General features: G+C 74.9%; 43 protein-coding genes (1 of these 43 running past the window's edge). 20 read left to right on the forward strand and 23 right to left on the reverse strand.

Annotation, left to right across the window (positions count from 1 at the left end):
- From ACFVYI_RS26210 to ACFVYI_RS26220, 3 genes are all read left to right on the forward strand, one after another.
- On the forward strand, window positions 1–1011 hold a 1011-nt coding region (locus tag ACFVYI_RS26210; RefSeq protein ID WP_387889773.1), incomplete at its 5' end, for a phospholipase domain-containing protein.
- Window positions 1012–1118: 107 nt separating this feature from the next.
- On the forward strand, window positions 1119–1592 hold the full coding sequence (locus ACFVYI_RS26215; RefSeq protein WP_387889775.1) for a VOC family protein: 474 nt from the start codon (window positions 1119–1121) through the stop codon (window positions 1590–1592).
- Window positions 1593–1596: 4 nt separating this feature from the next.
- Window positions 1597–2046 carry an SRPBCC family protein gene (locus tag ACFVYI_RS26220; protein WP_387889776.1) on the forward strand — a complete coding sequence of 150 codons (450 nt, stop codon included), beginning with the start codon at window positions 1597–1599 and terminating at the stop codon, window positions 2044–2046.
- Window positions 2047–2065: 19 nt separating this feature from the next.
- Here the strand turns inward: ACFVYI_RS26220 and ACFVYI_RS26225 are convergent, their stop codons facing one another.
- The 7 genes from ACFVYI_RS26225 to ACFVYI_RS26255 form a co-directional block, all read right to left on the reverse strand.
- Window positions 2066–3328 (reverse strand): aromatic acid exporter family protein, encoded by a 1263-nt coding sequence (locus tag ACFVYI_RS26225; RefSeq protein WP_387889779.1) that lies wholly within the window; start codon window positions 3326–3328, stop codon window positions 2066–2068.
- Between the two features lie 114 nt (window positions 3329–3442).
- Entirely contained in the window at window positions 3443–4186 is a 744-nt protein-coding gene (locus tag ACFVYI_RS26230; RefSeq protein ID WP_387889781.1) for a polyprenol monophosphomannose synthase, read from the reverse strand.
- A gap of 160 nt (window positions 4187–4346) precedes the next feature.
- The gene (locus ACFVYI_RS26235) at window positions 4347–4616 is read right to left on the reverse strand and encodes a GlsB/YeaQ/YmgE family stress response membrane protein (RefSeq protein WP_387889783.1); all 270 of its coding nucleotides are present in this window, start codon (window positions 4614–4616) and stop codon (window positions 4347–4349) included.
- A gap of 113 nt (window positions 4617–4729) precedes the next feature.
- On the reverse strand, window positions 4730–5908 hold the full coding sequence (locus ACFVYI_RS26240) for an ABC transporter ATP-binding protein (protein WP_387889785.1): 1179 nt from the start codon (window positions 5906–5908) through the stop codon (window positions 4730–4732).
- Between the two features lie 50 nt (window positions 5909–5958).
- Window positions 5959–6792 (reverse strand): carbohydrate ABC transporter permease, encoded by an 834-nt coding sequence (locus ACFVYI_RS26245; protein ID WP_387889788.1) that lies wholly within the window; start codon window positions 6790–6792, stop codon window positions 5959–5961.
- Window positions 6789–7712: a carbohydrate ABC transporter permease gene (locus ACFVYI_RS26250; protein ID WP_387889790.1), complete on the reverse strand. Its 924-nt coding sequence runs from the start codon at window positions 7710–7712 to the stop codon at window positions 6789–6791. The genes ACFVYI_RS26245 and ACFVYI_RS26250 overlap by 4 nt, the downstream gene beginning before the upstream one ends.
- Complete coding sequence (locus tag ACFVYI_RS26255; protein ID WP_387889792.1) at window positions 7709–8977, reverse strand: ABC transporter substrate-binding protein; 1269 nt, start codon at window positions 8975–8977, stop codon at window positions 7709–7711. The genes ACFVYI_RS26250 and ACFVYI_RS26255 overlap by 4 nt, the downstream gene beginning before the upstream one ends.
- A 332-nt stretch (window positions 8978–9309) precedes the next feature.
- Between ACFVYI_RS26255 and ACFVYI_RS26260 the strand changes: the two genes are divergently transcribed.
- From ACFVYI_RS26260 to ACFVYI_RS26270, 3 genes are all read left to right on the forward strand, one after another.
- The gene (locus ACFVYI_RS26260; protein ID WP_387889922.1) at window positions 9310–12354 is read left to right on the forward strand and encodes an AMP-binding protein; all 3045 of its coding nucleotides are present in this window, start codon (window positions 9310–9312) and stop codon (window positions 12352–12354) included.
- 225 nt (window positions 12355–12579) lie between these two features.
- The gene (locus ACFVYI_RS26265; protein ID WP_387889794.1) at window positions 12580–13290 is read left to right on the forward strand and encodes a DUF3152 domain-containing protein; all 711 of its coding nucleotides are present in this window, start codon (window positions 12580–12582) and stop codon (window positions 13288–13290) included.
- A 68-nt stretch (window positions 13291–13358) separates the two neighbouring features.
- On the forward strand, window positions 13359–13721 hold the full coding sequence (locus ACFVYI_RS26270; protein ID WP_387889797.1) for a hypothetical protein: 363 nt from the start codon (window positions 13359–13361) through the stop codon (window positions 13719–13721).
- Between the two features lie 72 nt (window positions 13722–13793).
- On the opposite strand, the gene ACFVYI_RS26275 is transcribed toward ACFVYI_RS26270, so the two are convergent.
- From ACFVYI_RS26275 to ACFVYI_RS26285, 3 genes are all read right to left on the reverse strand, one after another.
- Window positions 13794–16976: an amino acid adenylation domain-containing protein gene (locus tag ACFVYI_RS26275; protein ID WP_387889799.1), complete on the reverse strand. Its 3183-nt coding sequence runs from the start codon at window positions 16974–16976 to the stop codon at window positions 13794–13796.
- The gene (locus ACFVYI_RS26280; protein ID WP_387889800.1) at window positions 16973–22657 is read right to left on the reverse strand and encodes an amino acid adenylation domain-containing protein; all 5685 of its coding nucleotides are present in this window, start codon (window positions 22655–22657) and stop codon (window positions 16973–16975) included. Before ACFVYI_RS26280 ends, ACFVYI_RS26275 begins: the two co-directional genes overlap by 4 nt.
- Window positions 22658–22758: 101 nt before the next feature.
- Window positions 22759–25974, reverse strand: coding sequence for an amino acid adenylation domain-containing protein (locus tag ACFVYI_RS26285; protein WP_387889803.1), 3216 nt, complete (start codon window positions 25972–25974; stop codon window positions 22759–22761).
- Between the two features lie 565 nt (window positions 25975–26539).
- Here ACFVYI_RS26285 and ACFVYI_RS26290 point away from each other — a divergent pair.
- A complete protein-coding gene (locus tag ACFVYI_RS26290) occupies window positions 26540–29662 on the forward strand; it encodes a phosphocholine-specific phospholipase C (protein ID WP_387889806.1) in 3123 nt (1040 codons plus the stop codon).
- A 131-nt stretch (window positions 29663–29793) separates the two neighbouring features.
- On the opposite strand, the gene ACFVYI_RS26295 is transcribed toward ACFVYI_RS26290, so the two are convergent.
- Entirely contained in the window at window positions 29794–30441 is a 648-nt protein-coding gene (locus ACFVYI_RS26295) for a response regulator (RefSeq protein WP_387889809.1), read from the reverse strand.
- 119 nt (window positions 30442–30560) lie between these two features.
- Window positions 30561–31685, reverse strand: coding sequence for a sensor histidine kinase (locus ACFVYI_RS26300; RefSeq protein ID WP_387889812.1), 1125 nt, complete (start codon window positions 31683–31685; stop codon window positions 30561–30563).
- Between the two features lie 359 nt (window positions 31686–32044).
- Here ACFVYI_RS26300 and ACFVYI_RS26305 point away from each other — a divergent pair, with 359 nt between their 5' ends.
- From ACFVYI_RS26305 to ACFVYI_RS26325, 5 genes are all read left to right on the forward strand, one after another.
- Window positions 32045–32725 carry a DUF2306 domain-containing protein gene (locus ACFVYI_RS26305; RefSeq protein ID WP_387889815.1) on the forward strand — a complete coding sequence of 227 codons (681 nt, stop codon included), beginning with the start codon at window positions 32045–32047 and terminating at the stop codon, window positions 32723–32725.
- Between the two features lie 161 nt (window positions 32726–32886).
- Complete coding sequence (locus tag ACFVYI_RS26310; protein ID WP_387889816.1) at window positions 32887–33279, forward strand: hypothetical protein; 393 nt, start codon at window positions 32887–32889, stop codon at window positions 33277–33279.
- 75 nt (window positions 33280–33354) lie between these two features.
- On the forward strand, window positions 33355–35484 hold the full coding sequence (locus ACFVYI_RS26315) for an MMPL family transporter (protein WP_387889819.1): 2130 nt from the start codon (window positions 33355–33357) through the stop codon (window positions 35482–35484).
- Between the two features lie 109 nt (window positions 35485–35593).
- Window positions 35594–36073: a GNAT family N-acetyltransferase gene (locus ACFVYI_RS26320; RefSeq protein ID WP_387889821.1), complete on the forward strand. Its 480-nt coding sequence runs from the start codon at window positions 35594–35596 to the stop codon at window positions 36071–36073.
- A gap of 107 nt (window positions 36074–36180) precedes the next feature.
- A complete protein-coding gene (locus ACFVYI_RS26325; protein WP_387889823.1) occupies window positions 36181–36750 on the forward strand; it encodes a MarR family winged helix-turn-helix transcriptional regulator in 570 nt (189 codons plus the stop codon).
- Between the two features lie 79 nt (window positions 36751–36829).
- On the opposite strand, the gene ACFVYI_RS26330 is transcribed toward ACFVYI_RS26325, so the two are convergent.
- Window positions 36830–37570 carry a TetR/AcrR family transcriptional regulator gene (locus ACFVYI_RS26330; protein ID WP_387889826.1) on the reverse strand — a complete coding sequence of 247 codons (741 nt, stop codon included), beginning with the start codon at window positions 37568–37570 and terminating at the stop codon, window positions 36830–36832.
- Between the two features lie 125 nt (window positions 37571–37695).
- Here ACFVYI_RS26330 and ACFVYI_RS26335 point away from each other — a divergent pair, with 125 nt between their 5' ends.
- Window positions 37696–38883 carry an FAD-dependent monooxygenase gene (locus tag ACFVYI_RS26335; RefSeq protein WP_387889827.1) on the forward strand — a complete coding sequence of 396 codons (1188 nt, stop codon included), beginning with the start codon at window positions 37696–37698 and terminating at the stop codon, window positions 38881–38883.
- On the opposite strand, the gene ACFVYI_RS26340 is transcribed toward ACFVYI_RS26335, so the two are convergent.
- The 3 genes from ACFVYI_RS26340 to ACFVYI_RS26350 all read right to left on the reverse strand — a co-directional run bounded on the left by ACFVYI_RS26340 (window position 38856) and on the right by ACFVYI_RS26350 (window position 42102).
- Window positions 38856–39614, reverse strand: a complete 759-nt coding sequence (locus tag ACFVYI_RS26340) for a response regulator transcription factor (protein WP_387889828.1) — start codon at window positions 39612–39614, stop codon at window positions 38856–38858. The two genes, ACFVYI_RS26335 and ACFVYI_RS26340, sit on opposite strands and share 28 nt — an antisense overlap.
- A gap of 526 nt (window positions 39615–40140) precedes the next feature.
- Window positions 40141–41385 carry an MFS transporter gene (locus ACFVYI_RS26345; protein ID WP_387889830.1) on the reverse strand — a complete coding sequence of 415 codons (1245 nt, stop codon included), beginning with the start codon at window positions 41383–41385 and terminating at the stop codon, window positions 40141–40143.
- A 180-nt stretch (window positions 41386–41565) separates the two neighbouring features.
- A complete protein-coding gene (locus ACFVYI_RS26350) occupies window positions 41566–42102 on the reverse strand; it encodes an SDR family oxidoreductase (protein WP_387889833.1) in 537 nt (178 codons plus the stop codon).
- 166 nt (window positions 42103–42268) lie between these two features.
- On the opposite strand from ACFVYI_RS26350, the gene ACFVYI_RS26355 reads away from it, so the two are divergent.
- Window positions 42269–45709, forward strand: a complete 3441-nt coding sequence (locus ACFVYI_RS26355) for a BTAD domain-containing putative transcriptional regulator (protein WP_387889835.1) — start codon at window positions 42269–42271, stop codon at window positions 45707–45709.
- A gap of 86 nt (window positions 45710–45795) precedes the next feature.
- On the opposite strand, the gene ACFVYI_RS26360 is transcribed toward ACFVYI_RS26355, so the two are convergent.
- Window positions 45796–47016 (reverse strand): LLM class flavin-dependent oxidoreductase, encoded by a 1221-nt coding sequence (locus ACFVYI_RS26360; protein WP_387889837.1) that lies wholly within the window; start codon window positions 47014–47016, stop codon window positions 45796–45798.
- Window positions 47013–48371, reverse strand: coding sequence for an NtaA/DmoA family FMN-dependent monooxygenase (locus ACFVYI_RS26365; protein WP_387889840.1), 1359 nt, complete (start codon window positions 48369–48371; stop codon window positions 47013–47015). The genes ACFVYI_RS26360 and ACFVYI_RS26365 overlap by 4 nt, the downstream gene beginning before the upstream one ends.
- Window positions 48372–48635: 264 nt before the next feature.
- Here ACFVYI_RS26365 and ACFVYI_RS26370 point away from each other — a divergent pair, with 264 nt between their 5' ends.
- Entirely contained in the window at window positions 48636–49445 is an 810-nt protein-coding gene (locus ACFVYI_RS26370; protein ID WP_387889841.1) for an arylmalonate decarboxylase, read from the forward strand.
- A 122-nt stretch (window positions 49446–49567) separates the two neighbouring features.
- On the opposite strand, the gene ACFVYI_RS26375 is transcribed toward ACFVYI_RS26370, so the two are convergent.
- Both ACFVYI_RS26375 and ACFVYI_RS26380 read right to left on the reverse strand, forming a co-directional pair.
- Window positions 49568–51481 (reverse strand): hypothetical protein, encoded by a 1914-nt coding sequence (locus ACFVYI_RS26375; protein WP_387889844.1) that lies wholly within the window; start codon window positions 51479–51481, stop codon window positions 49568–49570.
- A gap of 54 nt (window positions 51482–51535) precedes the next feature.
- The gene (locus ACFVYI_RS26380) at window positions 51536–53068 is read right to left on the reverse strand and encodes an SDR family oxidoreductase (RefSeq protein ID WP_387889847.1); all 1533 of its coding nucleotides are present in this window, start codon (window positions 53066–53068) and stop codon (window positions 51536–51538) included.
- Between the two features lie 395 nt (window positions 53069–53463).
- On the opposite strand from ACFVYI_RS26380, the gene ACFVYI_RS26385 reads away from it, so the two are divergent.
- Window positions 53464–54093, forward strand: coding sequence for a CBS domain-containing protein (locus ACFVYI_RS26385; RefSeq protein WP_387889850.1), 630 nt, complete (start codon window positions 53464–53466; stop codon window positions 54091–54093).
- Window positions 54094–54289: 196 nt separating this feature from the next.
- Window positions 54290–54940, forward strand: coding sequence for a beta-glucanase (locus tag ACFVYI_RS26390; RefSeq protein ID WP_387889851.1), 651 nt, complete (start codon window positions 54290–54292; stop codon window positions 54938–54940).
- Between the two features lie 73 nt (window positions 54941–55013).
- Here ACFVYI_RS26390 and ACFVYI_RS26395 read toward each other — a convergent pair whose 3' ends face one another.
- Window positions 55014–55385: a hypothetical protein gene (locus ACFVYI_RS26395; protein WP_387889852.1), complete on the reverse strand. Its 372-nt coding sequence runs from the start codon at window positions 55383–55385 to the stop codon at window positions 55014–55016.
- 152 nt (window positions 55386–55537) lie between these two features.
- Between ACFVYI_RS26395 and ACFVYI_RS26400 the strand changes: the two genes are divergently transcribed.
- Window positions 55538–55909 (forward strand): SHOCT domain-containing protein, encoded by a 372-nt coding sequence (locus tag ACFVYI_RS26400; protein ID WP_387889854.1) that lies wholly within the window; start codon window positions 55538–55540, stop codon window positions 55907–55909.
- 58 nt (window positions 55910–55967) lie between these two features.
- On the opposite strand, the gene ACFVYI_RS26405 is transcribed toward ACFVYI_RS26400, so the two are convergent.
- Window positions 55968–56378, reverse strand: coding sequence for an organic hydroperoxide resistance protein (locus ACFVYI_RS26405; protein ID WP_387889856.1), 411 nt, complete (start codon window positions 56376–56378; stop codon window positions 55968–55970).
- Window positions 56379–56514: 136 nt separating this feature from the next.
- On the opposite strand from ACFVYI_RS26405, the gene ACFVYI_RS26410 reads away from it, so the two are divergent.
- Window positions 56515–57075, forward strand: coding sequence for a MarR family winged helix-turn-helix transcriptional regulator (locus ACFVYI_RS26410; protein WP_387889857.1), 561 nt, complete (start codon window positions 56515–56517; stop codon window positions 57073–57075).
- Between the two features lie 64 nt (window positions 57076–57139).
- Window positions 57140–57427 carry a hypothetical protein gene (locus tag ACFVYI_RS26415; RefSeq protein ID WP_387889859.1) on the forward strand — a complete coding sequence of 96 codons (288 nt, stop codon included), beginning with the start codon at window positions 57140–57142 and terminating at the stop codon, window positions 57425–57427.
- A gap of 164 nt (window positions 57428–57591) precedes the next feature.
- On the opposite strand, the gene ACFVYI_RS26420 is transcribed toward ACFVYI_RS26415, so the two are convergent.
- Window positions 57592–57671: the final stretch of a VOC family protein gene (locus ACFVYI_RS26420; RefSeq protein ID WP_387889861.1), read on the reverse strand. The gene runs 304 nt beyond the window's last position; only the last 80 of its 384 coding nucleotides appear in the window; the start codon falls outside the window, past its right edge; its stop codon occupies window positions 57592–57594.

The following is a 57671-nucleotide window of genomic DNA, read 5'->3' on the forward strand; positions in this document are numbered from 1 at the left end:
CCCGCCGTGTGGCAGCACACCGTCTTCCTCGTCATGTACGACGAGAACGACGGCTACTTCGACCACATGGTGCCGCCCACCCCCGAGGCCGGCACTCCGGAGGAGTTCACCCAGGGCCGCGCGATCGGCCTGGGCAACCGGGTACCGCTGTGGGTCGCCTCGCCGTGGTCACGCGGCGGCTGGGTCAACTCCCAGGTCTTCGACCACACGTCCGTCCTGCGGTTCATGGAACAGGTCACCGGGGTCGCCGAGCCCAACATCTCCGCCTGGCGCCGGGCCGTCTGCGGCGACCTCACCAGCTGCTTCGACTTCGCCGCCCCCGACCACTCGATCCCGCAACTGCCCGACACCGTCGCCCTGATGGCCAGGTCCGACGCGGCCGCCAAACTCCCCGGCGTCGCCCTGCCCGCCACCGGCACCCAGTCCATGCCCGTCCAGGAACCCGGCGAACGCCCCCACCGCCACCTGCCCTACCAGCCCTGGGCCGACATCGAGGTGGACCGGAAGACCGGCAAGGTCACCTGCACCCTGAGCAACGACGGCACGGTCGCCTTCCCCTACACCGTCTACCCCAACATCGTCCTCCCGTTCGCCGGGACGCCCTACACGGTGGCTCCCGGTGCCACCGCCGCCTACGTCTGGGACGCCGCCGCGACCCACGGCCGTTACGACTTCACCGTCCACGGCCCCGACGGCTTCGTCCGCCGCTTCGCCGGCACCGTCGTCCGTAACGGCCAGGACGGTCAGAACGACATCGGCGTGCCGATCGTGACGGCCGATCTGAGCAACTCCTCCCGGCTCACCCTCCAGCTGGTCAACGACGGCCTGACCGACGTCGGCTTCACCGCGGCGCCCAACGACTTCGCGGGCACCGCGCAGACGGTCTGGGTCAAGCCCGGCAAGCAGGTCAACCTCGCCTGGCCGCTGGACAAGCAGGGCCGCTACGACGTCGTCGTGACGGCCGGCACCGGCCTGCGCTTCACCCAGCGGTACGCGGGCTGGGTGCACTGATCAGGCGCCCGGTCGGGCAGCGGTCGGGAGACGGCCGGGGGCGCCGAACCGGTGACCTCCGGCCGTGGCTCGGCCGTCCGGCCGGGCCCGGCGGCTAGCGTCGGGCCATGCAGAAGATCACCACCTTCCTCTGGTTCGACACCCAGGCCGAAGAGGCCGCCCGCTTCTACACCTCGGTCTTCGCCAACTCCCGGATCACCACCGTCACCCACTACGGCGAGGTGGGCCCCGGCGAGGCGGGCACGGTCATGACCGTCGCCTTCGAGCTGGACGGTCAGGGCTTCGTCGCCCTCAACGGCGGCCCGTTGTTCCACTTCTCCGAGGCGATCTCGCTCCAGGTCGACTGCGCCGACCAGCAGGAGGTCGACGAGCTCTGGGCGAAGCTCACCGCCGACGGCGGCGCGGGCGGTCCGTGCGGCTGGCTCAAGGACCGCTACGGGCTCTCCTGGCAGATCGTCCCCCGCATCCTGACCGAGCTGATCGCCGACCCTGACGCGGCCAAGGCCGGCCGGGTCACCGCGGCGATGCTGCAGATGCAGAAGATCGAGATCCAGCCGCTCCTCGACGCCGCCCGGGGCTGATCCCATGACCGTCCCCGCCGTCCGCTGCACCCTCTACCTCCACGCCACGCCCGAGCAGGTCTGGCACGCCCTCACCAACGCCGACGAGTCCGCGGTCTACTGGGGTCACCGCAACGTCTCCACCTGGCTGCCGGGCGCGCCCTGGGAGCACCGGCGCACCGACGCCTCCGGCATCGCCGACGTGGTGGGCACGGTCGAGGCCGTCGACCGCCCGCACCGCCTCGTCACCACCTGGGCCGGACCGGACGAACGGCGCCCGGCCGGTCCGTCCCGGGTCACCTTCGAGCTCGTCGGCCACCTGGACCTCACCCGGCTCACCGTCACCCACGACAACCTCGCCGACGAGGCCGAGTCCGCCGACTCCACCGCCGGCTGGTCGGCCGTCCTCTCCAATCTGAAGACCTATCTGGAAACCGGCCGCCCGCTCCCGCAGGAACCCTGGTCGATGCCCTGACGGCCGGGGCGGCCGGGCCTCAGGCCTGCTGCTTGGCCGGCCGCCGGCGGCGCCGTCGCAGCCGGGCCGGGTTCAGCCGCTCGCCCCTGGCCAGCCGGCGCAGCCGGGCGAACCGGGAGAACCGCTCCCGGTTCGCCACCGAGGCCCGGTCCAGCTCCTCCATCAGGCGCCGGCTGCGGTGCTCCAGATCGAGCTCGTCGAGGATCCGGTCCACCTCGGCCAGCAGCGCTCCGTGCAGCTGCCAGGCCTCCGGGTGCTCCTGCACCCGGAGCAGCAGCAGCTGGGCGACGTTCTCCCGGCTGGCCCAGGCGGCCGCGAGCTCGGCGGTCAGCCGCCGTTCGGCCTCCTCGGCGTTGCTGCTCACCTGGGTGGTGACCAGCACCGCGAAGCTCACCAGTGCCCCGCCGAGGTGGGCCAGGAGCTCCTCCAGCGCGATCGCCACCTCGGGTGGGAAGAGCCGCTCGCCCGGGCCCCGCCGCTTGGCCAGGTCGGTGAGCGAGCGGGCCAGCACCCGGATCACCACCACGCAGATCTCCAGCGTGTCCAGGCCGGTCCGCAGCACCAGCCGGGAGAGCAGCCCCTCGCTGATCCGGGGGTTGAGCCGCAGGCTGTCCTCGGCCTGGCGCAGCGCCCCGTCGACGTCCGCGATGGCCTGGTCGAGTCGGCGGGCCTCGTGCAGCCGTTCGGCCGCGCGCTCCACGGGGGTGGGCCGGCCGAGCTCCTCGGCGATGCCGAGCAGCAGGTGCCGGGCCCGTCGGGCGAGGTCCTCGATCGACTCGCCGGCCGTGTCCACCCAGACCGGCGCGGCGAACAGCAGATTGAACAGCAGTCCGACGGTGGCGCCGATCAGCGTCTCCAGCACCCGGTCCCAGGCCTGCGAGGTCACCTGGCTGACCCCCAGGATGAGCATGGCGCTGATCGCCACCTCCTGGACGAACTCGTCCACCCGGACGAACCGCCCGACGGTCAGCGAGGCCAGGATGATCAGGCCCAGGCTCCACCAGGAGAGCCCGACCACCGAGCTGAAACCGATCGCGATCAGCACCCCGACGACCACCGAGTTGACCCGGCGGATGCTGGTGGTCAGCGTCGAGTAGACGGTGACCTGGACGACCAGCAGCGCCGTCAGCGGCGCGGTCAGCGGGGCCGGCTCGCTGCTCAGCTGGGTCGCCACCGCGTACGAGAGGGTGGCGGCCACCGTGGCCCGGACCGTCTGGACGACGAAGGGTTCTCGGGCGCCGCGGCGCAGCGTCGTGGCGAAGGACTCCGGGAGAAGGGCCATGCCGCCCTTCTTTCCCCGCCTGGGCCGCTCACACCGCCGATCCGGCCCACCGGCACTCGAAAGAGCCGCTCGTCCGGCCCACCGCGACGGGCCCGCGCCACGGCCCGTCCGGTCCTACGGCCGGCGGCGCTGCTCGCGCAGCAGCTTCCACGGCGCGAGCGCCGACTCGACCTGCACCCCGAGGCTCATCTTCGAGGTGCCCTCGACCCGCTCCTCGAAGCGGATCGGCACCTCGCGGATCCGCAGCCCGCGCTGGACGGCACGGTAGTTCAGCTCGACCTGGAACGAGTACCCGTTGCTGTGCACCGAGGGCAGGTCGATCGCCCGCAGGGCCTCCGCCCGCCAGGCCTTGAACCCGGCGGTGGCGTCCCTGACCCCGAGCCCGAGGATGGTGTTGACGTAGAAGTTCGCCCAGGCCGACAGCGCCTTGCGGTGCCACGGCCACTCCTCGGCGGTCGAGCCGCCCGGCACGTAGCGCGAGCCCAGCACCACGGCGGTGTCGTCGTCGGCCAGCAGCGTCTCCACCATGACCGGGAGCACCGAGGCCGGGTGCGACAGGTCGGCGTCCATCTGGACCACCACGTCGGCGCCCTCCTCCAGGGCCCGGGTCATGCCCGCGACGTAGGCCCGGCCGAGCCCGTCCTTCTCGGTGCGGTGCAGCACGCCGACGCGGCCCGGCGCATCCGCCGCGAGCTTGTCCGCGACGTCGCCGGTGCCGTCCGGGGAGTTGTCGTCGACCACCAGCAGGCGCAGACCGGGCAGCTTCAGGTCCGCGAGCAGCCCCGCGAGGACCGGCAGGTTCTCCCGCTCGTTGTACGTGGGTACGACGACAACGACCCTGGGGGAGGCCTCGACCATGTTCTGTCCCTCGCGCGATCCCCGGCCGGTACCGCGCCGCCGGCGCCCGCACCCGACCGGACAGGTGTCCACTTCGGTCGAGCGAGTCTAGCCGCGGTCGTACGTGCCCGGTCCCACCGCCCGCCACCGGCCCGGGAGCCGCCGGGCCCGCTCCCCGGCACTACCGGGTGGGGTGCGACCTGCTCCAGGCGGGGGCGACGAGGGCGATCAGGCCGACGGCGAAGGCGAGCTGGAGGACGTGGCGGATCCAGTCGATGCCCGAGGTGTGCCGCACGCCGACCCAGCCGGCCACCGCGTTGCCCAGCCAGGCCCCGGCGGCGCCGAGCAGCATCGTCAGCCACCAGGGGATCGCCTGCGGGCCGCGCAGGATCAGCTTGGCCAGGACGCCCAGCACGAAACCGATGAGCAGAATCCACAGGAGCTGGAACATCGCATTCCACCTTTCGAGGCGCGTTTCCCCATGATCGCCCGGATCCCCCGCTCCGGCACGTCGACGGCCGCCGCCGTCCGGTCGCCGTCCGGTCGCCGTCCGGTCGCCGCCGCTCAGGTGTCGGCGTGGCTGAGGGCGGCCCCGGTGACCGGATCGAACACGTGCAGCCGGTCGGTGTCGATCCACAACTCCAGCGGGCCGCCCTCGGCGGCCCGGGTGTCGGTGCCGATCCGGGCCACCACCTCGCGCCCGCCCGTGGCGGCGCCGGTGTCCCGCCGCTGCGCGGCCGACTCCTCCGGAGCGCCCGGGACGGTCCGCCGGCCCGCCACCGTGAAGTGCACGAAGACGTCCGAGCCGACCGACTCCAGCACCTCGACGCCGACCGTGGCCGTCCGCCCGCCCTGCGGGTGCTCCAGGAGGGCCGCGTCCTCGAAGTGCTCGGGCCGCAGGCCGACGACCACCTCGCGCGGCGCGTCCGCGGCGGCCAGCCGTTGCCGGAGCCGGTCACCCACCGGCAGGTCGGCCAGGGCGGTGCGCAGCATGCCCTGTTCCAGGGTGGCGTCCAGGAAGTTCATCCCCGGCGAGCCGATGAACCCGGCGACGAAGAGGTTCACCGGCTCGTCGTAGAGCTGCTGCGGGGCGCCGATCTGCTGGACGACGCCGCCGCGCAGCACCACCACCCGGTCGCCGAGCGTCATCGCCTCGACCTGGTCGTGCGTGACGTAGACGGTGGTGGTGCCGAGCCGGCGCTGGAGGCGGGAGATCTGGGTGCGCATCTGCACCCGGAGCTTGGCGTCGAGGTTGGAGAGCGGCTCGTCCATCAGGAAGGCCTCGGGGTCGCGGACGATCGCCCGGCCCATCGCGACCCGCTGGCGCTGGCCGCCGGAGAGGTGGGCGGGGCGGCGGTCCAGGTGCTCGGTGAGGTCGAGGATCCGGGCGGCCTCCTCGACCTTGGCGGTGATCACCGCCTTGTCGGTCTTCGCCAGGCGCAGGGCGAAGCCCATGTTCTCGCGCACGCTCATGTGCGGGTAGAGCGCGTAGCTCTGGAACACCATGGCGATGTCCCGGTCCTTGGGCGCGCGGTCGTTGACCACCTGGCCGCCGATCCGCAGGGTGCCCTCGGTGATGTCCTCCAGGCCCGCGATCATGTTGAGGGTGGTGGACTTCCCGCAGCCCGAGGGGCCGACCAGGATCACGAACTCGCCGTCCGCGACGGTCAGGTCGATGCCGTGGACGGCGACCGCGCCGTCCGGATAGCGCTTGGTGATCCCGTCGAGGACGATCTCGGCCATGCCCTGCCTGCCTTCCGTGGACGTGCCTGGTGGAACCACGCTTCGTGGTGTCAGCCCTTGACGGCGCCGGCGGTGAGGCCGGACACGATGCGGCGCTGGAACAGCAGCACGAACACCACGATCGGCACCGTGATCACCACGGCGGCCGCCGCGATCGAGCCGGTGGGCTGCTGGAACTGCGAGCTGCCGGTGAAGAACGCGATCGCGGCCGGGACGGTCCGCGCGGCGTTGGTGGAGGTCAGCGAGATGGCGAAGAGGAAGTCGTTCCAGCAGAAGATGAAGACCAGGATCCCGGTGGTGAACACCCCCGGCGCCGCCAGCGGCGCGATCACCAGCCGGAACGCCTGCGCGGGCGTCGCACCGTCCACCTTCGCGGCCTTCTCCAGGTCCCACGGGATCTCCCGGAAGAACGCCGACAGGGTGTAGATGGCCAGCGGTAGGGAGAACGTCATGTACGGGATGATCAGGCCCGCCCAGGTGTCGAAGAGGCCGAGCACCCGCTCGATGTTGAACAGCGGCGAGACGAGCGAGATCGGCGGGAACATCGCGATCAGCAGCGACATCCCGATCAGCAGGCGTTTGCCCGGGAAGCGCAGTCGGGCCACCGCGTAGGCGGCCATGGTGCCGAGCACCACCGCGATGGTGGTGGCGATGACGGCGATGCCGATCGAGTTGATCAGGGCGCGGGTGAAGTCCGAGGTCTGGAAGATGCCGCGGTAGTTCTCCAGCGTCCACTTGCGCGGGACGAAGTCGCCGTCGTCGAGCGTGCTCGGGTCCTTGAAGGAGAGCGCGGCGATCCACCAGACCGGGAACAGCGCGTAGAGCACCACCAGCAGGTTGACGACGCCCCAGCCGGCCGCCGTGCGCGTCTGTCGGGACGTCATCGGCCCTCCGTCCCGCCGCCGGGCGCGGAGGCGCCGAACACCTTGATGAAGACCAGCGCGATCGCCGCCACGCAGAGGAAGATCAGCACCGAGATCGCCGAGCCGATCCCCAGGTTGAGCGCGGTGAAGAGGTTGTCGTAGCCGAGGATCGACACCGAGCCGGTGTCGTTGGAGCCGCCGGTCAGCACGTAGATGTTGTCGAAGACCCGGAACGCGTCGAGGGTCCGGAAGAGCAGGGCGACCAGGATGGCCGGCTTCATCAGCGGCAGGATCACCAGCCGCAGTCGCTGGCCGAAGTTCGCGCCGTCCACCATCGCGGCCCGTACGGTCTCAGCGGGGACGAGGGCCAGGCCGGCCAGCAGCAGGAGCGCCATGAAGGGCGTGGTCTTCCACACCTCGGCCAGGATGATCAGCCCGATCGCCTGCCAGTGGTCGGTGAGCGGGGCGCTGCCCTCGGGCAGCAGCGCGGCGAGGTACCCGGTGCCGGGCGTCCAGGCGTACTGCCAGGAGTAGGCGGCGACCACGGTGACGATCCCGTACGGCACCAGGACGGCGGTGCGCACCGCGCCCCGGCCGAACACCGCCCGGTGCATGACCAGCGCGAGGGCGAGGCCCAGCACCAGCTCGATGGCCACCGAGACGGCGGTGATCAGCACCGTCACCCAGAGCGCCTGCCACCAGAACGGGGAGGTGAGCACGGCGGCGTAGTTGCCGAACCAGACGAACGTCGCCTGCTGGGGGAAGCGCAGGTCGTAGCGCTGGAGGGAGAGGTAGACGGCGTAGCCGACCGGGTAGGCCGTCACGGCGGTCATCACCAGCACGGCCGGGGCGCAGAGCAGCCAGCCGAGCCGGCGCTCCTGCCGCGAGCCCTCGGACCGGCTCTGGGGGGCTGCCCCGAGGAGGGTGGGCGGCCTGGTCACGGGATCAGCCCCTTCGAGCCGAGCGCGTCCCTGAGCTGTCCGTTCAGCGCGGAGACGGTGCTCTCCGGCTGGACGGCCGACGGCGGGGAGAGCGCGTGCGAGATCGCGATCGAGACGTTCTGGTAGGCGGGCGTCTGCGGCCGGACGGAGGCGGAGTCCAGCGCCGCCAGCACGTCGGCGGCGAACGGGTAGCTGTCGGTGAGTTCGGCGGCGGTGTAGAGGCTGCGCAGTGAGGGCGGCAGGCCGCCCTTGAGCGCGTTGGTCAGCTGGTTGTCGCGGTTGCGCAGGCAGAGGGTGGCCTCCTGGGCCAGCTCGGGGTGCCGGCTGTAGGCGCCGACCGCGAGGTCGATCCCGCCGATGGTCACGCTCGCCGGGCGGTCCGGGAGGACGGCGGGGTAGGGCGCCCAGCGGAAGTGCGGGAACAGCTCGGGCCGGTCGGCCTTCATGGCGGGGTAGACGAAGGGGTAGTTGAGCTCGAAGGCGGCCGTGCCGGACTCCATCGCCAGCCGGTTCTGGTCCTCCATCTGGTTGGAGAGCGAGGGGTCGGCGGCGGGGGAGCGGGCGAGGTCCCGGATGACGCCGGCGGCGGTGACGGCGGGCGGGCCGAGCGAGGGCGCGGTGGCGTCGGGGGTGAGCACCGAGCCGCCCGCGCTGGTCACCAGGGTGTTGAACCAGACCGTCAGGCCCTCGTACTGGGCGCCCTGGACCTCGACGAAGTGCGGCTTGCCGGCCTCGGCCAGCTCACCCGCCGCGCCGAGCATCTCGGCCCAGGTGCGCGGCGGGGTGGGCACCAGGTCGTCGCGGTACCAGAGCAGTTGGGTGTTGGAGTTGTACGGGACGGCGTACAGCCGGTCCTTCCAGGTGGCCGTCTTCAGGGCGGCGGCCAGGGTGTCGGCGCCGGCCTGTTCCTTCGCCGCGCCGGTCCATTCGCGGATCCAGCCGGCCTCGGCGAACTCGGGTGCCCAGGTGACGTCCAGGCCCATGATGTCCACGCCGGCGTCGTGCGCGGCGAGCCGGCGGACCAGCTGCTGGCGCTGGCCGTCGGCGGTGCGCGGCAGCTTGTCGTAACGGATCGAGTAGCGGCCGCCGGAGGCCCGGCCGCAGGAGTCGGCGGCCTGCTGGAGCGCGCCGGAGTCGTCGGGGAAGTTGTACCAGTCGAGGGTGACCGGTCCGCTCCCGCCACCGGCGTCGCTGCCGCAGGCGGCGAGCGCCAGGGTCAGCAGGTGGACCAGGACGAGTGCGGCCCGGCGGCGTGGTCTCGGCACGGCTCTCCCTCCGGTGGCGGCCTGCGGGTGGTCACGCTAGGGTGCGCGGTCCTGCGGCGCGCGGGAGATGACGGTGCGACACCCCCGACGCCCGCCGAGTGGCCTAGTGCCTGTCTTCGAACCCCCGCCCGCGGGGCGACGCCGGCCGGTGGTCCGCAGGTCGCGCCCGGTCGGCGGCCGAGACGGCTCTGGCGGGCAGGACCGCACAGCCGCTACGGTCTGGACCAGTCACCCGTTCGGCCGATCGGCCGCCACCCCTGTCCTGGCCCTTTCCGGGAGTCGTCATCAACACCCGATCCACCGTCAGTGCCCCGCTCACGCTGCCCGATCTGCTGGACGACCGGGCCGCCCGGCACCCCGACCGGACCGCCCTGATCGTCCCGGGCGGCGCTCCGCTCGACTACCGCCGGTGGCGCGAGCGCGCCGTCCGCGCCGCCCACGGGCTCGCCCGCGCCGGGGTCCGCCCCGGGGAGCGCGTCCTGCTGCTGTTCCCCAACCGCGCGTGGGACGAGTACGCGGTGGCCTTCCTCGCCGTGCACTACGCGGGCGCGGCGGGGGTGGTGGTCCGCGAGGACCTCGGCCCGGAGGACACCACGCGGCTGGCGTCGGCGAGTTCGGTACGGCTGGCGCTGGCCGGCACGGCGGACGACCCCCGGGGCGCCGGGCTCGGCGTGCCCTGCCTGCGGCTCGCCGCGCTGGAGGCGCCGGCCGACACCCCCGACGAGCCACCGCACCGGCCCCGCCCCGAGGACCTCGCCCAGGTGATCGGCACCTCCGGCACCACCGGGGCGCCCAAGGGCGTGCACGCCGCGCACGCCAGTCTCACCGCGGGCCAGCGGCTCGACCCGCGGCCGCGCCCGTACGCCCACTCGGCGCACGCCGTGCACGCCTTCCCGATCGGCACCAACGCGGCGCAGGTCGTCCTGGTCAACGCGCTGGTCGCCGCGCCCGCGACGATCTGTCTGCCGCGCTTCGACGCCGAGGAGTTCGGCCGCACCGTCGAGGAACACCGGGTGGGCACCGTCTTCCTGGTGCCCTCGATGGCCGTGGAACTGCTGAACTCGGGCGTGGCCCGCCGCCGGGACCTCGGCAGCGTGCTGCTGGTCAGCTCCTCGGCGGCCGCGCTGCCCGCCCCGGTCGCGACGGCGCTCACCGCCGCGCTCCCCACCGCGACCGTCGTCAACACCTACACCTCCGCCGAGTCCTCGCCGGCCCAGATATCGGCCGTCGTGGACGCCCGCCGCCCGGGCTCGGTCGGCCGCCCGGCCAACCCGGCCGACCTGCGGCTGCTCGACGCCGACGGGCGCGCGGTGGAGCCCGGCGCCGTCGGCGAGGTCTGGCTGCGCCAACCCGGCCCGCCGCGCGGCTACGTGGCCGGGCCCACCGAGTCGGCCGCGGTCTTCCGCGACGGCTGGGTGCGGATGGGAGACCTCGGCCGGCTCGACGCCGACGGCTACCTGTACCTGGTGGACCGGGAGAGCGACCTCATCAAGTCCGGCGCGCTGAAGGTCTCCACGCTGCGGATCGAGGACGTCCTGCACGCCCACCCGCAGGTCGCGGACGCGGCGGCGCTCGGCGTCCCGCACCCCGTGATGGGCGCGGTGCCGGTCGCCGTCGTGGTGCCCGCCGCCGACGGCCTGGACCTCGACGAGCTGCGGCTCTTCCTGAGCGCCCGGCTCGGGCGCGGCGAACTGCCCGTCCGGATCCTGGTCACCGACCGGCTGCCGCGCAACCCCAGCGGGAAGGTGCTCAAGCACGAACTGCGGGCCCGGTTCGCCGAAGCGGCCGACCGTCCGGCCGCCCCCGGCACCCCGCCGGCCACCGACCGCGAGGTCGCGCTGGCCGCACTCTGGCGGCGCGTGCTGGGCCGCCCGGTCCACGCCGTGGAGGACGAGTTCTTCGCCCTCGGCGGGGACTCCTTCCGAGCCGTCCAGCTGGCCGCCGCGATCTCCGCCGAGTTCGGCGTCACGGCGAGCACCGCCCTGGTCTTCGAACGGCCCTCGCTGCGCGCCCAGGCCGCCTGGCTCAAGGAGGCGCCGCCCACCGCGCGGCCGGCCTGCCCGGCCGCCGAGGAGGAGGTCTCGGACTTCCTCCGGGAGCTGCGCGCCCAGCCGCACGACGTCCCGCTCACCTCCCAGCAGGAGAACTTCCTGCGCTGGACGGCCGAGGCCGAGGGCCGCAACGTCGGCTCGGTGGCGGTGATGTTCCGGGTCACCGAGCCGCTGCGCACCGACCTGCTGGCCGAGGCGCTGCACGAGGTGGTGCGCCGTCACCCGGCGCTGCGGACGAGGTTCGTTCCCGTGCCGGACGCCCGGCAGTCCGGGATCCATCGCGCCGTGGTCGACGGGGAACCGTACGCGGAGACCGTGTTCGCCGAGGCGCCGGGCGAGAGCGACGACGAGGTCTCCGCCCGGCTGGTCGCCGTCCGGGACGGGCTGACCGATGTCGCCGAGGGGCCGATGACCCGCCTCGCCGTGGTCACCCGGGGCCCCGACGACCACGCCGTGCTGCTCGCGGTGCACCACATGGTCGTCGACGGCTGGTCGGTCGGGGTGCTGCTGCGCGAGCTGGGCGTGCTCTACTCGGCGCTGCGGCGCGGCCGGTCGGCGCCCGCGCCCCGGCCCGGGCCCGAGTACCGGGAGCTCGTCACCTGGTCGAACGCCCACTGGCCGGCGTCCCGCGCCCACTTCGCCCGCACCCTGGCGGGCGCACCGCAGGCGGTGGAGCCCTTCCCGGGGCGGCGGGACACCGAGGTCGTGCTGAGCGCGGCCCACCGGCTGGCCGTCTCGCCGGAGCGGGCGGAGGCCCTGCGGGCCCGGGCGGCGGGGGCGGGCGCGACCCCGTTCCAGGCGCTCGCGGCGGTCTGGCTGGGCCTGTTGGCGGACCGCAGCGGCCAGTCCGACCTGGTGCTGATGACCCCGGTGCCGGGCCGGACGGAACCGGCGGCGGAACGGGCCGTCGGCTGCTTCGTCCAGTCGCTGCTGTTGCGGATCGACGCCGCGGGTGCGCCCGGTTTCGCCGAGCTGCTCGCCCGGGTCCGGGACGCCTCGACGGCCGCGCTGGACCACCAGCTCTACCCGTTCGCCGAGTTCAGCCCCCGGGTGCCGTTCGCCGCCTGGCTCCGCTACGAGAGTTGGAGCGCGCCGGCCCAGCTGCCGGGGCTGGCCTGCACCGCCTGGGAGCTCCCGCGCAGCGCGACGGTCCCGTACCCGATGCCGGGCGGGGACCGGCACGTGCCGGAGCTGGCGGCGGTGGAGCAGCCGGACGGCGGGCTGGTCTGCTGGCTGCGCTACAACGAGCACGCCTTCACCCCGGAGACCGTCGCGGGGCTGGCCGAGGCGCTGGAGACCCGCCTCGCGGAGGCCGCCGGAGTCTGAGTACGGCGGGTGCCGGGCCTGGTTCCGGCACCCGTCAGGACGGGCGGCTGAACCGGTGGTCCGTCGGGGTCCGTTCTTTCCTGCACAATCGTGCATACGTTCGTCCCCTGTACAGGAGTGCCGCACCACCATGTCGACCCAGGCCCCGGACCGCCTCCGACCAGTCACCACCGACCTCCCCAGGCCCGGGGTGCCCCGGCCCGCGCGCCGTCCGGGGAGCGGCCGATGAGGGCCCTCGCCGGACTCCGGCCGCCGAAGGCCTGGACGGCCGCGCTCGCGGTGGTGGTGGTCGGCGCCCTGACCGCCGGTCTGCTGTGGTGGCACCCGTGGAGCCCGGCCGCCGACCGGCAGAAGCCGTTGGCGGAGGCGTTCACCACGGCCCCCGGCGGGTCCGCGCGCTTCGGCACCGGTGAGCAGCTCCTCCGCTACAAGGTGCGCGCCGAGAAGGGGCTCAAGGAGAGCCCCGACCGGTTCGCCGCCGAGGTCGACGCCGTCCTCGGTGACGTCCGGCGCGGCTGGGCCGCCGACGGTACACGGTCGTTCCAACGCGTGCCCGCCGACCCGGTGGACTTCACCGTCTACCTGGCCACCCCGGAGACCACCGACCGGATCTGCGGCCAGTACGGGCTGGACACCGGAGGCTGGGTCAACTGCGGCGTGGGCCACCAGGTGGTCGTCAACGTCAAGCGCTGGACCGAGCTGACGGAGTTCTACACCGGTCAGCCCGAGCTGTACCACGCGCTCGCCGTCAACCACGAGGTCGGCCACGTCCTCGGCCTCGGCCACGTCGACTGCCCCGGCCCGGGCCAGCCGGCGCCGGTGATGATGCAGCAGATCAAGGGCCTGCACGGCTGCGTGCCCAACGGCTGGCCCTACTCCGACACCGGCACCCTCCTCACCGGCCCCCCTGTCGCGGTCACCACCCCGGCCCCGTAGCGGAGCGGGCCCGGCGACGCCGCGGGTGAGCCGGAGGTGTTGTCGTACCCCTTCGGTACGTTCGGGCCATGAGCGTCTCTCTCTACTACTCGGCCGGCCGGGCGGTGCCGCTGACGGCTGCCGAGACGGCCGCCGTCGAGGCCGTCGTCGCCGCCCGCGAATCGTCGTTCCCGTTCCAGGACGAGGAAGGCCTCCACCTGTACGACGGCGGCGGCGAGCCGGACGAGGTCCTGGACGGGTCGACGAGAATACCGGCCGACCCCGGGCGGCTGCTGCCGGTGATCGCCCATGTGCTGGACTCCGTGACGGAGCTGCGCCGTGCGCTGCCGGGAGCGCGGTGGCGTGTGCACCTGGACGACCTCGACGTCCCGTGGGACGAGGGCGACGGCTACGCCCTTCCCGGCATGCGTGGCACGGGCCGCGCCTTCTGAGGACTCCGGCCCGCTCCGGCTCCCGGGGGAAGAGCCCCGGGAGCCGGAACGGGCACGGCGGGTGACGGCCCGTCAGCCCGTGAGGCGGTCGGCGGCCTCGTCGTCGCTCAGGGCTTCGATCTCGGCGATCAGCAGTTCCTCGATGCGGGCGGCCAGGGCGGCTGCGGTGGAGAGTTCGAAGGCGTCGCGGATGGGGACCTCCAGGCCTACGCCGGCGCGGATGCGGGCGACGACGCGGGTCACCAGGAGCGAGTCCCCGCCGAGGGTGAAGAAGTCGTCGAGGACGCCGACCCGGGGCAGGCCGAGGACTTCCTGCCAGAGGTCGGTGACGAGACGTTCGGCGTCGGTGCGCGGGGGCAGGTACTCGGCCGCGGTGGTCCGGTCCGGGGTGGGGAGGGCGGCGGTGTCGAGCTTGCCGTTGAGGGTCAGGGGCAGCCGGTCGAGCAGGACGACGGTGTCCGGGACGAGGTAGGCGGGCAGACACCGGGTCAGGTGCTCGCGCAGTGCGGCCGGCGGGGGTTCGGTGCCGGGGGCGGGGACGGCGTAGGCGACCAGGCGGCGGCCGGCCAGGACGACCGCCGCCGCCCGGGCCACCTCCGGGTGGCCGGTCAGGGCGGCCTCGATCTCGGCCGGTTCGATCCGGTAGCCGCGCAGCTTGATCTGCTCATCGGTGCGGCCCAGGTACTCCAGCTGTCCGTCGGTGCGCCAGCGGGCCCGGTCGCCGGTGCGGTAGAGCCGCCCGCCGGGGCCGGTGAACGGGTCGGGGCGGAAGGCGGCGTCGGTGAGGTCGGAGCGGCCCAGGTAGCCGCGGGCCAGCCCGGCGCCGCCGATGTGCAGCTCGCCCTCGGAGCCGCGGGGGAGGAGGGCGCCGCGCTCGTCCAGGACGTAGAGCCGCACGCCGGGCAGCGGACGGCCGAGCGGTGGGAGCCGGAGGGCGTCGGCGGCGTCCAGGTCGGTGGCGGTGACGATCACGGTGGCCTCGGTCGGGCCGTAGGTGTTGACCAGCCGGACGGTGTCGCCGTGCTGCTCCCGCCAGCGGGCGACGGCGGCGGGGCGGGCCTCGGAGCCGCCGAGGATCACCAGCCGCAGGGCGGCGGGCCACAGGGCCCGGTCGTCGAGCGCGACCAGTTCCTCCCAGTAGGCCGTCGGCAGGTCGAGCACGGTGACGGCCGGCCCCTGCGGGCCGTGCAGCAGCTCGGGCAGGGTGCGTCCGCCGCCCGGTAGCAGGACGACGCAGGCACCGGTGGCGAGGGCCGGCCACAGCTCCTCGGCGTGGGTGTCGAAGCCGATCGAGGCGAACTGGACGATCCGGTCACCGGGTGCGAGCCGGTAGCCGTCCGGCCCGGCCATCCAGTCGACCCGGGCGGCGAGGGCCGCGTGGTCGACGGCCACCGCCTTGGGCGTGCCGGTGGAGCCGGAGGTGTAGAGGACGTAGGCGAGGCCGGAGCGGTCGTCGCCCGGGGCCGGGTCGGCCCCCGGACGGATCCGCAGTCCCTCGCCGTCCTCGTCGGTCAGCAGCAGCACGGCGCCCGACTCGCGGAGCATCAACTGCCGCCGCTCCTCCGGGTGGGCCGGATCGAGCGGCAGATAGCCGGCCCCGGCCTTCCAGACCGCCAGCAGGGCGATCACCAGGTCGAAGGACGGTGCGATCCGCACCGCGACCAGCTGCCCGCCGACCGGGCCGAGCCGGTCGGCCAACTCGCTCGACAGGTGGTCGAGTTCGGCGTAGGTGAGGGTTCGGTCGGCGCACTCCAGGGCCGGGGCGCCGGGGGCGGCGGCGACCCGCTCGGCGAAGCGCGACAGCACCGGGTGCGCCGGACCGGGCACCGGCCCGGCGCCGAGCGCGAGCAGGTCGGCCCGCTCCTGCGGCCCGAGCAGCCAGTCGCCGTGCAACGGCAGCGCGGCGTCCTCGACCACCGCGGCCAGCAGGGCCCGGCACCGTGCGCCGAGCGCCGCCACGGTGGCCTCGTCGAACACCTCCCGGTCGAAGGTGAAGGAGAGCGTCAGCCCGCCGCCGGCGGTCCGCCAGCTGTCCAGCAGCAGATCGGTCTTGGCCCGCTCGAAGCCGGAGTCCATCGAGGCGGTGCGCACCCCGGCCGGCAGCGCCGCCCCGCCGTCGCCGCCCGCCAGGTCGTACTGGCTCTGGTGGACGAACACCGCCTGGTAGAGCGGCGCCGCGCCGGCCTCGGCGGGCAGGCCCAGGTGGGCGGCGAGCCGCTCCACCGGTACCTCCTGATGGCTCAGCGCGCCCAGGGTGGCCGTCCGGACCCGGTGCAGCACCGTGCGGAAGTCCGGCTCCCCGGAGAGGTCGGCGCGGATCACCCCGGTGCGGGCGAAGTAGCCGACCAGTGCCTCCTGGGCGGCCTCCGTCCGCCCCGCCAGCGGGGTGCCCACCAGGAAGTCCGGGGTGCCGGTCCAGCGGGCCAGTACGCACTGGTAGGCGGCCAGCAGCACCATGAACGGGGTGCAGCGCTCCCGCCGGGCCAGGCCGTCCAGGGCCGTGGTGAGCCCGGGGCCCAGCTCGACCGCGGCGAACCCGGCGGGGTGCAGCGGGTCGGCCGGCCGGGGGCGGTCCAGCGGCAGCCGCAGCCGGCCGGTGCCGGCCAGCTTCTCGGCCCAGTAGCGGAACGCCGCCTCGGCGCCGCCGGCCGCCGCACGCTCCTGCTCGCCCCGGGCGATGTCGCCGTACCGGAGGGCGAGCGGCGCCAGGCCGGCCGGCGCCTCGCCGGTCTCCTCCCGGTACAGGGCGAGCAGTTCGCGCCAGAGGATCCCGAACGACCAGCCGTCCGAGACGATGTGGTGCACCACCACGGCCAGTGCGTGCTCCTCCGGCCCGGAGGAGATCAGCACGGCGCGCAGCGGCGGGCGCTCGGCGAGGTCGAACGGGGCGTTGACCGCCGGCCGGCAGGCCTCGGTGAAGTCGCGCTCGCCCGCACCCGGCGCCAGCTCGACCAGGGCGAGCGGGACGGGCGCCGGCGGTTCGACCACCTGGACGGGCGCCTCGCCGGCCAGGGCGAAGCGGGTGCGCAGGGTCTCGTGGCGGGCCGTCAGCCGGTCGAGCGCCCCGCGCAGCGCGTCCCGGTCGAGCGGGCCGCTCCAGCGGCGGCAGAGGTACATGTTGAAGCCGGCGTCGGCGGGGTTCAGCTGCTGCAGGAACCAGAGGCGCCGCTGCTCCTCGGTGAGCGGGTGGACGGCTTCGGCGGTCCGGGCGGGGTCGGTCGGTCCGCCCGGTGCGGTGGGGTCGGTGGTGGTCATCGGGCGGCGGCCTCGGTTCCGGTACGGCGCGCGGGCGGGGTGGCGGCGGGCGCGGCGGTGGTGGGTGCGGCGGGTGCGGGCTGGGTGATCGCGGGTGCGGGTGCGGGTGCGGGCGCGGGCGCAGTGGGGGTGGCGGCGCGGTCCGTCAGGGCGGCGAGGCCGACCAGGTCGTCGGGTTCGGCGTCGGGGACGTCGCGGTCGAAGTGGCGCAGCGCGGGGACGGCCAGGCAGGCCAGCACGAGCAGGGCCATGGCCAGGCCGAACAGCAGGTAGAGCAGGCCGATGCCGCGCCCCTCACCGGTGCCGATCAGCCGGCCGACGGTGCCGGCGAGCGCGCCGTCCTCGTCGACCAACGGCTGGACCAGGCGCGGGCCGAGCGGCGCCACCACGGCGAAGCCGACCGGCAGGGTGGACCAGGCGACCATGGTGTTCACCGCGATCACCCGGCCGTGGAAGCGCAGCGGGACCTTGGTCTGGACGATCGTCGCGTACACGCCGTTGACCAGGGCCAGCCCGTAGGCCATGCCGAAGGCACCGAGCGCGACCGGGACGACCGAGGGCCGCAGACCGGTCACCAGGCAGGCGGCGGCCAGGCCGAGGGTGGCGAACAGGACGCCGCGCAGCCGCAGCCGCCGTGGCCCGCCCCAGACGAGCAGGGTCAGACCGCCCAGCACGGCGCCCAGGCCGGCCGCGACGGCGACCCACCCGGCCGCCGCGAGCGGGGCGAAGGAGAGCACCAGGGGGGTGGTGAGCAGGAACAGCGGCGAGAGGAAGATGTTGAGGACGGCGAAGAACAGCAGCATCGCGCGGAAGTGCCGGCTGCCGAGCGCGCGCCGGAACCCGGCCCGGATCTCGGCGGCGACGCTCTCCCGCCGCTGGGCGGCCATCACGTCCGGGAAGCGCACGGCCAGGGTGACCCCGGTGGCCACCACGTAGCTGGCGACGTCGAGGGCGAGGATGCCGCCGAGGCCGAGCGCGGCGAGCAGACCGACCGCGAACAGCGGCACCAGGAACTGGGCCAGCCCGAATGCCATCTGGACGATGCCGTTGGCCCGGCCGAGGAAACGTTTCGGTACGAGCTGCGGGACGGCCGAGTTCCAGGCCAGCCGCTGGAAGGTGAGCGCCGTGGAGAGCACCGCGATCAGGACGTACGCGTGCCAGACCGCCAGGCCGCCGGTCAGGTACAGCAGCAGCATCACCGCCTGCGTCAGGCCGGCCGCCACGTCGCCGTACAGCATGATCCGGCGCCGGTCGCCCCGGTCCACGACGGCGCCGGCGATCGGCGCCGCCAGGATGCCGGGCACCAGGCCGCAGGCGGCCAGCAGGCCGAACTGGGCGAGCGAGCCGGTGGTCAGGTAGATCCAGACCGGGAGGGCGAACTCGGTGAGCGCCGAGCCGATCATGGAGATCTGCTGGCCGGCGGCGACCCCGAGGAACCGCCGCATGGTCGGCCGCGCCGCCACCGGGGTGTCCGCGGGACGAGGGGCGTCCGCGGGCTGCTCCGCACCGTCCCGGGAGAGGCCCGCCAGCCACCAGGTGGCGCCCTCGGCCCGCTGGTGCCGCTCCTCCTGCCCGGCCGCCACCGAGCGGTGCACGGTGGTCAGGATCTCGGCGAGTTCGGCGGCCCGGTACTTGAGGTAGAAGTGGCCGGCCTCGTCGAGCACCACCACGCCGGTGGTGTCGCTGAGCCGGTGCCACTCGCGGTAGCGCTCCTGGTAGAACTCGGTGGCCGGGTCCCGGTCGCCGCAGACCGCGATCACCGGCGCGGCGATCCGGCCGTCCTCGCTCTCGAAGAGCCGGGTGAAGTACTGCTCGGCCTCCTTGGTGCCGGTCCGGCGGTTGCTGACCATCAGGCGCAGCTGCTCGGTGCCGACCTCGTCGGTGTCCAGACCGGCCGCCGCCAGGGCGTTGACCATGCCCTGGTCGCTGCGCAGGCGGTCGGCGATCCGCGCCCACCGCTCGCCGACGGCGGCGCCGCGCCCGCGCGGCCGGGCGAACGGGAAGATCCCGCCGAGGTGGACGGCCTCGATCTCGCGCCCGGCCGCCTCGACCCGGCGGGCGACCTCCACGGCCAGCCGGACCCCGACGCCGCAGTGCCCGTAGAGGACGATCCGCCCCTCCACGGTGTCGACGATCTCCTGCGCGCAGACGGCGGCCACCTCGTCGATGTCCATCGCCTCCTCGCCCAGCTCGTGGCCGGGGACGGCGAGCGAGTGCAGCGCCCAGTCGGCGGGCAGCGCGTCGGCGAGCGGCTTGTAGATGAGCGCGCTGCCGCCGCCGTAGGGGGTGCAGACGATGCTGGCGGTGGTCCGGCGGCCGGCCGGGGTGAGCCGGTGCAGCAGCCGGCGGGGGCCCCGGTCGGCGTCCGGGTCGCTGAGCAGGGCGGCGAGACGCCGGACGGTGGGGTACTTGAAGAGGTCCATCACCCCGACCGGGGTGGGGAGTTCGGGGAAGGCCCGGCGCAGCCGGGCGACCACCTGGGTGGCGAGCAGCGAGTGGCCGCCGAGTTCGAAGAAGTCGTCCAGGGCGCCGACCCGGGGGACGGCCAGGAGTTCGGTCCAGAGCTCGGCGAGGAACTGCTCGGCCTCGCCCTGCGGTTCGACGTACTCGCCGCCGGCGGTCGGCTCCTCGGGCTCGGGCAGCGACCGGCGGTCGACCTTGCCGTGGGCCAGCAGGGGCAGCCGGTCGAGCACCACGAAGCGGGCGGGCACCATGTAGTCGGGCAGGACGTCGGCGAGGGCCTCGCGCAGCTCGGCGGGGGCCGGGGCGGGACCGCCCCCCGGGTGTTCGAGGTAGCCGACCAGGGCCTGCCGCAGTCCCTCGCCGCGGGCCAGGACGACGGCCTGGGTGATGCCGGGCAGGGCGGTGAGGGCGGCCTCGATCTCGCCGGGCTCCACCCGGTAGCCGCGCACCTTGATCTGGTCGTCGCCGCGCCCCAGGTAGTCGAGGGTGCCGTCGGGCCGCCAGCGGGCGAGGTCGCCGGTGCGGTAGAGCCGGTCGCCGGGCGCGCCGAAGGGGTCGTCGACGAAGCGTTCGGCGGTCAGGTCCGGGCGGCCCAGGTAGCCGCGGGCGAGGCGGTCACCGCCCAGGTACAACTCGCCGGTGACGCCGGGCGGAACGGGCTGCAGCGCCTCGTCGAGGACGTGGCAGCGGGCGCCGGCCAGCGGGGTGCCGATGGGCGTGCTCCCCGTGCCGGCCGTGCCGGCGGTGACCTCGTGGACGGTGACGCCGACGGTCGCCTCGGTGGGGCCGTAGTGGTTGAACACGGCGCAGCGGCCGAGGCCGGCGAGCTCGGCGGCCCACGGCCAGGCGGAGGCCTCGCCGCCGAGCACCAGCGCGCGGCGCGGCAGCAGCCGCTCCAGGGGGGCGTCGGCGCCGAGCGCGGCCAGGTGGGAGGGCGTCATCTTGAGGTAGTCGAGTTCCAGTGCCTCGACCTGATCGGCCAGTTCGGCGCCGGCGATCCGGCGCGGGAGGAGGTGGACCCGGCCGCCGGTGCTCAGCGCGAGGTAGAGCATCGTGATGCTGAAGTCGAAGGACAGCGACTGCAGCAGCCCGTACGCGGCGCCCGGTTCGATCCGCAGGCGTTCCCGTACGCCGGCCAGGTAGTTGAGGATCTGCCGGTGCTGGACGGCGACGCCCTTGGGGGCGCCGGTCGAGCCCGAGGTGTAGATCACGTACGCCAGGTGGTCCGGGCCGGAGGCCTCGTCGAGCGGCTCCGGGTCCGGGGCGAGGGGGTCCGGGGCGAGGGGGTCCGGGGTGAGGGAGTCCGGGGCGCGGTGGTCCGGGGCGAGGGGATCCGTGTCGAGCAGCAGCTCGGTGCCGGTGTACCCGGGGAAGCGCTCCCGCAGCGCCGCGTCGGTGATCAGCACCCGGACGTCGGCGTCGGCCACCAGCCGGGCGAGCCGGGCGGGCGGCTGCTCCGGGTCCAGCGGCAGGTAGGCGCCGCCCGCCTTCAGGACGCCGACCAGGGCCGTCGCCAGCTCGGGAGACTGTTCCAGGCAGACCGCGATCCGGTCGTCGGGCCGCACGCCGAGCGCCCGCAGCCGGCGGGCCAGACCGGTGGCCCGCTGTTCGAGCTCCCGGTACCCGACCGTGCGGTCCTCGAAGACCACGGCCGGGCGTTCCGGGTGGGCCCGCGCGGCGGCGGCCAGCAGGGCCGTCAGGGTCTCCGGCGCGGCGTCGGCGCCCGGCAGCGGCGGCCCGGCCGCCCAGCCCTCCAGGACGTCCCGCCGTTCGCCGGGGGTGAGCAGCGGCAGCCGGGAGACCGGGCGCGCCGGGTCGGCCACGGCCGCGGTCACGAGCAGTTCGAACCGCTCGACCAGCCGCCGGACGGTCGCGGCGTCGAAGAGGTCGGTGCGGTAGGTGAGCAGGCCGTACAGGCCGCCGTCGGACTTCTCCCGCATGTAGAGCGCGAGGTCGGTGCGGGTGGTGGCGGCCTCGTGGCCGAAGCTCTCGCCGGTGAGCCCGCCGCCGGTGCCGTTGCCCGCGCTGCGGTCGCCGTAGTTCTGGAAGGCGAAGCTGGCCTGGAACACGGCCGAGCGGCTGACGTCGCGCTCGATCTCCAGGTCGGCCACCATCTGCTCGAAGGGCACCTCCTGGTGGGTGTACGCGTCGAGGGTGGTCTCGCGGACCCGGCCGAGCAGCTCGGTGAAGGTCGGATCGCCGTCCAGCCGGGCCCGGATCGGCAGCAGGTTGACGAACAGGCCGACGACGTCCTCCAGTTCGCGGTGGAGGCGGCCCGCGACGGCCGAGCCGACGGCGAAGTCCCGCAGGCCCGCGTGCCGGCCGAGCAGGGTCTGCAGCGCGGCCATCAGCACCATGTACGCGGACGCGTTGGCGGACCTGGCCAACGCGGTGACGCCGCTGCCCAGTTCCGCGTCCCAGTGGAACTCCAGCGCGGCTCCGTCGAAGGTCAGCACCGGCGGCCGCGGGCGGTCGGTGGGCAGTTCGAGGGCGGGGACGTCCCGCAGTTCGGTCCGCCAGTACGCGCGGGAGGCGGCCAGCGCGCTGCCGGTCAGGCGTTCGCGCTGCCAGTGCGCGTAGTCGCCGAAGCGGACGGCGGGGGCGGCCAGGCCGTCCGGGGTGCCGTCGGCGTGCCGGGCGTAGAGTGCGTCCAGCTCCCGGTTGAGGATGTCCAGGGACCAGCCGTCGCTGACGATGTGGTGCATGACCAGCGCGAGCACGTGCTCGTCGGGCGCGGTGCGGACGAGCAGGGCGCGCAGCAGCGGCCCGGCGGCCAGGTCGAACGGTTCGGCCACCAGGGCGCCGAGCTCGCCGGCGGCGCGTGCGGCCGGGTCCGGGTCGGCGGCGGCGTCGACGAACCGGGCCGCGCACGGGGCGGGTTCGGCGACGCGGACCTCGGCGGTGCCCTCGGGGGTGCTCGGGAAGGTCATCCGCAGCGCCTCGTGCCGCGCGACCAGGTCGGTGAGGGCGGCGTCCAGCGCGCCCCGGTCGAGCGGTCCGCGCAGCCGGCGGGCCGGCGCCAGGGTGAAGGCGGTGGAGCGCGGGGCGAACTGGTCCATGAACCAGAGCCGTTCCTGGCCGCTGGAGAGCGGCGGGGCGGTGCCGGGCGGTCGGGCGGGCACGGTTCTGGCGGGGGCCGAGGCCGTACGCAGCCGCTGGGCGAGCAGGGCGCGCTTGGTCGCGGACAGCGCGGCCGCGGGGTCCTGGATGTCGGTCATCGGTAGTCCATTTCGGCGCACGTCGGAGGTGGCGGTGCCCTCGGGGGCGGATCCGCCGCGGGGTGGGCGGGCGGCGCGGTGCAGCGCGCCGCCCGGGCGGGTCAGCGCAGGTCGCGGACGGCCGCGGCGATGCCGAGCGGGGTGGGGGTCGCGAAGAAGACGTCGAAGTCGAGCTCGACGCCGAGCAGGTCGCGGATCCTGGCGGTGATCTGGATGATCGTCAGGGAGTGGCCGCCGAGTTCGAACAGGTCGTCCTCGGGGCCCAGGTCGGGCAGTCCGAGCACCTCGGCCCAGACGCCGAGCACGGCGGTGAGCACCTCGTCGCGTTCCGGCCGGTCGGTCGGATCGGCGGCCGCGGCGTCGACCGGGCGCGGCGGGACGGGCAGCGCGCGGCGGTCCAGTTTGCCGTTCGGCGTCAGGGGCAGCCGGTCGAGCACCGAGAAGCGCTGGGGTATCGCGGCGGCCGGCAGCACCCGCTGGAGGAAGGCGCGCAGCTCGGCCCCGTCGGGCGCGACGGCCCCGGGGGCGGGGACGAGGTAGCCGGCCACGAACGGCTCGCCGTCGCCCTCCCGGCGGACGGCGGCGGCCGCCTCGGTGACCTCCGGGTGCGCCAGCAGCGCCGACTCGATCTCGCCGAGTTCGATCCGGTGGCCGCGGATCTTGACCTGGTCGTCGAGCCTGCCGAGGAACTCCAGCTCGCCGTCGGCGGTCCAGGCCGCGAGGTCGCCGGTGCGGTAGAGCCGGTCGCCGGGCACGCCGAAGGGGTCGTCGACGAAGCGTTCGGCGGTCAGCTCGGGGCGGCCCAGGTAGCCCTCCGCGACCCCGTCGCCGCCGAGGTACAGCTCGCCCGGCACGCCGACCGGGAGCGGCCGGCGCCGCCGGTCCAGCACGTGGGCACGGGTGTTGGCGATCGGCCGGCCGATCCGCACGGCCTCCGGCGAGGCCGGGACCTCGGCGCAGGTCGACCAGATCGTGGTCTCGGTCGGCCCGTAGACGTTGAACAGGCGCTCGGTGCCCGCCCGCAGGTCCCGGGCCAGCGGCAGCGGCAGCGCCTCCCCGCCGACCAGGGCGGTCAGGTCGGACGGCAGCGGCCCGGCGCCGAGCAGGACCCGCCAGCCCGAGGGGGTGGCCTGGACGTGGGTGACGCCCTCGCGCTCGACCAGGGAGCGCAGGCCCGGGCCGTCCACGGCGAGGCCGTCCGGGGCCAGGACCAGCCGCCCGCCGGTGACCAGCGGTAGCAGCAGTTCGAGCGCGGAGATGTCGAACGAGAGCGAGGTGAGGCCGAGCCAGACGTCCCGGGGGCCGGAGCCGAGCCGGTCGGCGAAGCCCGAGAGCAGGTTGACCAGCGCCCGGTGGCCGATCTCGACGCCCTTGGGGCGGCCGGTGGAGCCGGAGGTGTAGAGCACGTAGGCGAGCCGGCCCGGTGCGGCGGGGCGGTCCGTCGCCGGGCCCTCTCCGGAGGCCTCGCCCACCGCCTCGGCGAGCCGCAGCAGCGCCGGGGCCGCGGCCGCCACCTCGGGGGCCGGCTCGCGGTCGGCCAGCAGCAGCGCGGCGCCGGAGTCGGCCAGGACGAGGGCGAGCCGCTCGGCCGGGTAGCCGGGGTCGAGCGGCAGGTAGCCGGCGCCGACGGCGTGCACGGCGAGCAGCGCGGCCGGCAGGTCGGCGGTGCGGCTCAGGTGCAGGCCGACCAGGTCGCCCCGTACGACACCGGCCGCGGCCAGCGCGCCGGCCAGCCGGTCGGCGCGCCGCAGGAGCTCCCGGTACGTCAGGCGCTCCGCACCGGCCACCACGGCGAGGGCCCCCGGCGTGGCCGCGGCGTGCTCACGGACCAGGTCGAGCACCGTCCGGTCGGCGGGGTAGGCGTGGGTGGTGGTGTTCCAGTCGGTCGTGACGAGGCGTTCCTCGGCCTCGTCGAGCAGCGGCAGGTCGGCCAGGGCCGCTCCCGGGTCGGCCGTCGCGGCGGCGAGCAGGGTGGTGAGGTGACCGGCGATCCGCCGGGCGACGGGCGGCGCGAGGACGGCCGGATCGTACTGGAGGGAGAAGGTGACGGCCTCGGCGTCCTCGACCGCCTGGAGGTGCAGCGTGTTGCGGGAGGCGTGCTGGAAGACCGTCCAGTCGACCCGGGTGGCGGTGCCCGGGAAGACCGGGTCGGCGGTGGTGCGGCGGCGGTAGCCGAACGACACCGGTGCCAGGCCGGCCCGGGGGGTGAGCCCGGGCACGGCCGCGCCGAACGGGACGGCGCGGTGGGCCGAGACCAGCCGGGCCTCGGCCCGGACGGCCCGCGCGTACTCCGCGAAGGAGCTCTCCTCGCCGGCGCCGGCCGGGGCGTGCACCGGCAGCTCGTTGACGAAGAGGCCGATTTCGTCGCGCTGCTCCGGACGCCGGGTGGAGAACGGGACGGCCACCGGCACGGCCTCACCGCCGTAGCGGTGCAGCAGGCCGTGCAGGGCGGCGAGCAGGAACTCGAAGACGGTGACCCCGCAGTCGCGCGCGGCGTCCACCAGGGCGGTGCGGCCGGGGCCGTCGAGCCGCCAGGTGACGGCCTCGCCGCGGCCGGCGTCGGTGGTGGCCCGGGGGCCGTGGGGCAATACCGGGTCGGTGGCCGCGGCCCAGCGCGGGCCGTGGAACTCGGCCGCCCGGCGGACGAGGGCGGGGTCGGCGGGCAGGTCGTGCCGACCGGTGGGGTCGAGGGGCAGGCCGTGCTGGCCGGCCGGCTCGGCGGGCAGGTCGTCCCGACCGGCGGGGGAGCCGGTGACGGGCGGTTCGCCGGTGCGCGCGGCGGCGTAGGCGGCGGCGAGGTCGGCCGCCAGCACGTCCTTGGAGTGGCCGTCGAACACCGCGTGGTGGGCCACCACCAGCAGGTCCGCCGCCCCGTCGGGCCGCCGGTGCAGGGTGAAGCGGGCGAGCGGTCCGGCCGCGAGGTCGAAGGGGAGGGCGAGTTCCTCGGCCAGCCGCTTGGCGAGCGCCTCGCCGGTGTCGGCCGTGGCGTCGACGAGGGTGAGGGCGGGCGGCCGCTCGGCGGGGACCAGCCGGACGAGTCCGCCCTGCTCGACCAGGGCGGCCGAGAGCGCGGGGTGGCGGGTGACGGTGGCGGCGACGGCCCGCGCCAGGGCGTCGGTGTCGATCCGGTCGAAGCGGTCGAACCGGAACCGCAGGGCGAGGTGGAAGGCCTCGGGGACGGTGGTCCGCCTGCCGGTCAGCCAGATCCCGTGCTGGGCGGGGGACGCGGGGCGCCCGGTGCGGGCCGGGGCGGTCGCCGCTCTCGCGGGCTCCTCCGGAGCGGAGGACGGGCCGGACACGGCGGGGGAGTGGGGCATGGCGGGCTCGATTCGGGAGACGGAGGCGGGGCTGTGGGGCACCGGTCCGAGCGGGTTCTGCCGCAACGTCGCGGCCCGGTGGACGGCGCGGCCGCCGCATGGGGTCCGGCCCGCCCCTCGGGCCGGTCGGCAGGCCGCCGGAGCAAGGCCGACCCGACTCCCAGGTTCCCCCCTGATGGGTCAGGCGGTCCGATCTTCTCCCCCGCGGAAAGATCATTGGACTGGACCTGCCGAGAGATTTCCACAGACCACATGCCTCGTCAAGGGTTGTTCACGACCGGGTCGGCGCGGTCCGACGGTTCGTCAACTATCTTCCTGTTCCGGGGTGTCCGGGCCCCGTCAAGAACCTGTCGGGCGCTCGGGCGGGGTCGATGGCGGGTGCGGTGGCGGGGGCGGGGGTGGGGTCGGTGGCGGCTGTGGCCAAGTTGTCTGTACAGCTCTGGGTTCACTGTCCGTCATCGAAGCGCCATCGAACCGGTCCACTTCCGTCCATCTCGGGCGCTTACACATAACGGGTCTGGGCCGAACGGACGCCCAGCACCCGTGATCAAGGAGCCGTCCCCCGATGAGTCCGATGCCCGAACTGTCGCGCCGCACCCTGCTCGGCGGCGCGGCGGCGGCCGCCGTGCTGTCCGCCCTTCCGCTCAGCGTGCGCGAGGCGCTGGCCGCACCGGCCCGCCCCGGCAAGCTGGCGGACATCCAGCACGTCGTGGTGTTCATGCAGGAGAACCGCGCGTTCGACCACTACTTCGGCACCCTGTCCGGCGTGCGCGGCTTCGGCGACCGGACGGCGGTGCGCGGGGTCAACGGGCGCTCGGTGTTCCACCAGCCCGACCCGGGGCGCAAGGAGGGCCACCTGCTGCCGTTCCCGATGAACGCCGCGCACACCAACGCCTACCAGCAGGGTGCCCCGGCCTTCGGCTTCGTCGACTCGATGAACGCCTGGAACGACGGCCGCGCCGACGGCTCGGTCACCCGACGTTCCGGCGGCTGGCTCGGCCAGGGCTACTACGAGCCCGCCGACATGCCCTTCTACAACGCGCTCGCCTCGGTCTTCACGACCTGTGACGCCTACTACGCGTCCGTCCAGTGCAACACCAACACCAACCGCGAACACCTGATGACCGGGACCAGCGGCGGCACGGTGCGGGACACCCCGGTGACCGACAACACCGAGATCCCCGGCGGCTACGAGTGGACCACCTACGCCGAGCGGCTGCAGAAGGCCGGGATCAGCTGGAAGACCTACCAGGCGCTGGACAACTTCGACGACAACGCGCTCGCCTGGTTCACCCCCTTCGTCAAGGCCAAGCCGGGCGAGCCGCTCTACGAGCGCGGCATGCGCGCGGTCGGCGACCCGGCGAGGAAGAACGACCCCTTCGCGATGGGTGACGCCCTGGTCGAGGCGTTCACCGCCGACATCCAGGCCGACCAGCTGCCGCAGGTCTCCTGGCTGATCGCGCCCGCCGCGCTCTCCGAGCACGCCAACTACGCCCCGCCGAACGGCGAGCACCTGACGGCCCGGCTGCTCGCCGCGCTGGCCGCCAAGCCGGAGGTATGGGAAAAGACCGTCTTCATCCTCAACTACGACGAGCACGGCGGCTTCTTCGACCACCAGCTGCCGCCCGTCCCGCCGCTGGCCGCCGGGCGCGGCAAGTCGACCGTCCCGGTGGACGGCGAGGTCGTGGTCCGGGTCGCCAAGGGCGGCTCGACCTACCACCGGGTGGTCGGCCAGGACGGCAAGTACCGGGTGAAGGCCGCCGACGGCTCGCTCGGCTGGTCCGACACCCTCCCCGCCGGCGAGAGCGTGGTCTCCGGCCCGTACCCGATGGGCCTGGGCGTGCGGGTCCCGATGATCGTGGTCTCGCCGTGGACACGCGGCGGCGTGGTCGACTCCACGGTCTACGACCACACCTCGGTACTGCGCCTGCTGGAGCAGCGTTTCGGCGTCGAGGAGCCCAACATCAGCCCGTGGCGGCGCACCGTCACCGGCGACCTCACCAACGTCTTCGACTTCTCCGGCCGCGACCCGGTCTGGCCCCAGCTGCCCGACACCAGCGGCAACCGGCAGAAGGTCGTCGACACCGGCAAGCTGCCCGCGCCCACCGTCCCCAACCCGCAGGCGTTCCCGCAGCAGCAGCGCGGTACCCGCACCGCCCGGATCAGCCCGTACAACCTGCTGGTCAAGCCGAAGCTCAAGGGCAACGAGCTGACCGTCGACTTCATCAACCAGGGCCGACAGGGCGCCGTCTTCGCCGTCTACCCGGCGCCCGGCACCGCGCCGCGCCACTACACCGTGGGCGCCAAGAGCCGGATCTCCGACGTCTGGACGGTCGGCCCCGAGGGCTACGACCTGCGGGTGCACGGCCCCAACGGCGCACTCTGGCACCTGCGCGGGGACGCAGCCTCGGCGTACGAGATCTCGCTCTCCGAGGAGCAGAACGGCAAGGTGCTGGAGGTGGACGTGATCAACCGCTCGCGCACCGCCCAGACCTTCCTGGTCGGCGACCTCGCCTACGGCGACGGACTGCGCGAGGTGCGGGTCGCGGCCGGGGACGACAAGACCGTCAACGTGAAGGTCGGACCGGAGGGCTGGTACGACGTCGCGGTGGGCGTCCGCGGCGAGCTCGGCTTCCGCCGCCGGATCGCCGGGCGCTTCCCGTGGGACGGCGACCACCTGGTGACCGACCCGGCGATGGGCCTCGCCGACCCGCTCGCCCTGGACGTCACGCTCAAGGCCGCGTCCACCACCATCGACGAGGCGATCCTGCTGCCCGGCCGCCCGGCCCGGGTCACCGCCCGGTTCACCGCCACCGCCGCACTGACCGCGATCGAGGCGCAGCCGACCGTACCGGCCGGCTGGACGATCACCGCCGTCACCCCGCCGCCCGCCTCGCTCGCCGCCGGCGCCACCGTCACCGCCGAGTGGGAGGTCACCCCGCCCGCCGTGCTGCCGGACGGCGCCACCCACCGGATTCTGGTCACCGCCCGCGCGCTCGCCGGTGACCGCTTCGCCCTCGCCGACGGCGAGATCGGGGCCCGCACCGCCCCGGTGATGGCCGGTCACCTGCTGGGCGAGGACTTCGAGTCGCTGGCCGGGGCCCTCCAGCCGATCGGCGGCGTCCTCGGCTGGACGCCGCAGGCCCCGCAGGGCTGGTCGGTGGTCAACGCCCCCGGCATGCCGCAGGGCACCGCCCGCCTCCAGGGCTGGACCTTCCACACCAAGCGGGCCTGGTCCACCCCGGCCGGGCAGGACCGCGGCAACTTCAGCCGGGGCCTGGGCATCCTCGCGGTCGCCGACCCGGACGACTGGGACGACACCGGCGCGCCGTCGGGCAAGGGCAAGTTCGACTCCACCCTGGTCTCGCCCGCCGTCCAGCTCCCGGACGGCGCGGGCACGCTGTACCTCGGCTTCGACTCGCACTACCGCCAGGAGGCTCCGCAGAAGGCGTCCGTCACCGCCGTCTTCGACAACGGCACCGAGACCCGTCTGGTCTTCTACAGCATCGACGCGACCGGCAACGACAACGCCGGCAAGGACGTCCAGAACACCTTCGTCACCAAGCAGTTCGCCGTTCCGGTGGGCGCCCGTGCGGTGACCCTGAAGTTCCGGATGTACGACGCGGGCAACAACTGGTTCTGGGCGGTGGACCACATCCGCCTCGACACCAAGCCGATCACCGGCTGACCCCGGCAGGGTCCTCCCACGGCCCGCGCACCCCGTCCGGGGCGCGCGGGCCGTGTGGCAGGCGTCGTACGTTCGTGGCGGTCCGGTCGGGGGGCTGTGCCGTCGGGGGGTGTCCGGTCGGGGCGGGGGCCTCAGAAGGACATCAGGCCGCCCCGGTAGGAGATGGCGACGGCCTGGGCCCGGTCACGCGCGTCGAGCTTGGCCAGGACACGTTTCATATGGGTCTTCACGGTGGACTCCGCGAGGACGAGCAGGCCGGCGATCTCCGCGTTGGAGCGTCCCTCGGCGGCCAGTCGCAGGACCTGCCGTTCCCGGGCGGTCAGCTGGCCCAGGCGAGGGTCCTCCGGCTCGGCGGCCGATCGGCCCGGGGCCCGGTCGACGACCCGGGCGACCAGGCTGCGGGTGACGGCCGGGTCGAGCAGGACCTCTCCGGCGGCGAGCGCCTGCACGGCGTCGATGAGGCGCTCGGGGGAGGTGCGCTTGAGCAGGAAGCCGTCCGCGCCGGCCCGGAGGGCGCCCCACACGTAGTCGTCGTGGTGAAAGACGGTCAGGACCAGGACCCGGGTGGGCAGACCCGCCGCCACGATCCTTCGGGTCGCCTCGATACCGTCGATCCCGGGCATCCGGACGTCCATCAGGACGACGTCGGGGGTGAGACCGCGGCACAGCTCGACCGCCTGCAGGCCGTCGGCGGCCTGGCCGACCACCTCGATGCCGTCGGCCGTGCTGAGCACCAGGGCGACCCCGGCCCGCAGCAGGGCGTCGTCGTCGGCGACCACCACCCGGACGACAGCGGGCCCGGGGCGTGTGGGGTCGGGGCGTGTGGGATCGGGTTGCGCAGGGATCGGCGTGGTCGGCGAGGCCGTGGTGGGCCGCCCGTTCGGCGGCGGGGGGAGGATCACGGGATCGGCAGGGCGGCGTGCAGCCGGAATCCGCCCTGCTCGCCCCGCTCGTGCTCCACCCGGCCGCCCAGCATCGAGACCCGCTCGGCGATGCCGAGCAGCCCCCGCCCAGGGGAGTACCCGGCGGCGGCGCCGCGCCCGTCGTCACTGACCTCGATGTCGAGGATGTCGCCGAGCCGGCGGACGGTGACCTCGGCGGAGCGGGCCCGGGCGTGCTTCACCGTGTTGGTCAGCGCCTCCTGCACGATCCGGTAGGCCGAGACGTCGAGGCTGCGCGGCAGCCCGCTCGCGCCGGGGTCGATGCTGACGCTCACCCGGATCCCGGCCTGGCCGATCCGGTCGGTCAGCCGGGGCAGGTCCGCCAGACCGGGTTGGAGGGCCGGCTCGTCCGGTGGCCCGCCCGCCACGTCCGGGCCGCGGCGGAGCAGGCCGAGCACCCGGTCCAGTTCGTCGAGCGCCTCCCGGCCGGTGTGCTCCAGCTCCGCCAGCACCTCGCGGGTGCGCTGCGGGTCACGGTCGAGCAGCCGCCGGGCCGCGCCCGCCTGGACGAGCATCACGTTGACGGTGTGGCCGACCAGATCGTGCAGCTCCCGCGCCATCCGGGTGCGCTCCTCCGTGACCGCCTCGCGCCGCAGCAGCAGCCGGGCGGTGTCCCGCTCCTCCAGCCGCCGCGCGGTGCCGTAGCCGATGGCCCAGCCGAGCAGCCAGACGAACAGCACCCCGACGGGTATCGCGGGGTAGGTGCCGCCGCCTCCCGGACCGGTGAAGTAGGCGGCCATGGTGACCAGTGCCACGAACGGTCCGAGCCGCGCCCGGTCGCGCGACGCGTGGAGCCCGAGGGAGTAGAGGCCGATCAGATTGGCGTAGGGCGAGACGGCGCTGCCCAGCCCGAGCAGTGCCTCCGCCGCCATCGCGGCCGACCCGACCAGGTAGGAGGCCAGCGGCGCCGTCCGGCGGGCGGCGAGCGCGCCGGCGACGGCCACGCTCAGGGCGACGGCCGGGACCAGCCGCCCGCCGAGCTCCGCCGCCGCGCCGGCGCGCTCTACGAGCATCGCGCAGAGGAACGCCGCAGCGAGGGCGAGGTCGACGAGGCGGATCACAGCCGGGGCCGGTCGGTTCATCGCAGTCCTGGTGGTCTCGGTGATGGGTGGTCGGGGGTTGGTGTCTGTGGTCTGTGGTCTGTGGTCTGTGGTCTGTGGTCGCGGTGGTCGGTGGGCCGGTGGCACGGGAAGGGCAGGGCGCGAAGCCACGGGAACGCTAACGAAACCGTCGAGCCGCGCGCATCGCCCTGCTGGGGTATTCCGTGCTGCTCCCACCGGAGTAGCCCGCGCCCGATGGGAAGTAGCGACCACCCCGGCGGGGGTGGTCGCACCGCCCCGGCGGGGGGACGCGACCGGGCGCGTCCGGTCCGTAGCTTTCCCGGCATGAACCCACCTGCCATACCGGCCAGCTGCCGCGGCGACGGCGCCCGGACGCCCCGATGACGGCGCCCCGCCGACTCCGCCGGGCCGGCTGGGCCGTGACGACCGCTCTGGCCGCCGCGACGGCCCTGCTCGGTGCCCGATACTTCACGCTCGACCCGGACACCTTCCTCCCGGAGCAACGCGCCGTCTACCTCGCCCACCTGACCCCGCTCCTGTTCCATGTCGGCGGCGGCGTCCTGGCGCTGCTGCTCGGACCGTGGCAGTTCCTCCCTGGCCTGCGCACCCGCCGCCCGGCCGTGCACCGGTTCGTCGGGCGGGCCTACCTGGTGAGCGCGCTGGCGGCCGGCATCGGCGGCCTGCTGCTGGCACCGCGGGCGCTGGTCGCGCCGATCGCCCCGATCGGCTTCGCGCTGCTGGCCGTCCTGCTCCTGGCGACCTCCACGGCCGCGTACGCCACCGCCCGGCGCCGCGAGTTCGCCCGTCACCGGATCTGGACGACCCGCTCGTACGCCCTGATCCTGGCGGCCGTCACCCTCCGGCTCTGGCTGGTGGCCTTCGGGGCGCTCGGCGTCTCCTTCGAGCAGGCCTATGCCAGCGCGGCCTGGACGTCCTGGCTGATCAACCTGCTCGTCGCCGAACTCGTGGTCGCCGGTGCAGGAGTGACGGTCGCGCGCGCGGAGGTCCGGCAGGGCTCCTCCACCGGACGTGTCGACCCCGGTGGAGGTGACGCGTCGTAGAGGATGAGGCCGCGCGGCGGCGTCCGGCCGGGAACGGTCGGTGAGCGGCTCGGCCGAGCGGCGACCGGGGCGGCGGCGTCCGGTCCGCCGGCCCGCCGCGCCGAGCCACCCGGTCGACCGCCGCCCCGACCCCCGCCCACCGACCCCGGGAGACCCGTGTCATGAACTCTCGTCTGCTGCGGCTGACCGGCGCCGCCACCGCCGTCTACGGCCTCACCGTCACCCGGTGGCCCGCCCTGCTGGCCGCCCCGTCCGGCCTGACCGCCGCCGATGGTTCGCTGCCCCGCGCCACCGCCGTCTGCCTGCGCCCGCTCGCCTTCCGCGACGCCGCCTGCGGCCTGGCGATGGTGTTCGCGCCCGACGAGTCCGCGCTGCGGGCGGCGACGCTGCTGCGGATCGCCTCCGACCTGGGCGACGCCGCGCTGCTGGCCACCGCGCTGCCGGAGCGCCGCCACCGGGTGATGGCGGTGGCCGTCTCCGTCGGCTGGGGTGCGCTGTCGGTGGCGGGGCTGCTCGGGGTCCGTCGGAAGCCGCCGGGCGACCAGGCCTCTTGACTGTCAAGTCTCTCGATGATCGAGAGATATGATCCGGCTGTCCGTCACCCGCCCCTGCCCGAAGGGCGCTCCGCGATGCGCACCGGTCCAGCCGCTCCCCGCCCCACCTCCCGGCGCCGAACCAGACTGCTGGTCCCGCTGGCCCTGCTGGTCGTCTGGCTCGGCCTGGGCGGCGCCTTCGGCTCCTACGCCGGGAAGCTCTCCGAGGTGGCGACCAACGACCGGGCCGCCTTCCTGCCCCGCAGCGCCGAGTCGACCGAGGTGGCGCGCCTCGGGGAGGCCTTCCGGACGGCCGGCGCGGTGCCGGTGATCGTGGTCTGGGAGAGTCGCACCGAAGCGGTCGACGACGCCCAGCGCGCCGCCGCCACCCGGGCCCTGCAAGCGGCCGCCGCCGTCCCCGGCGCCACCGGGCGGGTGTCGCCCGCCGTGCCGGCCGAGGACGGCCGCGCCCTGCAGGGCGTCGTCCAGCTCCGCGCCGACCTCGGGCGGCAGACCGGTGACAGCGTCCGGGCCGTCCGCGAACTCGCCGACCGGGTGCCGGACACCACCGTCGGCCTGGCCGGCCCGGCGGCGATCGCGGCCGACCTCGGCGGCGCCTTCGCCGGCATCGACGGACTGCTGCTCGGCGTCGCCCTCGGCGTGGTGCTGCTGATCCTGCTCGCCGTCTACCGCAGCCTGCTGCTGCCGTTGCTGGTGATCCTCGGCGCGGTGTTCGCCCTCGGGATCTCCTGCGCGCTGGTCTACCTGCTCGCCGGGCACGGCCTGGTCCGGGTGGACGGCCAGGTGCAGGGCCTGCTGTCGATCCTGGTGATCGGCGCGGCCACCGACTACGGACTGCTGCTCTCCGCCCGCTTCCGCGAGGAACTGCACCTGCACGGCGACCGGTTCGCGGCGATGCGCACCGCCTGGCGGCACTCCGTCGAGCCGATCGCCGCCTCCGGGACGACGGTCGCGCTCGGGCTGCTCGTCCTGCTGCTCTCCGACCTCACCAACAACCGGGCGCTCGGCCCGGTCGGCGCGATCGGGATCGGTTGCGCGGTGCTCTCCGCGCTGACCTTCCTGCCGGCCGCACTCGTCCTGCTCGGCCGCGCCGCCTACTGGCCGGCCCGACCGGCAGCCGACGGGCGGGCCCCGGTGAACGCCGTCTGGCAGCGGGTGGCCGCGCTGGTCGGACGCCGACCGCGCACCACCTGGGCGGCGAGCCTGGCCGTGCTCGCCGCGCTGGCCGCCTTCGCGCCGACGCTGGACTCCGGCGGCGTCCCGCAGAGCGAACTCTTCATCAAGGCCCAGCCCTCGGCGGCCGGGCAGGCCCTGCTCTCGAAGCACTTCCCCGGCGGCGCCGGCAACCCGGCCGTGGTGATCGCCGCCGCCGGGCGGGCCGAGGCGGTCGCCACCGCGGCGGCCGTCCCCGGGGTGGCCGGCGTCCGCCCGTACACCGGAGGTGCGCCCGGCGGCGCGCCCGAGACGGTGGACGGGCGGGTCCGGCTGGACGTCACGCTCGCCGACCCGGCCGACGGCGACGCGGCCATCGCCACCGTCCGGCGCCTGCGGCAGGCGGTGCACGCGGTGCCGGGCGGGGACGCGCTGGTCGGCGGGTACACCGCACAGCAGTACGACACCCGGATCACGGCGGAGCGCGACCGGGCGCTGATCATGCCGGTCGTCCTGCTCTGCATCCTCGCCGTGCTCGTGCTGCTGCTGCGCTCGCTGGTGGCCCCCGTGCTGCTCGTCGCCACCGTCGCGCTCTCCTACCTGGCGACGCTCGGCGTCAGCGCGGTCGTGTTCGAGCACGTCTTCGGCTTCACCGCCGTCGACCCCTCCGTGCCGCTGTACGGGTACGTGTTCCTGGTCGCGCTGGGCGTGGACTACAACATCTTCCTGATGACCAGGGTCCGGGAGGAGGCACTGCGGGTCGGCACCCGGGAGGGGGTGCTGCGCGGGCTGACGGCCACCGGTGGGGTGATCACCTCGGCGGGGGTGGTGCTGGCCGCGACCTTCGCCGCGCTCGGCGTGATCCCGTTGGCCTTCCTCGCCCAGATCGCCTTCATCGTCGCCTTCGGCGTGCTGCTGGACACCCTGCTGGTGCGCTCGCTGCTGGTGCCCGCGCTGGTCCGGGACCTCGGGGAGCGGGTCTGGTGGCCGGCCCGGCCGGGCCGGGTGGCGCCCGGTGCGGCGGTGCCCGAGCCGGTCGGCGAGCCCGTCTGACGGCGCCCGGCCGGCGAAAGACGGCCCCGCGACGGGGGTGAGAGGCAGGGCTGGGAGGCAGGGCCCGGGGGCAGGGCGGGCCGGCGGTGCGAGCTGACAGCATGGCCCCATGGATGCAGTGGACCTTGGCCAACTCGTCGTGCGTCGTGCCAGGGAGTCGGAGGCGGACGCGCTGGTCGGTATCGACTCCGTGGCAACGGCAGGCGACGGGGAACGAGCGGCGAGTATCCGGAGGTGGTGTCGGCAGGGCCTGGTGGTCGTGGCGGAGGGTGCGCCCGGCCTGCTCGGGTACTGCGTGGTCGAGTACACGTTCTTCGAACAGGGCTTCGTCACGATGCTGATGGTCGCCCCGTCCGCTCGCGGCAGCGGCGTCGGCCGTCGGTTGCTGGACGCCGTGGCGGCCTCCTGTGAGACTCCGAAGCCGTTCACCTCGACCAACGTCTCCAACCAGCCGGTGCAGCGGCTGCTGCACCGAGCCGGGTGGCGGCCGGTCGGCCTCCTCCACGGCCTTGACGAGGGTGACCCCGAACTGTTCTACCTCTGCCCGACGCAGACCGGGACGATCCGGTGTGATGCCGAGCGGCCGTGAGGGGCCGGGGGCCGGGCCGAAGCGCGGTACGACGGCGCCGGCCTCGGTCGTGAACGGAGTCGTTAGGCTGAACGGGTAGCAGTGAACGCCGTACGCGACCGGAGCGGATGACCTTGTCGGAGCAGGACCCGAGCACGCCCCCGCCCGCCCCGGCACCGTCCGACGCTCGGTCAGCCCCGGTACCCGAGTCCCCGGCCGCCCCGGCCGCGCCTGCGCCGTCCGACACCCCGGGGCTCGGGCGGCTGCTGCAGGACCTCGCCTCCGAGATGAACCTGCTCGGGCACGGTTTCGCCGCCGCCAGCGGTCTGCACGCCACCGACGTCCAGGCGCTGCTCGCCGTGATGCGGGCGGCGCCCGACCGGGCCGGCGGCCAGGGCGGGATCACCCCCGGCCGGCTCGGCGAGGAGCTGGCTCTCACCTCGGGAGCGGTGACCGCCGTGCTGGACCGGCTGGAGCGCGCCGGGCACGTCCGTCGTACCCGGGACGCCGCCGACCGCCGCCAGGTGCTGGTGCGCTACCTGCCGGGTGCCGGGCGGATGGCCGCCGAGTGGTTCGCGCCGGTGGCCCGGCGCACCGAGGCGGTGCGCGGTGAGTTCACCCCGGCGGAGCTGGCGGCGGTGGCCCGCTTCCTCGGTCGGATGACCGGTGAGCTGGAGGACCTGCGCCACTCGCGCTGATCCGCACCGCCGGTCCGGGCCCGGCCGCCCGGGCCGGAGCGCGTCGCCCCGGCCGTCGCCCTGACCCTCGCCCCGGCGGTCAGCCCGACCGGCGGGCGATCAGGGCCGCCAGGCCGTCCAGGATGCGCTCCAGACCGAACTCCAGCGCCTGGTCGCGGCCGTCCTGCGCGGTCATCGCCGCGGCGAGTGCCGGGAAGCGGTCGGCGTGCTCCTGGACCAGCCCACCGAGGAGGGCGAGCAGCTCCGACTCCGGCGCGCGGCCCGGCCCGGCCGCTCGGGCCTGCTCGGTGATGCTGCGGACATGGCCGGCCAGCAGGACGGCGGAGTCCATCCGCTCCGGCCCGGTCAGCCCGGTGCCGTCCAGGGCGGCCACCACCCGTTCCAGCCAGCCGAGTTCCTTCGGGCCCAGGATCCGGGGGCCGACGGTGGCGTCCGGCAGCCAGGGGTGTGCGCCGAAGGTGGCGGCCAACTGGCATGCCAGAGCGTGGAGTTCGGTGCGCCAGACGGGTGGTTGGTCCTCCTCGGCGCGGGTGGCCGGCGCGGCCCGGGTCGGTTCGTCGATCGCCGTCTCCACCATCAGGGCGACGAGTTCGGCCTTGCCCGGCACATAGCGGTAGAGCGACATCTTGGTGTAGTCGAGCAGCCCGGCCACCCGCTGCATGGAGACGGCGCCGAGCCCCTCCGCGTCCGCGATCTCGATGCCGGCCCGGGCGATCCGCTCCAGGCTGAGCGCGGGCTTGGGCCCCCGGGTCGGCTTCTGGTGCGGGCCCCAGAGCAGTCGTGCCGTGTCGCCCGCTCCGCCGCCGGATGTGCTGCTCAAGCCCCGCTCCCGTCCCGATCTCCGCCGGCGCCCTTGCCGAACCGGCCCAACTGTGTCTACCGTACACAGCAATGAACAGTGTCCGCCAGACACAGTTTTTGGATCTCCTGGACGGAGTGGTTCCCATGGGTGCGAAGGTTCTCATCTCGGGCGCGAGCATCGCCGGCCCCGCCTTGGCGTACTGGCTGGGGCGGTACGGCTTCGAGCCCACCGTCGTCGAGCTGGCCCCGGCTCTGCGCGGCGGCGGCCAGGCCGTCGACTTCCGCGGCGACACCCATCTGACCGTGCTGGAACGGATGGGCCTGCTCGACGAGTTGCGCCGGCTCGACACCGGCGGCAGCCCGATGGGCTTCGTCGACCGGCGCGGTCGCCGACTGCTCGACCTGCCGGCCGACTTCGCCGGTGGCGACGTCGAGGTGCCGCGCGGCGAGCTGGCCCGACTGCTCCACCGGCACAGCCTGCCGTCCACCGCGTACGTCTTCGGCGACTCGGTCACCGCGCTGGAGGAGACGCCGACCGGTGTCCGGGTGGAGTTCCGGCACGGCGCCCCGCGCGAGTTCGACCTGGTGATCGGCGCGGACGGACTGCACTCCACCGTCCGCCGGCTCGCCTTCGGCCCCGAGCAGCGCTACGTCCGCCACCTCGGTTACTACGCCGCGACCTGGCAGTTGCCCAACTACCTGGACCTGCCGCCAGGTTCGGTCGGCCTCAATGTACCGGGCCGGCTCGCCGCCGTCGGTGCGGACCACCGGGACCCGTCCAGGGCGGGCGCCTTCCTCCTCTTCGCCGCGCCCGAACTGCGCTACGACCGGCACGACCAGGACCAGCAGAAGGCGCTGATCACGGACGCCTTCGCCGACCTCGGCTGGGAGGTGCCGCGACTGCTGCAGAGCCTGCGCGAAGCCCCGGAGCTGTACTTCGACTCGATCAGCCGGGCGGACGTCCCCGCCTGGTCCACCGGCCGGATCGCCCTGGTCGGGGACGCCGCCTGCGGGGCCACCATCGGCGGCATGGGCACCGGCACCGCGGTGGTGGCCGCGTACGTCCTGGCCGGCGAACTCGCCCGTGCCCGGGGCGACCACCGCACCGCCTTCACCCGGTACGAGAACGCCGTGCGCGGCTACGCCGAGGGCTGCCAGAAGGGCGGCGACCGGACCGGGCCGTTCCTGGCCCCGGGCACGGCGACCGGACTCCGGCTGCGCAACGGGCTGTTGGGCCGGCGGTGGATCATGAACCGGATGCTGGCGATGGGCAGGCAGGTCGGCAGCACCATCACGCTGCCCGACTACCAGACCGAGCTCGCCGCCCGCTGAGCCTCGGCGGCCCCGTCGTGCGAGGTGGCGGACGGGTCGGCCGACGGCGCGTGCCTCGATCGCGCGGCGTGCCCCATCCGATAGCCGATCCCGCGCACGGTGATGATCCAGCGGCTGCTTCCGAGCTTCGCCCGCAGGGTGCTCACATGCGTGTCGATGGTGCGGCTGGCCTGCCCCCAGTCGCTCCCCCACACCTTCGCCATCAACTCCTTGCGCGACACCACGGTCTCGGAGTTGGCGGCGAGCACGTAGAGCAGCTCGAACTCCTTCGACGTCACATCGATCAACCGGTCCCGCAGGCGCACCTCGCGGGTCCGCGGATCGATGTGCAGCGGGAGCAGCGAGATGGCCTCGGGAGTCGCCGGCCCGGGACGGCGGGAGGAGCGGCGGAGCACCGCGTCGATGCGCGCCCCCATCTCCCGGAAGCCCCAGGTCTGCGCGACACAGTCGTCGGCCCCCGCCTTCAGCGCGAGCACCCGCTCCAGCTCGTCGTCGCGGCGGGTGAAGGCGATCAGCGGGACATCGCTCTCGGTCCGCAGGCTCCGGCACACCTCGATGCCGTCGACATCGGGCAGTTCCAGCGAGAGCAGCACCAGATCGGCCTCGCGGTACGTGCGCAGGGCCTGTGCCCCCGTGCCGACGCTGCGGGCCAGGAACCCCTGCCGGCGCAGATCGCGCACCATCGACTCGGCCGAGGTGATCTCCCGTTCCACCACGAGTACGTTTCTCATTCCGAGCTCCTCCTCCGGACGCCACGCCCCTCCGTACCCACCCCCGTTCGCCCCCCGAGTCGCTGCCCGGGCGCCGTTCGAATGTCAAAGTACCGCTTCGAACGAAAAGGTCACGAGATAGAGCCGGTCGGCCGGATTCCTGCTCCGACCTGCGAAGACATCCTCCGGAAACGCTCTCGCCACGGATCCCGCCGGGCCGCCCGGCCGGGCGGCACCGCATGCTCCGGAGGGCGCCCCCAGGCCTTCTTCCGCTGGTCAGAGGGCTGTTGGGGCGGGTGGCGGTGCGGCCGGGGGCAGGTCCGGGCGGGGCGGCCCGGCGCACGTGTCAACAACTCGTGAAATCTGCCACGGCGTTCGGATTCTGACGGCGTGACACGGGGTCAGGGGGCGGGCGGAGAACGGTCGGCGGGCGGGGGGAGAACGGCGGGAGGCCACCGAAGGCCCGGGGGACGGGTTGCCTTCGGTGGCCGTTCAAGGGGGGTGGACCGGGCGGCGGGGTGGAGACCCCGCCCCGCCCCGAGTCGCCCTAGGCGGTCGGGCGCTTGGCGGGGAAGCCGTGGCCGCGGGCGACCAGGACCACCACGAGCACCGGCAGCAGGAGCAGCAGCACCGTCCAGGGGAAGGAGTCGCTGCCGCTCACATCGAGCAGGACGCCGCCGATGATGCCGCCGGCGGCCATCGCGACGTTCCACAGCGTCACGAGCATCGTCTGGGCCGCGTCGGCCTGGTCGCCGCCCGCGTCGGCCACCGCCGTCTGCAGCAGGGTCGGAATGCCGCCCCAGCCCAGGCCCCACAGGGCGGACGCGACGTACACCAGGGCCGTGTTGTCGGCGAGCACCGCGAGCAGCAGCGCCGCCACGGCGACGAGCAGCGTGCTGGCGACGGTGAGCGAACGCAGCTTGGCGTGGATCTGCGAGCCGACGATCCAGATGCTCGCGAGCGAGGCACCGCCGAACACGAGCAGGACCAGGTCGGTGCTGCCGCCCAGCCCGTGGTCGTCGAGGAAGGTGGCGATGTAGGCGTACAGCACGGTGTGCGCGAGGACGAAGACCAGCGTCACGAACAGCACCGGCGTCACGCCGGGCACGCTCAGCGCCCGCAGCATCTTCGGCCGCTCGCCCGCCTGCTGGCCCGGGTAGTCCGGCACGGTCGCGGAGATCCACAGCAGCAGCAGGACGGTCAGCCCGGTCATCGCGAAGAACGGCACCCGCCAGTCGGTCTGGGTGCCCAGGAAGGTACCGGCCGGCACACCGAGGGAGAGCGCGACCGGGATGCCGGCCATGGCGATGGCGATCGCCTTGCCCTGGAGCGCGACGGGAGCCATCCGCCGTGCGTAGCCCGCGAGCAGGGCCCAGGCCAGACCGGCGGCGACACCCGCGACGAACCGCGCGACCATCGTCAGCCCGTAGGCCGAGGACACCGCGGTGACGGTGTTGGCCACGGCGAAGCCCGCCATCGCGGTCAGGAGCAGGCGCTTGCGCCGCCAGCCGGCGGTGGCCGAGGCCAGCGGGATCGCGGTCAGGGCGGTGCCGATCGCGTAGATCGTGACCGTCTGGCCGGTCGCGGACTCGCTCACCCGCAGGTCCGAGCTCATCGAGGGCAGCAGACCGGCGGGCAGGGTCTCGGTGAGGCTGGTGATGAAGACGGCGGTGGCGAGGGCGATCAGGGCGAGCAGAGGAAGCTTCTGCGGCTCCTCGCCACCCGCCGCCGCGGGTGGCGAGGAGCGGGTCTCCGAGCCGGGAGCGTCGGTGATGTCGGGTGAGGTGCTCATGGGGTGTGCTCCGGGTGTTCCAGGGGAAGGGACGGGTGGTGCGAAGGGGCGGCCGGAGTTCCGTCCGGGGGTCGGCCGGGCCGGTGGGCCGGGTCCGCCGCCCGACCGGGTACCGGCCGACGGCGAGACGGCCGGTACCCGGTCGAAGACGCCGACGACGAGTCGGCCGGACAGGACCTACTAGGCGTGGCCCAGGCCGCCGTCGACGGGGAGCCGGGCGCCGGTCGTGAACGTCGCCTCGGTGGCCAGGAAGAGCGCGGCGCGGGCGACCTCCTCGGCGGAGCCGAGCCGGCCGAGCGGTGGCAGCGGGGCGGCACCCGCGGGCGCCGCCTCGATACAGCCGGGGGCCACCGCGTTGACGCGGATGCCGCGCGAGACCAGTTCGGCGGCGAGCGTGCGCACGGCGGCGGAGGACGGAGCCGGGGCGGTGAGCACCACCGCACCGCCGTCCCTGAGGTACGGCAGCAGCGGGCGGACGCCGGCCACGGCGTCGGCGAACAGCAGGTCGGTGTCGTCGATGCCGGTACCGCCGTCCTCGGCGCTCTCGACGACGGTGGCGGTGGAGCCCAGCTCGGCCCTGGCCCGGGCGCGTTCCTCGGCGGTCCGGGCGGCCAGCAGGACCAGCGCCCCGCCCTCCACCAGCCGTTTGGCGATGGCCAGGCCGATGTCGGTGTCCTGGCCGAGGACGACGGCCCTGCGGCCCGCGTACCTGGTCATCCCGGTTCACTCCTTCCACCGCTCGGCGACTCGCTGGTCCGACAGTGCCCGAGGGTGCTTGCGGAACGCTGCGGATCCGCTGACGGTCCGCTGAGGGTCGGCTGACGGCCCGTCGAAGATCCCCCGGGTCGGGCCGGCGCCCCCGGGGCGCGGTACGGTGGCCGACATGCGGTTTGGGGTACTGGGACCACTCGTGGTGTGGGGCGACGACGGCGAGGAGATCACCGTCCCCGAGGTCAAGGTCCGGGGGCTCCTCGCGGACCTGCTGGCCCACGGCGGCGGCCCGGTCTCCGTCGACCGCCTGATCCACGACCTGTGGGGCGACGAACCTCCCGGGAAGCCCGAGGGCGCGCTCCAGGGCAAGGTCTCCCAGCTGCGCCGGGTGCTCGGTCGGGACCGCGTGGTGCGCCAGGCCGCGGGCTACCGTCTGCGGCTGGACCGCGGTGCGCACGAGGTGGACGCCGACCGCTTCGGCGCCCTGGTGGCCGAGGCCGGCACCGTCCGCGACCCGCGCGCCCGGGCGGCGCTCCTCACCGAGGCGCTCGGCCTGTGGCGGGGGCCGGCGTACGCGGACTTCGCCGACGAGGAGTTCGTTCGCGCGGCGGCGTGCCGTCTCGCCGAGCAGCGGCTCTCCGTCCTGGAGGAGCAGGTCGAGGCGAGGCTGCTCGCCGGTGACCGCACGCTCCTCGCCGGCGAACTCGCCGACCTCGTCGCCCGGCACCCGCTGCGCGAGCGGCTGCGCGCCGTCCAGATGCGCGCGCTCTACCTCGCGGGCCGCCAGAGCGAGGCCCTCGCCAGCTACGAGGACCTCCGCTCCCGGCTCGCCGAGGACCTGGGCGTCGACCCCGCTCCCGCCCTGACCGCCCTCCACCGGGCCGTCCTGAGTCAGGACCCCGGCCTGGGCGACGGCCTCGTCGCCCCGCCGTCCCGGACGGCGCCCGCCGAGCGCGCGCAGCCCGCGGAGCTCGTGCGTCCCGCCGAGCCCCGGCAGCCCCTGCTCCCCGTAGGGCCCGAGTGCGTGGAGCCCGCCGATCCGCGCGTCGCGTCGCCCTCCGCCGGCGCCGTGGACGGCGTGGCGCCGGCCCCGCCCGTCGGCGAACAGTCGAACCTGCCGGTGCCGCTGACCCGCCTCATCGGGCGCGAGCAGGCCGTCACCCGGGTGTTCGGACTGCTGGACGAGACCCGCCTGGTGACACTCGCCGGCGCCGGCGGCGTCGGCAAGACGCGGCTGGCCGTCGCGGCGGCGGCGGCGGTCGCGGAGCGGGGCCCGGCCGGCGAATGGCCCGACGGGATCTGGCTGGTGGAGTTCGCCGGGGTCCGCGGCGGCACCGCCGCCGACCTGGCCCAGGTCGTCGCCACCACGCTCGGCATCCGGGACGACGCCCCCGCCGCGCCCCCGCGCACGGGCGGCGGGGCGGGCGCCGCCTCGCCGGCCCACCGGCTCGCCGCGGCGCTGCGGGACCGCCGCACCCTGCTGGTCCTGGACAACTGCGAGCACGTCGTCGACGCGGCGGCGGAGCTCGCCGGGCTGCTGCTGCGGACCGCGTCCGGCCTGCGGGTCCTGGCCACCAGCCAGGAGCCGCTGGGCCTGACGGGCGAGGCCGTGTTCCTGGTCGAGCCGCTGCGCACCGACGACGCCGTGCGACTGTTCAGCGAGCGCGCCGCCGCCCACGACCCCGGCTTCCCCCGCGACCCGGACCGGGGCGACCTCGCCGACCGCGAGGCCGTCGCCGAGATCTGCCGCCGGCTCGACGGCATCCCGCTCGCCCTGGAACTCGCCGCCACCCGTGTCCGCACGCTGGGGGTCAGGGAGCTGGCGGCCCGGCTCGGCGACCGGTTCCGCCTGCTGAGCTCCCGCCGGCGCGGCGCGCCCGCCCGCCAACAGACCCTGCGCGCCGTGATCGACTGGAGCTGGGAGCTGCTCAGCGCACCCGAACGCATCGTGCTGCGCCGCCTGGCGGTGCACAGCGACGGCTGCGACCTGGACGCCGCGGAGGCCACCTGCGCGGGCGACGGCGTGAGCCGCGACGAGGTCCTCGACCTGGTGACGCGGCTGGTCGACCGCTCCCTCGTGGTCGTCGTGGACCTGCCCACCGGGCGGCGCTACCGCCTCCTGGAGTCCGTCGCCGCCTACGCCACCGAACGCCTGCACGAGATGGCGGATCTCGCCGCCGTGCGCGGCCGGCATCTGCGCTACTACCTCGCCCTCGCCGAACGCGCCGAGCCCCGGCTGCGGGGCGCGGGCCAGCGGGCGTGGCTCACCCGGCTGGACGCCGAGGCGGGCAACCTGCGGGCGGCCCTCGACGAGGCGGTGCGCCGGACGCCGGAGGGCGACGGCGACGAAGCGGTCCGCCTCGCCACCGCCCTGGCCTGGTGGTGGCTGCTGCGCGGCCGGCTCACCGAGGGCCTCCGCAGCCTGGCCGCGGCGCTCGCCGCCGCGCCCCGACCCACCTCCGAACTCGCGCTCCTGCACGGCGCGTTCGCGCTCCTCACCGGAGACCGCGCGGAGGCGCACGCGCTGGCCTGCACCGTCGCGTCCGCCGGTGCCGTGCCCGATCCGGTGCGCCGCGCCCGGGCCCTCTGGCTCTGCGCCTACGGCCTGTTCAGCGCGGGCGAGGCCGCCGAGGGCGAGGCGCTGAACGCGCGTGCCCTCGCCGTCTTCGCCGAGGAGGGCGAGCAGTGGGGCACGGCCGCCGCGCTCGGTCTGCGGGCCACCCTCGCACTGGTCCGCGGCGACCTCGCCGGACTCGGCCGCGACGGTCTGCGCAGCGCCGCGCTCTTTCGTGAACTGGGCGACGGCTGGGGCGAGTTGCAGACCGTATCGCCGCTCGCCGCGCTGGCGGAGATCAAGGGGGAGTACGCGGACGCGGCCCGCCGCCAGCGCGAAGGGCTGCACATCGCCAGGGAGTTGGGGCTGGAGGCCGAGGTGTCGGCCCGGCTGTCCGGGCTCGGCCGGCTCGCCCTGCTGGCCCACGACTGGGAGCGGGGCCGCGACCTGCACGAGCAGGCCCGCCGGATCGCGGCCGAACAGGGCTACAAGTACGGGGAGATCCACTCCGAGATGGGTCTGGCACTCGGCGCGCGCCGCTCCGGCGACCTGGCCGCCGCCGAGGCGCACCTGCTGCACATTCGCGACGGCTACGCCGAGGTGTCCTCGGAGGCGGGCGACCACCTGCTCCTCGCGGAGCTCGGCTTCGTCGCCGAACTCCGGGGCGACGCCGAGCTGGCGGCCGACCGCCACCTGCGCGGTTGGGCGGTCGCCCGCTCCCTCGACGAGCCGCGCGCGCTGGCCCTCTCCCTGGAGGGCCTCGCGGGCGCGGCCGTGGTGGCCGGTCGGGGGCGCGCCGGGCGGACCGGCGCCGAGTGTGCGGCGCTGCTGCTCGGTGCGGCGGACGCGGCACGCCGCGGCGTGGGGGCGCCGCTGCCGCCGGCCGAGCGCGGTGACACGGACCGGATCGCGGCGGCGGCCCGGGCCGACCTGGGGCCGGCCGCCTTCGAGGAGGCGTTCGAGCTCGGCCGGCGGCTCACCGCGGCCCGGGCGCTGGGCCGCGCGGGCGAGGCCCTCGGCTGGCGGGCGACGGGCGACGACGGCGGGAGCCGGTGGTGAGCGGGCGGTGAGTCCGTGGTGAGCCGGTGGGGATGTTCGGGTGTGGCCGGGCGCCCGGACCGGGCAAGGGCGGGCGCCCGGCCTGCTCAGGCCCGCGCGTAGCGGTTCGCGGGTCGCTCCAGCCCCAGGTGCCCCCGCAGCGTGGTCGCCGTGTACGCGGTACGGAAGGCGCCGCGGCGCTGCAGCTCGGGCACCAGGGCGCGGGTGATGGCGTTGAGGTCGTGCGGCAGGGCCGCCGGCCGGAGCCGGAAGCCGTCCAGGCCGGCGGACCGCCAGTCGAGCAGCAGATCGGCCAGGTCGGCCGCCGTGCCGGTGAAGACGGCCGCGTCCGAGGCGAGCTCGGCCCCGGCCAGTTCGTCCAGGCGGGCCTTGCGGTCGGCGGCGGAGGCCGCGCTGTCGTCCAGCAGGACGATCAGGTCGGCGAACCGCCTCAGCGGCCGGGCCTCGATGTCGCGCCCGGTGGCGGTGACGGCCTCGTCGACCTGGGCGAGGATCCGCTCGACACCGGGGCGGTCGTGCGGGGTGACGAAGACGAGGTCGGAGGCGCGGGCCGCGAACTCGTACGGCGTCGAGGCGTGGGCCAGGCTCGCCACCAGCGGCTGGCCCTGCGGCGGGCGCGGGGTGATGGACGGCCCCCGGACGCTGAAGTGCGGGCCCTCGAAGTCGATGTGGTGCAGCTTGTCGCGGTCGATGAAGCGACCCGTCGCCGCGTCCCGGATCTCCGCGTCGTCCTCCCAGCTGTCCCAGAGCCTTCGGGCCACCTCCACGACGTCGGCGGCCTCCGCGAAGAGCGGGCGGAGCCGCTTGGCGATCAGCTCGGGGTCGCGGATGTCGTCGTCGGTGAGTTGCGGCGTGGTGCGGCGGCCGAAGTGGGCGGCGTCGGAGGCGCGGGAGGCGATCTGCGGCCGCCAGCCCGCCCGGCCCTTGGCGGCGTGGTCGAGGGTCGCGATGCCGATCGCGAGGTGGAACGGCTCGGTGTGGGTGACGTTGGTGGTCGGCACCAGGCCGATGTGCTCGGTCAGCGGCGCGAGCAGGGCGGCCAGCAGGACGGCGTCGATGCTGCCCCGGACCTGGTCGGCGCGGTCGTCGGGGCGGTGGAAGGGGGAGGACTGCAGACCGAGGCCGTCCTCCAGGGTGACGAAGTCGAGCAGACCGCGCTCGGCCTCGGCCACCAGGTCCGTCCAGTAGCCGGGCGAGAACAGCTCCGACGGCCGGGCGTCCGGGGCCCGCCAGGCGGCCGGGTGCCAGCCCGCACCGTCGAGGGCGACGGCCAGGTGCAGCGGGGAGTTCGACGGTGCGGCGGTCACGATGTCTCCTTCGGGGAGCCGAGGCCCAGGTGGTCGCGGAGCGTCGTCCCGGTGTAGTCCTCGCGGAACACGCCCTTCTCCTGCAGGATCGGAACCACCCGGTCCACGAAGTCGTCCAGGCCGTCGGGTGTCAGATGCGGGACGAGGATGAAGCCGTCGGCGGCCTCGCTCTGCACGAAGTGGTCGATGGTGTCGGCGACGGTGCGCGGGCTGCCGACGAAGTTCTGTCCGCCGTGGACTTCGATCATCAGCTGGCGGATGCTCAGGTTCCTTTCCTCGGCGATCTTGCGCCAGCGTCGCGCGGTCTCCTCGCGACCCTTGCGGAACACCGAATGCCCCTTCAGCAGGTGGGCGTCGGGCTCCGGCTCGACATCGGGTAGCGGCCCGTCCGGGTCGTACTCGGAGAGGTCCCGGCCCCACACGCCCTCCAGGTGGGCGATCGCGGTCTGCGGGCTCACCTGGGCGCGGGTGATCTCGTCGGCGTAGGCCGCGGCCTCCTCGTCCGTGTCGGCCACCACGGCGGTCGCGGTGGGGAGGATCTTCAAGTCCCCCGGGCTGCGGCCGTACTTGGCGAGCCGGTCCTTCACGTCCCGGTAGAAGGCGCGGGCCTCGTCGGGCCGGTTGTACTTGCTGAAGATGATCTCCGCGTCGGATGCGGCGAACTCCCGGCCCACGTCCGACTCGCCGGCCTGGATGATCACCGGGTGGCCCTGCGGACCGCGCGGGGTGGTGAACCGGCCCGCGATGTCGAAGTGCGTGCCCCGGTGGGTGAAGGTCCCGGCGCCGGGGCGCACGAACGCGCCGGCCGCCGCGTCGGCGCGCACGTCGTCCTCGGCCCAGCTGTCCCACAACTCGCGGGTGGTCTGCAGGAATTCGGCGGCCCGGGTGTAGCGGTCGGCCTCGGCGAGGAAGCCGCCGCGGCGGAAGTTCTCCCCGGTGAAGGCGTCATAGCTGGTGACCACGTTCCACGCCGCCCGCCCACCGCTGAGCAGGTCCAGGCTCGCCAGCCTGCGGGCCACCTCGTAGGGCTCGTTGAAGGTGGTGTTGAGGGTGGCGGCGAGTCCGAGCCGGTCGGTGACCGCGGCGAGGGCGGCGAGCACCGTCAGGTTGTCCGGGCGGCCCACCACGTCCAAGTCGTAGACGTGGCCCTTGTGTTCGCGAAGCCTCAAGCCCTCGGCCAGGAAGAAGAAGTCGAACTTGCCGCGTTCCGCCGTCCGTGCGAGCCGGATGAACGAGTCGATCGCGATCTGGCTCTCGGAGCGGGGGTCCGTCCAGACGGTCACATTGTGGATGGCCGGCAGTTGCACGGCGAGGTGCACCGGCTTCTTTCCGGCGTGTTCTGCGGCAGCAGGCACGGAGCTTGCTCCTTCGGGGGAAGGGCCGGCCCCAGGGGAGGCCGGCCGGGTGGCCACGCGTCTGCGGTCCGGTCCACGGGGCGGCTGTGATCACCAGACTTCACCGAACCAATGTGGGAAACAAGGGAATTCGGGTCAGGGATCTGTGGGGGAGTGTCAAGGAGTGTCAACAACGAGAACGGCGTGCAAAGCAGTTGTGAGTGCTCTGTCTCTTCGTGTCGACGGATCTGTCCCCCGTCGCGGCATTCGGCCTACTGTGCGGCCATGGATCTCTTCTCACTGCCCAGACTCGGAGTCGTCGTCCCCCCGGAGAACCCCACGGCGGAGCCGGAGTTCAACCGATTGATCGGTGCTGCCATGCACGTGTACACCTCCCGCTTCCCCAACACCCCGGGGGTGGAACTCAGGGAGATGCTGGAGACCTACAACCGGGTCCTTCCCGACACCCTCGACGGCTTCGGCGGTATGCGGCTGGACGCGGCCGTGGTGGCCTGCAGCGCCTCGCACTACCTGCTGGACCCGGACGGCGACCTCGCCCTGTGCGAGGAGATGTCGAACCGCTCGGGCTTCCCCGTCACCTCCTCGACGCAGGCGATCCTGGCCGCCTGCGAGGCGCTCGGGGTGAGCCGGCTGACCCTGGTCTCGCCCTACCAGCCGTGGCTCACCGACACCTCCCGGGCCTTCTGGGAGCGCGCCGGGCTCACCGTCGACGGCGTCGTCCTCGTCCCGGCCGGGCGGACCGCGGACGGCGCCGACCACTTCGACCCGTACGAGGTGACCACGGCCCGGATCAGGGAGCGAATACGGACCCACCTGCGGGAGAACCGTCTCCCCGACGACTCCGCGCTGCTGTTCACCGGTACCGGTATGGGCACCCTCGGCGCACTCGGCGAGCTCGCGCGGGAGGACACCGGCGGCCGCCCGCTGCTCTCCTCGAACCTGGCGTCCGCCTGGTGGGCGTGGCGCGCGACGGGCCGGCGGGCCGGGGCCGGGTTCTCCGGGGAGGTGCATCCGCTGCTGCGGCGCCTGGACGGGGCCGTCGGGCGGCCCGACCGGCGACGGAACGCGGCCTGACACGCCGTCCGCCCCCGGGCGGCCGCGCCGTGGTGGGCCCGGGGTCAGCCGGCAGCCCGGGGCGGGTGCGGCCGGGTGCGGTCCGGCCGGGCTGTCACGTCCGGGTCGTCACGTCCGGGTCGTCACCGCAGCGGAGCGATCCGGGCGCCGCCGTCCAGCACCGCCTCCAGCGCGACGGCGGCCCGGGCCGGCCGCTCGACGGCCAGGGTGTGGTCCGGCGTGGGCCGGTCGGCCGTCCAGTCCGGGCCCTTGGCGGCGATCCGGGTGACCCGCCGGCTCCCCGCCGCCAGCAGGAACTCCGTGCCCTGCGGTGAACGCCACCACGTCCAGCCCACCGTGTCCTGCTCGAACCGGCTGCACGCCCGGCCCGGCCCGCCGCCCGTGCGCTGCGGGCCCCGGGCGTTCGGCAGCAGTACGGCCGTCGCGGCGCTGCCCTCGCCGTCCCAGCGGTCGGCGCGCAGGCAGACCCAGGACGCCGCACCCGCGTTCTGCGGCAACTGCTGCACCGCGAACGCCCAGAGGTTGAGCTGCTTCACACCGGGGGTGCCGTCCGGCACCGCGCAGGCCGCGCGCGCCCAGGCAAGCAGCGCGTCCGGGCCGACCGCCTCGCGGGGCTGCCGGGCCGGCTGGGTGCGGTCCGGGGGCGGCGTGTAGCTGAGATGGGCCGGGACGAGCCCGCCGAGGTCGGCCAGCAGGAAGGCGTGCTTCTCGGCGATGGTGGAGGAGGAGCGCACCTGGAGCACGGTGGCGCCCCGGCAGTCCGCGAGCGCGCCCGGGGAGCTTGAACCGGGGGAGCCCCCGCCCGGTGTCGCGGCCGGTGTCGCGGCCGTCACGCCGTCCACGCGGTCCAAGGGCTTGGCGGGCGCGTCCGGTTGGTCGATCCGCCGGGTGTCGGCCGCGTCGATCCAGGGGGCGAGCAGGTAGCGGGCGGTGGTCCCCTGGCGGCGCAGCACCACCGCGCCGGCGGTGGTGACCGAGGAGTCGTCGGCGCGGGCGAGGTCCAGTCCGCCGCCGCGCCCGTCGGTCCAGCGGGCCAGCCGCCCGCCGTCGTACAGGACCACCACGGCCGTGCCGTCGACCGTGCCGGCGAACAGCAGGTGCGGCGGGCCCTGCGGCGGGGTCGTCGCGGTGCCCGGTTCGGCCCTGGTCTGCGGGCCGGGGCGGGCCCAGGCGGCGAGTGCCCGGCCGAGCAGGGCGGTGTCGTCGCGGCGGTCGCCCCGGGCGGGCCAGGCGGAGAAGTCGATCCGGGCGGTGTGCTGCCACTGGTCCGGCGCCACCCGGAGCAGCCGGGCCGGGTCGGGTGCCGAGCCGCCGGGCGGGGCGGCGGGCGGGCCGGCGGGCGGCCCGGCCGGGGCCGGGCCGCCGGAGCCGCCCAGCACGGCGGCCGTGGTGGTGAGCGCGAGTACGGCCACCGCGACCGAGGCGCCGAAGGCCCGGCGACGGCGCAGCAGGTCGGTCGGCTGGACGCGCACCGCGCACGGGTCGAAGGCCGGCAGGCCCGGCTCCGGTCCGGCGGAGAGCTGCGCGGCCTCGGCGACGGCCCGGTCGGGGTCGGCCACGCCGGCCCGTCGCAGCACCTCGGCGGCCCGCCCGGGCGTCAGCTCCTCCACGGTCAGCAGCGCGAACGCCGACCGGGCGGGGGCCTCCAGAGCGGTCAGCTCCCGGTCCAGCGCCGCGTCCTGTTCACCACCGCCGGGGGTGAACAGCCGCAGACCCCAGACCCGGGGCGTCAGCAGCCGGTCGGCGGGCCGCGGCCGCAGCGCGGCGCGCAGCACCCGCAGGCGCAGGGCGGCGTACAGCGGGTCCTCGCCCGCGTCCGCCGGCTCCTCCAGCCGGGTCCGGCGCGACGGCAGGGCCCGCTGCACGGCGGCGTGCGCGGCGAGCACCCGGCTGTGGCGGTCCCGGTCACCCGGCAGGGCGAGGTAGGCCAGCCGGACCAGTCGGCGGTAGTGGCGCACCAGCGTCGCCTCGGCCCGGGCCACCGGACGCGCGCTCGCGCCCTGGGGCGGTGCTCCGCCGTCTATCCGTCCTGCCAACGAATCCTCCCCGGGCCCGTGTGTCGTGTGTCGGCGGACGGTCCAACGAGTCGATCATGTGATGGTTGCGCCGTCCGGGGTGGAGTTCTGCGATCCGGCGGCGGCACGCTCGGCGATCCGACGGGCCATCCCGCCGAAGACGACGGCGTGGAACGGCGCCACCGACCACCAGTACGCGTGCCCGGCCAGCCCGTGCGGGTGGAACAGCGCCCGCTGCCGGTAGCGGGCGCCGCCGACGCCGTCCGGGGTGACCGACAGCTCCAGCCAGGCCAGACCGGGCAGCCGCATCTCGGCGCGCAGGCGCAGCAGCCGCCCGGGCTCGATCTCCTCCACCCGCCAGAAGTCCAGTGAGTCGCCGACCCGCAGCCGCGCCGGGTCGCGCCGCCCCCGGCGCAGGCCGACGCCGCCGGCCAGCCGGTCGAGCCGGCCGCGCAACGCCCAGGCGAGCGGGAAGGAGTACCAGCCGTTCTCGCCGCCGATGCCCTCCACCACCTGCCAGAGCGCGGCCGGCTCTGCGGCCACGGGCCGCTCGCGGACGTCCTGGTAGAGGCTGCCGCCGGCCCAGTCCGGGTCGGTGGGCAGCGGGTCGCTCGGCGCTCCGGGCAGGGTGGCGGAGGACCAGCGGGTGGCCACCTCGGCGTCCCTGATCCGCCGCAGTGCCAGGCGCACCGCCTCGTCGAAGCCGGTCGGACCGCCCGGCGGGTCGGGCACGTACCGGGCGAGGTCGTGCTCGCCGCAGACCACCTCGTGCCGCAGCGACTCCACCAGCGGCCGGGCGAGCGCGTTGGGCACGGGCGTGACCAGGCCCACCCAGTGGCTGGAGAGCCGGGGGGTCAGCACCGGCACCGGCACGATCAGGCGGCGCGGCAGTCCGGCGACGGCGGCGTAGCGGTCCATCATCGCGCGGTAGGTGAGGATGTCGGGCCCGCCGATGTCGAAGGCCCGGTCCACCTCCGGCGGCAGCCGCGCCGCCGCGGTGAGGTGGTGCAGCACGTCCCGGACGGCGATCGGCTGGATCCTGGTGCCGACCCAGTTCGGGGTGACCATCACGGGCAGCCGCTCGGTGAGGTAGCGGAGCATCTCGAACGAGGCCGACCCGGATCCGATGATCACCGCCGCCCGGAGCTCGGCGGTCGGCACCCCACCGGCCCGCAGCTGCCGGCCGACCTCGACGCGCGACCGCAGGTGCGGGGACAGCTCGGCGGCCGGCACCCCGGCCGGGTGGAGGCCGCCCAGGTAGACGATCCGGCGCACGCCCTCCCGCGCCGCCGCCTCGCCGAAGGCCCGGGCGGCGGCCCGGTCGGTCGCCTCGAAGTCACGGCCGGTGCCGAGCGAGTGGATCAGGTAGTAGGCGACGTCGATGCCGGCGAACGCCCCGGTCAGGGAGGCCGGCCGGGTGACGTCCCCGGTGGCGGCCTCGACCGCGGCCCGCCAGGGGTGGTCGCGCAGTCGCCCCGGGTCGCGGACCAGGCAGCGGACGGAGTGCCCGGCGGCCAGCAGCTCGGGGACGAGCCGGCCGCCGATGTAGCCGGTGGCGCCCGTCACCAGGCAGCGCAGCGGTGCGTCGGGGGTGCTCGGTCCGGCCATGATTCCTCCAGGGAGCGTCGGACGCGGTGCGGGGCCGGGGCCCGCCGCCCCGGGGGCGCTCCCGGTCCGGTGCCGTTGTCCCCCGGCGTCGGCGGTGCAGCCGGTCCGGTGGTGCAGCGGGCCAGGTGGTGGGCGGACCGGCCGCCGTCCTTCGCCAGCTTGGCCGCCCCGCGACCGGGCCGCCACAGCACCGGTCCGGTCCGGGCCGCGCCGTAGGCTGTGAGGGGAGCGTTCGACGGCGGCGCCGTTGGTCCCGGGCTGTCGGCCCCTTGGCCCCTGGCCACGGGTCCGGCCGGGGGCCATGCTCCAGATACCCGGCCGGACGACGGTCGTCCGGGGGACATCGGCTCGTGGACGAGGTGACCGGCGTGCGGCATGCCAGCGTCGAATCAGTGATGACCAGCCCCGTGGTGCGGATCGCGCCCGAGACCGGGTTCCGGGAGATCGTGGCGCTGCTCGCGGAGTACGACATCACGGGCGTGCCGGTGGTGGACGCCGACGGGCGGCCGCTGGGCATCGTCTCCGAGGCCGACCTGCTGCTCACCCTGGCAGCCCAGGAGGACCAGGGCAGCCTGCTGCCGCCGCCCGAGCTGACCCGGACCGGTCCGGGAGGCGCCGTCACCGCCGCCGACCTGATGACCGGCCCGGCCGTGTGCACCACGCCCGGCACCAGCGTGGTCGTGGCGGCCCGGCTGATGACCCGGCACGGGGTGAAGCGGCTGCCGGTGCTGGACGAGGAGGGCCGGGTGTTCGGCATGGTCAGCCGGGGCGACCTGCTGCGCGTCTTCCTGCGCGAGGACCGGGTGATCCACCGCGAGATCGTCGAGGAGGTGCTCGGCCGGATCGAGGGCGTGAGCCCGGCGGAGGTCGGCGTGGAGGTCGACCAGGGCCGGGTGGTGCTCAGCGGCAGCGTCCCGGCGCCGCACCTCGTCCCGATCGTGCTGAACCTGTGCCGCTCGGTGGACGGCGTCGTCTCGGTCACCGACCGCCTCGGCAGCAGCGACGCGCCCGCCGTCGTCGGCTGACCGCCTTCCGGCCCCCTCGCCCCGCCCTTGCCGCCCGCCCGCGCGGTTCCGGCTGCTGCGGCACTGCGGCTGCTCCGGCTCTCCGCTCGCGGACCGGGAGCGTCCGGTTCGCATACTGCGGAGAGTATCGGGTAAGTCACTCCTTGTGTACGGCGGCGCCGGGTCGCCGGCGCGCAGGGTTTCCGGGGAGGCGGCCGTGGCAGTCGTGTTCGACGCGGACTTCACTTCGACCAGGCAGTGGGTGGCGGGCCGCAGCAGTGCCTATCCCCGGATGGGGCCGACCAACCGGGGCGATCACAAGCTCGACTTCCTGAGCCGCGCCTACTGCCCCGACGGGGTGTTCACCGCCACCCGGCGGCACGGCGGAGACCTCTGGACGTGCAGTCTGCTCACCACCGAGGGCAGCCCCGAGGCGTTCCAGGTCCGCACCGGCGACGCCCTCACCGCACGGGTCACCCTCCCCGTCGAGATGGGGGCCTGGCCCGCCATCTGGACCTGGCGGGACGGTGGCAACGAGGTGGACGTCTTCGAGTACCACCCCGACCACCCGGACCTGCTGGAGATCTCGAACCACGTCCGCGGCGGCTTCCGGTACTGGCACGGCGCGGCCGCCGGGATAGCCCCGGGCGCGACCTTCGACCTGCGGACGGTGCTGGGCGCGCACTCGGTGGACTGGTTCGTCGACGACACGCTCGTGCACGCCGACCGGCGCGGGGTCGGGCCCGACTTCCACGCGTACCTGATCGTCAACCTCTCGGTGGCGGACGGCACGTACCACGACCGGCCGTCGGCGGCGGGGCCGGACCGGCTGAGCTGGGCCTGCCACAGTCTGCGGGTCGAGCGCTGACGACGGTTCCCCGGGGTCCGGCGGGCGGGCCGGCCGGGTGGTGGGCGCGGGGAGCTGCGGTGCAGCTCCCCGGTCAGTGCTCCGGCGGGAACGTCGCGGTGACCAGGCCGCGGGGGCCGGTGCGCTGGAACCAGACCACCCGGCGGTGCGGGCCGATGTAGGCGGGGTGCGTCACGTACAGGTCGTCGCGCGGGGCGCGTTCGTTGCCGGGGGCGAGTGCGGCGTCGACCGCGTCGGCGGCGATGGCGGCCAGCAGCGCGTGCGCGGTGGCGGCGGCCGCGTCCGGCGCGATGGCGAGCGCGGTGAGCTCCTCCCAGAGCCGGGTGGAGACGTAGAAGATCGGCGAGTGGCGCAGGGCCGGATGCAGCCGTCTGTCCTCGTAGCGGCGGAGCACCCCGGCCGCGACGAGCCGCTCGCGGTCGTCGGCCGGCGGGTGGTGGTCCATGGGCCTCAACGCTACCCCGACGGGCCCGATCGACGTGCCAGGAGCGTTTTCTCAGACAATCCTCAGGTCCGCCGGGGTGCCCGCGGGCGCACGATGGTGGTGAGGCGCCGATCACCTCGATGGGCCCTGCCGGGCCGGAGGAGGAGACCGTGATGGGGCATTGGAACGGTCCGCGCCATGGGCACGGCCACGTGTTGGGCGGTTGGGGTTACGGTCTGCTGGCGGTCGTGCTGCTGGTCGCCCTGGTGGTGCTGGTCCTGGCGGCCGTGGCTCTGGTCCGCCATCTCTCCCGGACCTCGCGGGGCGCGCGACCGGTACCGCCGGGAGCGTGGGGGCCGGGTGTCGGGGCCGGGTCGGCGGGGCCGCCACGTCGGGCGGTGTCGCCGACGGCGGAGCACCTGCTCGCCGAGCGGTTCGCGCGCGGCGAGATCGACGCGGAGGAGTACCGCCGGCGGTTGGACGTCCTCCGGGGCGCGGACGGTCCGGGTGAGGGCGGCGCGGGGGAGCCGCCCGGCGGCGGATGACGACGCAGGGCCCGCCGCGCGAGCGGCGGGCCCTGCCGGTGTCGGGAGGCGGGTGGTGCTACTCGACGACGAGCTCCACCGGGATGTTGCCCCGGGTGGCGCGGGAGTAGGGGCACACCTCGTGCGCCTGCTTGACCAGCAGCTCGCCGCCCTCGCCGGCCAGCGTGTCCGGCAGCTCGACCCGCAGGACCACGGCCAGGCCGAAGCCGGCGCCGTCCTTGCCGATCGAGACCTCGGCCGTGACCGAGACCTCGCTGGTGTCGACGCGGGCCTGCCGGCCGACCAGGCTCAGGGCGCTCGCGAAGCAGGCCGCGTACCCGGCCGCGAACAGCTGCTCGGGGTTGGTGCCCTGGCCGCTGCCGCCGAGGGCGGGCGGCATCGCCAGGGCCAGGTCCAGCTGTCCGTCGGAGCTGACAGCGCGGCCCTCTCGCCCGTTCGCGGTGGCCACTGCGGTGTAGAGCGCGTCCATGGGTCCGGTCCCTTCCGTCCTGCATCGGTGGTGCTTCTGTCCCCGGCGGCCGGTGGGGCCGCCTTGTGAGAACAAGTAGAGCACGCAATTCAATTGCGCACAACTGAATGGTGCGGGCGATCGGTACCATGGGGTCATGGCCACGCCCCCCGAGACCGCCCCCGTCGACACCGCTTCCCCCGCCGCCGCACACCCCGGCCCCACGGACGCGGACCGGCTCCACGGTGAGCAGCCGCTGCGCGACGAGGACCTGCTCCGCCTCGACCAGCAGATCTGCTTCTCGCTGAACGCCGCCTCGCGGGCCTTCGGCGGCGTGTACCGCGTCCTGCTCAAGGACCTGGGACTCACCTACCCCCAGTACCTCGTCATGCTGGTGCTCTGGGAGCACGGCGAGCTGCCCGTCAAGCGGATCGGCGGACACCTGCGGCTGGACTCCGGCACCCTCTCCCCGCTGTTCAAGCGACTGGAAGCGGCCGGCCTGGTCCGCCGTGAACGCAGCCCCGAGGACGAGCGCTCCGTCACCGTCAGCCTCACCGACGCCGGGCGCGAGCTGCGCGACCGTGCCGGCCAGGTGCCGCGCCGTCTGCTCACCGCCACCGGCCTGCCGGTCGAGGACCTGGCCGCCCTGCGTGTCCTGCTCAACAGGGTCACGGGCGCACTGGACTCGGCGGTCCTCGCGGACGGCGCCGAGGACTGACCGGCATTCCGGTGACCTGCGGGATCCGGCCGTTCCCGCCTTCCGGACGTGCGACCCTTGCCCGGTGGACTCTGCCCTGCCCGAAGGATGGACGCTCGAACGTGTACGTGCGCTGTCGGGAGACGAGACCGCGGCTCTGCTCCCGCTCCAGCGGCTGGTGGTCCTCGAACTGGCAGGGCAGGCCGACTACGAGGCGCTCCCGCCCGAGGTGATCATCGACTTCCAGGGCCTGTGCCTGGTGAGGGCCGAGGGTGACGACGACTGGTACATGGGACAGGTCGACTCCGACGGATCGGTGATCTGCTGGTCGTCCTACGGCAGCGACCTCGGTGATGCCATCCTCGGCCTCTGATTCCCGCGTGAACGCGCCGCCCGGCCGGTCGGCGGTCCCGGACGTGTGTTCCAGGCGGCCGACGGGCAGCGCCACCCGGCGGCGGTTCGCGGGTTCACGCCGCGTGAGTGTTCAGGCGGCCGCTCGTTCACGCCGCCCGGTTGTTCAGACGGTCCGCAGAGTGTTCAGGCGGTCCGCTCGTTCAGGCAGAGAATGTTCCCTTCGCTGTCCTTGAACCAGGCCGCGCGCATGCCCTCGGCCTCGA

Origin of the sequence: Kitasatospora sp. NPDC058218 (assembly GCF_042882445.1) — a bacterium.
GTDB lineage: Bacteria > Actinomycetota > Actinomycetes > Streptomycetales > Streptomycetaceae > Kitasatospora.

Coding starts and splice junctions, on each gene's coding strand:
- ACFVYI_RS26385 (WP_387889850.1), top strand. CDS start 53,464: ATGACCAGCCCCGTGGTGCGGATCGCGCCCGAGACCGGGTTCCGGGAG.
- ACFVYI_RS26300 (WP_387889812.1), bottom strand. CDS start 31,685: ATGAACCGACCGGCCCCGGCTGTGATCCGCCTCGTCGACCTCGCCCTC.
- ACFVYI_RS26410 (WP_387889857.1), top strand. CDS start 56,515: ATGGCCACGCCCCCCGAGACCGCCCCCGTCGACACCGCTTCCCCCGCC.
- ACFVYI_RS26310 (WP_387889816.1), top strand. CDS start 32,887: ATGAACTCTCGTCTGCTGCGGCTGACCGGCGCCGCCACCGCCGTCTAC.
- ACFVYI_RS26335 (WP_387889827.1), top strand. CDS start 37,696: ATGGGTGCGAAGGTTCTCATCTCGGGCGCGAGCATCGCCGGCCCCGCC.
- ACFVYI_RS26245 (WP_387889788.1), bottom strand. CDS start 6,792: ATGACGTCCCGACAGACGCGCACGGCGGCCGGCTGGGGCGTCGTCAAC.
- ACFVYI_RS26305 (WP_387889815.1), top strand. CDS start 32,045: ATGACGGCGCCCCGCCGACTCCGCCGGGCCGGCTGGGCCGTGACGACC.
- ACFVYI_RS26290 (WP_387889806.1), top strand. CDS start 26,540: ATGAGTCCGATGCCCGAACTGTCGCGCCGCACCCTGCTCGGCGGCGCG.
- ACFVYI_RS26315 (WP_387889819.1), top strand. CDS start 33,355: ATGCGCACCGGTCCAGCCGCTCCCCGCCCCACCTCCCGGCGCCGAACC.
- ACFVYI_RS26230 (WP_387889781.1), bottom strand. CDS start 4,186: ATGGTCGAGGCCTCCCCCAGGGTCGTTGTCGTCGTACCCACGTACAAC.
- ACFVYI_RS26320 (WP_387889821.1), top strand. CDS start 35,594: ATGGATGCAGTGGACCTTGGCCAACTCGTCGTGCGTCGTGCCAGGGAG.
- ACFVYI_RS26285 (WP_387889803.1), bottom strand. CDS start 25,974: ATGCCCCACTCCCCCGCCGTGTCCGGCCCGTCCTCCGCTCCGGAGGAG.
- ACFVYI_RS26395 (WP_387889852.1), bottom strand. CDS start 55,385: ATGGACCACCACCCGCCGGCCGACGACCGCGAGCGGCTCGTCGCGGCC.
- ACFVYI_RS26340 (WP_387889828.1), bottom strand. CDS start 39,614: ATGAGAAACGTACTCGTGGTGGAACGGGAGATCACCTCGGCCGAGTCG.
- ACFVYI_RS26405 (WP_387889856.1), bottom strand. CDS start 56,378: ATGGACGCGCTCTACACCGCAGTGGCCACCGCGAACGGGCGAGAGGGC.
- ACFVYI_RS26400 (WP_387889854.1), top strand. CDS start 55,538: ATGGGGCATTGGAACGGTCCGCGCCATGGGCACGGCCACGTGTTGGGC.
- ACFVYI_RS26350 (WP_387889833.1), bottom strand. CDS start 42,102: ATGACCAGGTACGCGGGCCGCAGGGCCGTCGTCCTCGGCCAGGACACC.
- ACFVYI_RS26265 (WP_387889794.1), top strand. CDS start 12,580: ATGAGGGCCCTCGCCGGACTCCGGCCGCCGAAGGCCTGGACGGCCGCG.
- ACFVYI_RS26380 (WP_387889847.1), bottom strand. CDS start 53,068: ATGGCCGGACCGAGCACCCCCGACGCACCGCTGCGCTGCCTGGTGACG.
- ACFVYI_RS26215 (WP_387889775.1), top strand. CDS start 1,119: ATGCAGAAGATCACCACCTTCCTCTGGTTCGACACCCAGGCCGAAGAG.
- ACFVYI_RS26240 (WP_387889785.1), bottom strand. CDS start 5,908: ATGGCCGAGATCGTCCTCGACGGGATCACCAAGCGCTATCCGGACGGC.
- ACFVYI_RS26270 (WP_387889797.1), top strand. CDS start 13,359: ATGAGCGTCTCTCTCTACTACTCGGCCGGCCGGGCGGTGCCGCTGACG.
- ACFVYI_RS26235 (WP_387889783.1), bottom strand. CDS start 4,616: ATGTTCCAGCTCCTGTGGATTCTGCTCATCGGTTTCGTGCTGGGCGTC.
- ACFVYI_RS26225 (WP_387889779.1), bottom strand. CDS start 3,328: ATGGCCCTTCTCCCGGAGTCCTTCGCCACGACGCTGCGCCGCGGCGCC.
- ACFVYI_RS26275 (WP_387889799.1), bottom strand. CDS start 16,976: ATGACCACCACCGACCCCACCGCACCGGGCGGACCGACCGACCCCGCC.
- ACFVYI_RS26325 (WP_387889823.1), top strand. CDS start 36,181: ATGACCTTGTCGGAGCAGGACCCGAGCACGCCCCCGCCCGCCCCGGCA.
- ACFVYI_RS26280 (WP_387889800.1), bottom strand. CDS start 22,657: ATGACCGACATCCAGGACCCCGCGGCCGCGCTGTCCGCGACCAAGCGC.
- ACFVYI_RS26355 (WP_387889835.1), top strand. CDS start 42,269: ATGCGGTTTGGGGTACTGGGACCACTCGTGGTGTGGGGCGACGACGGC.
- ACFVYI_RS26345 (WP_387889830.1), bottom strand. CDS start 41,385: ATGAGCACCTCACCCGACATCACCGACGCTCCCGGCTCGGAGACCCGC.
- ACFVYI_RS26220 (WP_387889776.1), top strand. CDS start 1,597: ATGACCGTCCCCGCCGTCCGCTGCACCCTCTACCTCCACGCCACGCCC.
- ACFVYI_RS26370 (WP_387889841.1), top strand. CDS start 48,636: ATGGATCTCTTCTCACTGCCCAGACTCGGAGTCGTCGTCCCCCCGGAG.